Raw genomic sequence first — 57,187 nt, 5'->3', positions numbered from 1 at the left:
GCTGCAACTGCTGGAGGCGCTGCGCGCGGCGCACGCGGCGGGCGTGTTGCACCGGGACGTCAAACCGGACAACGTGTTACTCGCCGCGGACGGCCGGGCGGTGCTCACCGACTTCGGCATCGCCACCACGGAGGACGAGGCGCCCGTCACGAGGACGGGCATCCTGATCGGCACCCCCGCGTTCATGGCGCCGGAACGCGCGGCGGGCGGCCAGGCCAGATCCGCGTCGGACCTGTGGTCGCTGGGCGTCACGCTCTACCTGGCCGTCGAGGGCCACTCGCCCTTCCACCGGGACAACGCCCTGGCCACGCTGGGCGCGGTCATGCACGCCGAGCCGGCGCCGCTGGCCCGCGCGGGCGTGCTCGGCCCCGTACTGCTCGGCCTGCTGCGCAAGAACCCGGCGGAACGCATGTCGCTGGAGGAGGCCGAGCGGCGGCTGGCCGCGATCCTGGCGGGCGGCGCGCCCGAGCAGACGGGCCCTGTCCACCTGGGCACCATCACCGTGCCCCAGGCCGCGCGGCGGCGCGGGTTGCCGCTGGCCGCGATCGCCGCGGGTACGCTCGCCGTCGCGATCATCACGGGCGGCGCCGCCTGGTGGTCCAGCCGCCCCGACGACCCGATTCGCACCCCGCGCTCCACTCCCGCCGTCGTGACCACCCCCAGCGCGACCCCCACCCCCGAGCCGAGCCCGCTGCCGACGTCCGAGGCCCCGGCGCCGCGGACGCGGAGCACCCCGCCGCCCACCCGGGACCAGCCCAGAACTCCCGCGAGCGGGAAGCGCACGTCGAAGGAGCCGAAGCCGACCGAGTCCGAGAGCTCGCGGACCCCCGGCGACGTCGAGGGATCGGGCGGGAAGACCTGATCAGGACTCGGCGCGCACGATGTCCAGCGCCTTCTGCAGGTCCTTCGGGTAGTCGGTGCTGAACGACATCCACTCGCCGGTCGCCGGGTGCTCGAACCCGAGCGCGACCGCGTGCAGCCACTGCCGGGTCACCCCCAGCCGCGCCGCCAGCGTCGGATCGGCGCCGTAGAGCAGATCGCCCACGCAGGGGTGCCGCAGCGCCGCCATGTGCACCCTGATCTGGTGCGTACGGCCGGTCTCCAGCTTGATGTCCAGCAGCGACGCCGCCCTGAACGCCTCCACCGTGTCGTAGTGCGTGACCGACGGCTTGCCGCCAGCCACCACCGCGAACCTGCCGTCTCCCGACGGGTGCCGGTCGATGGGCGCGTCCACGGTGCCCCTGAACGGGTCGGGATGCCCCTGGACCAGCGCGTGGTAGCGCTTGTCGACCGTGCGTTCCTTGAAGGCCCGCTTGAGCCGCGAGTAGGCCTGCTCGCTCTTGGCCACCACCATCGCGCCCGTGGTGTTGGCGTCCAGCCGGTGCACGATGCCCTGGCGCTCGGCCGCGCCGCTGGTGGCGATCGTGTGCCCGGCCCCCAGCAGGCCGCCGATCACGGTGGGGCCCGTCCAGCCGACCGTCGGATGCGCGGCCACCCCGATCGGCTTGTTGACCACGACGATGTCGTCGTCCTCGTACACGATGCTCATGCCCGGCACCGGCTCCGCCACCGGCATGGGCGTGCTCACGGGCGGCGGCAGCGTCACGTCGAGCCACGTGCCCGCGTGCACCCGGTCCGACTTGGCCGGTTGCCGGCCGTCCACCAGCACCTCGCCCGCGCCGATCAGCTCGGCCGCGCGCGTGCGGGAGAAGCCGAACAGCCGCGAGAGCGCGGCGTCGAGCCGCTCGCCCTCCAGCCCGTCCGGCACGGGCAGACTGCGCTGCTCAGCCACGCTTGGCTACCTCCTTGGACCCGTCGATCTGTACGTTCCGCCAGGCCAGGAGCACCGCCAGGATGCCGCCGCAGACGATCGCGGAGTCGGCGATGTTGAACACGGGGAAATAGTCGATGACGGGGAAATGCCCGGGAAGGACCTCGATGAAGTCGACGACGTGCCCCTGGAGCTGGCTGGAGCGCCCGAGACCCGACGGATAGCGCAGCAGCCGGTCGGTGAGATTGCCCAGTGCCCCTCCGAGCAGCAGCCCGAGCGTGATCGCCCAAGCCCGGCTGCCCAGCTTGCGGGCGGTGCGCACGATGGCCACGACCACACCCGCCGCGATGAAGGTGAAGACGAACGTCATTCCGGTACCGATGCTGAACGCGGCACCGGAATTGAAGATCACCCGGAACTGCAGCACGTCCGGGATGACGACCAGCGGCGCCTCGCCCTCGAGTGCCCGCAGCACCACCGTCTTGGTGATGAGGTCGGCCGCGTAGATGACGGCCGCCAGCACGACGAGGACGGCGAAGAGGCGCCCGCGAGGCTTACCTAGCGGCGCTCCTCCTTCTGCTTGCAGGCCACGCACAGCGTCGCCCTCGGGAACGCCTGAAGGCGTTCCTTGCCGATCGGCTTGTGGCACGATTCGCACACTCCATAGGTCCCTGCGTCGATCCTGGCGATCGCACGTTCGTTCTGCGCGACCAGATCGCGCGCATTCAGGGTAAGGGCGATCTCGCGTTCGCGCTCGTACGTCTTGGCGCCGGCGTCCGCCTGGTCGTCGCCGGCTCCCTGGGTGACGTCTCCAGAGGCTATCTCCGACTCGTGGCGGAGAATGTCCGCGTTGAGCTCGTCGATCTCGCCCTGGAGCCTGCCGCGTACCTCGGCCAGCTCCTTTTCCGACCACATCGACGGTGTAGCGGTCTGCGTGACTGCCGCCATGGCTGCCTCCCATTGCTGATCAAGGCCGTAACGGGTGCGGGCAGCTTAGGATCCAGATAACGGAACGGCAAACGACCCGCCGGACGGTTTACCTCCCCCGTACTATCCCGCCCCGCGCATTCAACTCCTCCACACGGACGTCCATTCCCACATCTTTGTCGCCTTTGCGACTTCCCTACCGGAGTTGTGGCCGCCGCGGTGGCGACCCTGCGCGCCACCAGGGAAACCGGGAAGCCTTGGCCTCCACTCTGCGTTATGGTTTGTGATTGCAAGGCGTTGATGGGGCCCGACTGTGAGGGATATCACCCCGGAGCCGCCGGAAGAACGGCTCTTTCGAGCTCATTAGACCCGGCAGCAGACCGAATGAAGAGGGCCTCGCCCGCGCGAGGCCAAGAAGGGTGGTACCGCGGAGCCGTACGGCTTCGTCCCTTCACGCAGCCCAGCCGGTCCACGCGTGGAGGTCCCGCCAGAAATGTCTTCTTTCCGCTCTCTTCCCTCGCAGGTCGACCTGCCCGCGCTCGAGCGCGAGGTCCTCGACCGCTGGCGGGACGGGAAGATCTTCGAGCGTTCCGTGGAGCAGAACTCCGGCAATCCGTCCTGGGTGTTCTACGAGGGCCCGCCCACCGCCAACGGCCTGCCCGGCGTGCACCACGTCGAGGCGCGGGTGTTCAAGGACCTGTTCCCGCGCTACAAGTCCATGCGCGGATTCAGCGTTCCGCGTAAGGCCGGATGGGACTGCCACGGCCTGCCGGTCGAGGTCGGCGTCGAGCGCGAGCTGGGCCTGTCCGGCAAGAAGGACATCGAGACCTACGGCATCGCCGAGTTCAACGCCAAATGCCGCGAGTCGGTGTTGCGGCACGTGGACGCGTTCGAGCAGATGACCGAGCGGATGGGCTACTGGATCGACCTGTCGCAGGCCTACCGCACGATGGACCCCTCCTACATCGAGTCGGTGTGGTGGTCGCTGAAGGTCGTGTGGGACAAGGGGCTGCTGTTCCGCGACTTCCGCATCACGCCCTACTGCCCGCGCTGCGGCACCGGGCTGTCCGACCACGAGCTGGGCCAGCCGGGCGGCTACGAGACCGTCTCCAGCCCGTCGGTCTACGTCCGCATGCCGGTGACCTCGGGGCCGCTGGCCGAGCTGGGCGCCTCGCTGCTGGTCTGGACGACGACGCCGTGGACGCTGGTGTCCAACACGGCGGTGGCCGTACATCCCGAGGTGACCTATGTCGCGGCCCGCACGGCCGACGGCGAGGTCCTGGTGGTGGCCGAGCCGCTGCTCCCGGTGCTGGGCGAGGACACGACGGAGGTGGCCCGCCTCACCGGCCGCGAGCTGGAGCGCACCACCTACACCCGGCCGTTCGACCTGGTCGACATCCCGGGCGCCCACTACGTCGTGCTCGGCGACTACGTCACCGTCGAGGACGGCACCGGGCTGGTCCACCAGGCCCCCGCCTTCGGCGCCGACGACCTGGCCGTGATCAAGGCGTACGACATGCCGATCGTCAACCCGATCGGCCCCGACGGCCGCTTCCTCGACGACGTGCCCATGGTCGGCGGCCGGTTCTTCAAGGACGCCGACGAGGAGCTGACCGAGGACCTGCGCGCCCGCGGGCTGCTGTTCCGCGGCGGCCACTTCGAGCACAGCTACCCGCACTGCTGGCGCTGCCACACCCCGCTGCTCTACTACGCCCTCCCGTCCTGGTACATCCGCACCACCGCGGTCAAGGACCAGATGCTGGCGGAGAACTCCAAGACCAACTGGTACCCGGACACGATCAAGTGGGGCCGGTTCGGCGAGTGGCTGCGCAACAACGTCGACTGGTCGCTGTCGCGCTCCCGCTACTGGGGCACGCCGCTGCCGCTGTGGGTGTGCTCCGAGGACGAGTCCCACGTGACGTGCGTGGGCTCGATGGAGGAGCTGGGCGCCCTGGCGGACCAGGACGTCTCCGCGCTCGACCCGCACCGCCCGTACGTCGACGACGTGACCTTCGACTGCCCCTCGTGCGGCGCGCTCGCCCGCCGCGTGCCCGACGTCATCGACGCCTGGTACGACTCCGGCTCCATGCCGTTCGCCCAGTGGGGCGAGCGCGGCAAGCCCGAGGGCGTCTACCCGGCGCAGTTCATCTGCGAGGCCACCGACCAGACCCGCGGCTGGTTCTACTCGCTGATGGCCGTCGGCACGCTCGTCTTCGGCCAGTCCTCCTACGAGAACGTGCTCTGCCTCGGCCTCATCCTGGCCGAGGACGGCCGCAAGATGAGCAAGCACCTGGGCAACATCCTCGAGCCGATCCCGCTGATGGACCAGCACGGGGCCGACGCGCTGCGCTGGTTCATGGCCTGCTCGGGCTCGCCGTGGTCGGCCCGCAGGGTGGGCCACAACGGCCTGGAGGAGATCGTCCGCAAGGTCCTCCTGACGCTCTGGAACACCGCGTCGTTCTTCACTCTCTACGCCAACGCGGAGTCCTGGTCGCCGTCCCGGCTCCAGGAGGCCACGCCGGCCGGGGAGCGCCCCCTGCTCGACCGCTGGGTCCTGGCCGAGCTGCACAGGACGGTGGCGGAGGTCACGGCGTCCCTGGACGAATACGACACGCAACGCGCAGGGCGCCGCCTGGCCGACTTCTTGGACGACCTGTCCAACTGGTACGTCCGCCGCTCCCGCCGCCGCTTCTGGCAGGGCTCGGAGGAGGCGTTCGCGACCCTATACGAGTGCCTGGAGACGGTGACGCGCCTGATGGCCCCCATCACGCCGTTCCTCACCGACTACCTCTGGGACGTGCTCCGCTCGCCGGAGGCGCCGACCTCGGTGCACCTGACCACCTGGCCGGAGGTGCGCCAGGACCTGCTGGACCCGGTGCTGTCCGACCGGATGGCCCTGGTCCGCCGCCTGGTGGAGCTGGGCCGCTCGGCGCGCGCCTCTTCGGGCGTCAAGACCCGGCAGCCGCTCGGCCGGGCCCTGGTGGGCGCCCACGACTGGCCGTCACTCCCGGGGGAGCTGCGCGGCCTGGTGGCGGAGGAGCTGAACGTGCACGCCCTCGAGGACATGTCCGGATTCAGCGCCGATCTCGTGTCCTACTCCGTCAAGCCCAATTTCCGGGCCTTGGGCAAGCGCTTCGGCCCGCAGACCAAGCTCGTGGCCGCCGCGCTGGCCGCCGCGGACCCCGCCCGCGTGGCCCGAGCCCTCCGCTCGGGCGCCACGGTCATGGTCGAGGCGGACGGACTGGGCGAGATCATGCTGGGCCCCGACGAGGTCATCGTCACCGAACAACCCCGCGCCGGCTGGGCCGTGGAGACGGGCGCGATCGGCACGGGCGGGGGCGAGACGGTGGCCCTGGACCTGGAGCTCACGGACGACCTGCGCCGCATGGGCCTGCTGCGCGAGGTCATCCGCCTGGTCCAGGAGGCCCGCAAGTCGACGGGCCTGTCCATCACGGACCGCATCGACCTGTGGTGGACCACCTCCTCCCCGGACCTGGCCGCGGCGCTGCGTTCCGACAGCCGGGTGGTGGCGGAGGAGGTCCTGGCGACGACGGTCACGGAGGGCACGGTGGCGGACCTCCCGTCCCACACGGACGAGGACCTGTCCCTGACCTTCCAACTCCGCCGCGCCTGACACCCGAAGACAGTGGGGCGCACCCGATCCGGGGTGCGCCCCTGCCCGCCACCCGGGACGCCTACACCTCGGGCCTCCCGCCCGCAGGCGCCCGGTGGCGGTCAGGAAGTGCCGTTACCGACCTCAGCCCCCTGTGGGCGTGCCGTTGCAGAGGTCAGCACGCCGTGCGCGTGCCGTTACCGAGCCCAGCTCCGCACATGTGCCGTGCGGAGACAGGTCTCAGCTGACCGTCTCGCGGTCGTGCTGGCAGACCGAGCAACTCGTCAGCCCGGCCGCTTCGGCCGCGGCCAGCGTCATCGTCTCCACACCCGTCTCACCCGCGCCTCTGATCAACGGGCAGGCGGTGCTGTGGTAGCGGCGGGTGCCGACGATGACCTTCACGGTGCCCGGGCGCTCACCCTTGCCCCCCGTGCCGGCGCCCGTGGACTCGTCATCGGCCTTGGACGCGCCGGAGGCCTCAGGCTGCTTGGAACCAGAGACCGGCGTCTTCGGAGACGTGCCGGAAGCCTGCGGCCCGGGCGCGGCCGAGGATGGCCCACCCTTGGGCGCCGCAACCGGCCCACCGGTCTTGGGCGACGCACCGGGCCCCTCACCTCTGGGCGTCTCACCCTTGGCAGCGCCCGCCTTCGGGGCGTCCGCCCCACGCGTCTCACCCGTCGATCCCGCGCCGGAAACCTCAGGCCTCGCGCTGGGCGCTGCCGGCTTTCCTCCCGTGTCGGGCGCTCCGGGCCTGGCACCCGGTCCGGACGTCGGCCTAGCGCTCGTCCCCGTACCCGAAGGCCGCTCTCGCGACGGCCGGGCGGGCGCGCCGGAACCGGCCCCTGTGGGCAGCGGTCCCTTGGGCTTGGCCTCCGACTCGGCCGAGGACGCGGGGCGCGGCGGCGTCACCGCGCTCTCCTCGGCCGGGACACGCGCCTTGGCGGCCCCGGAAGGACGCTGTGACGGCGCGGAAGCTCCGCCCGCAGGCCCGGGCCGGCCCGGCGCCGCGGAAGAAGGCACACGGGGCTGGGGCGCCGTGGCGGGCCCGGCGGAGTCATCGTCCTCGGGCACGCCGGAGGACTGTCCGGACTTTCCTACGGGCTGTCCCGGCTTGCCCGACGGCTGCCCGGGCTTGGCGCCGGACTCCTCGGGCTTGGCGCCGGACTGCCCAGGCTTGGCACCAGACGGTCCAGGCTTGGCACCGGACTGCTCCGGTGTGGCGGCGGGCTGCGAAGGCTTGCCGGCCGCGGCTCCGGCCTTGCCGGCCGGCTGCGCAGGCCGCGCGCCCGAAGGCGCCTCGGACCTGAGCCCGGATGGCGGCCGGAAATAAGAAGTCTGTGTCTCCGCCTGCTCGTCATCCGATTCGGGGGCGGCGGAGGAGGGCTTGGCCTGGCCCGCCGGCGCGGCGGCGGACGGGCGGCCGAACCACCCGGTGGCGCCTTCCTCGTGGGAGGCTGCGGGCTCCGGGGTGGGGGTGGAAGCCTTCGTGTCGGGCTTCGGCGGGGCGACCGGCGGACGTACGTCGCGGGTCTCCGCGGAGTTGTCCACCCGGCTCTCCGCGGCGAAGGCGGAGCCGGGCGCGACGACGGGCTCGGGGTCGGCGGCAGGCGGCAACTGCCGTCCGCCGAGCGCGGCGTCAGGCAGGCACGTCGTGCAGGGCGTAAAGCCCTCCTCGCGTGCCTCCTCGTAGGTGAGCTCCTCGTGATCCCGACCGCTCAACTGCCGGCAGCCGGGCACGTGGTACCTCTTGCGTCCCGGGATCACCAGCACGATCGCGTCCGACGAGATGCCACTCGCCGCGGGGCGGCGCGGGGCGGCGGCGGGAACGCTCGCCGTCCGCTGTGGCGGTTGCGGACGCGGTTGGGGTGGGGGCGGTGGCTGGTGAGCCGTGGGGCCGGTCTGGGTATATGGCAACCCTGGCGGCAGGAGCCCTTTCGGCGGGGTGGCCGGCGCAGCGGCCTGCCCACCACCGGGAAACAGCTCGTTACGCCGCAGGAACGCCCCGATCACCAGGAACAGCGCGGACAGCACGCTGACCACGATGGACCACATGATCAGGAACGGCGTCGCCAGTACGAAACCCGCGATCAGCAACACGACCGCCGCGAGCACCAAACCAGCACTGATAAGGATCACAGGGGGCTCTTTCGAGTGACAGGTCCTAGCGACCCGTTACTTTACCGGCGATCGTTGTGCGGACCGTCACCGCCGGGGAAGGCGCCCTGGGGAGGCTCGCCGCCGAACGGGTTGGGACCACCGGGAAGAGGCTGCTGGCCACCCTGAGGCACGGCGTGCGACATGGCGGGAGCCTGACCCTGCGGACCACCGGACATCACCGGGAACCCACCGCTGCCCTCGGCGGAGACGTTGAGCTCGGCGAGCTGGTTTTCCAGGTAGAGCTTGAGCCGGCTGCGGTATTCGCGTTCGAAGCTGCGCAGCTCCTCGACCTTGCGCTCGAGCTCGTCGCGGGTCTGCACCAGCGAGCCCATCGCCTGGCGGTGGCGCTCCTGCGCGTCGCGCTCGAGCGTCTCGGCGCGGGCACGGGCGTCGCCGATGACCTGCTCGGCCTGGCGGCGCGCCTTGGTGAGGATCTCGTCGGCCTCGCGCCTGGCGCGGGTGACCGTCTCGTCCGCCTCCCGGCGGGCGTCGGAGATCGCCTGGTCGGCGGTCTGCTGGGCGAGCGCGAGCACGCGGGCCGCGGTGTCCATGTTGTCCTCGGCGGGAGGCATGTTCATGGCCACGGGGACCGGCTGCTGCTGCACCGGCGGCGGCTCGGGGGCCCGCATGGGCTCCGGCTGCGGCGGCGCCATCATCTCGGGCTTGGGCTGCTCCTGAACCGGGGCGGAGGCCATGGGCATGCTCATGCCGCCCGGCACCTTCCCGCGCAGGCACTCGGCCAGCTTGGCGCGGAGCTCCTCGTTCTCTTGGATCAGGCGGTCGAGCTCAGCTTCCACCTCGTCGAGGAAGGCGTCGACCTCTTCCTCGTCGTAGCCCGGCCGCAGCCGGGTGGTACTGAACTGCTTGTTCCGCACATCAGCGGGCGTCAGCGGCATTTTTTGGTCTCCTTGGCGCGCTTGGAGTCTGTCCGGAGGGACGGTAACCCGAATCACTTCAGCGCGGACACGAGTTGGATCACGACCGGCGCGGCACCGGCCCAGTCATCGCAACAATCCAGCGAGCTGGATCAAGATCAGCACGACGATGAACAGGACAGTGAAGCTTAGGTCAAAGGCCACCGTACCCAACCGGAGCGGAGGAATGAAACGGCGGAGGAACTTGAGTGGTGGGTCTGTTGCGGTGTATGTGGCCTCGGCCAGCACCAGGACGACGCCGGACGGCCGCCACTGACGGGCGAAAGCCTGCACCGTCTCAAAGATCATCCTGCCGATGAGCAGCACCAAATAGAGAGACAGGACAACGACCAAGATCTGACTGACGATCCCCACGGCCCGGCCGCGCCTCCACTTCTGATGTGCCCTCCCGGTCTCGGCGAGACCTGGTTGGGTGCGATAGACATACAGAGACTCTAACTCTGGTTGAAGAACCCGCGCTCCGCGATTCGGGCCTTGTCCTCGGCGGTCACCTCGACATTGGCAGGGGACAACAGGAACACCTTGTTGGTAACACGTTCAATGCTGCCATGTAGGCCAAAGACCAGACCTGCCGCGAAATCGACGAGGCGTTTCGCGTCACTGTCAACCATCTCGGTCAGGTTCATGATGACCGGGGTGCCGTCTCGGAAGTGCTCTCCGATGGTACGCGCTTCGTTGTACGTCCGGGGGTGGAGGGTGGTGATGCGGGCCAGATCGGTCGTGCGGCGCTCCAGGATCGTCGTGGCGGGCCTGGGCGCGGGCACTCCTGGTTCGGCCTCGTCGTCGCGGTCCTGGACCGCTACGGGGCGTTCCTCGCCGGTGCGCTGCACCTCGTCCTCGTAGGCGTACTCGTCCGTGTAGGTCTCATATCTCTCGTAGCGGTCGTCCTCCACGAGACCGAGGTAGACCGCCATCTTGCGCATCGCGCCGGCCATAGCTACGTCGTCCTCCTGCTCATGGTCGCACTCGCTCGAGTCCGTCGCCTGGTCCCGAGGCGGTAGGCGTACCCCCCTGGAGCTCACCGCTGATCGACCTCTACTTGGTCACGGGCTTGAAGACCCACTTGAGGGGACATTACCTGACGAAGGGCTTGCGACGACCGAGCAACGCCGTACCGACCCGCACGTGTGTCGCGCCGTAGGCGACGGCCTCGGCGAGATCCTCGCTCATCCCCGCCGAGATCATCGTGGCACGGGGGTGCTGCTCCTGCAGGCGCAGCGCCACATCTCGCAGCCTGGCGAAGGCCTTGGCGGGATCCTCGCCCAGCGGCGCGACCGCCATGACGCCGCCCAGCCACACGCCCTCGGCGAGCGCCACCTCGTCGGCGAGCGCGAGCACGTCGCCGGGGCGCGCACCGCCCCTGGCGGGGTCGTCGTCGAGCGCGATCTGCAGCAGGCAGCCGACCCTGCGGCCCTGGCGCACCGCCTCCTTGCTGATCGCCTCCACCAGCCTGAGCCGGTCGACGGAGTGGATCACGTCGGCGTAACCGACGACGGAACGCACTTTGTTCGTCTGCAGCTGGCCGACGAAATGCCAGGTCAGCGGCAGCCCGGCGAGCTCGTGCGCCTTGGGGGCGGCCTCCTGGTCGCGGTTCTCGCCGATGTCGCGCACGCCCAGCTCGGAGAGGATCCGCACGTCGTCGGCGGGCCTGGTCTTGGTGACGGCGATCAGCGTGACCTCGCCGCGGTCGCGCCCGACCGCGCGGCAGGCCGCCGCGATGCGCGCGTCGACCTCGGCGAGCCCGGCCGCGATCTCGTCCCTTCTCACGTGACTCTCCCTCTCACTACCTGAATCCTCGCGCACGTACGCACGCTCGGCGCAGCGGTCCACCCTGTACGCCTCGCGCACACGACGGCGCCGCTCCCGGATCCCTGCGGGGAGCGGCGTCAGGCGGCCGGCTATTTGAGGAAGTCCGGGACGTCGAGCTCCTCTTCCTGTTCCTCGAAGATCACCCGAGGACGTTTGGCGGGCTCCGACATGCGGGAGGTGATGGGCGTGGGCGGGTTGGCGGGCTCGGGCGTGGGCCGGGGGATGGAGACGGGGCCGGACGGCTCGTCGGCGACGGCCTCGTCGGCGTCCGGCTCGGGGACCTGCACGGACTCCACCGGACGCACCGGCTCAGGGCGCGGCTCAGGACGGGGCGGCTCGGGGCGGAAGTCGGCCCGAGGCTCGGACCTGAAGTCCCCGCGCGCCTCGAAGTCCCTGCGGGGCTCAGGACGCGGCTCAGGGCGCGCCGCGGGCTGCTCGGACTTCACGCTGGGGGACGAGACGTTCGGCCGCGCTGGAGAGGACACGGGCGGCGCCGGCGGCTGGGCCGGGGGGCGGCTCGCCGGACGGGTCACGGGCTTCTCGGCCGGCGGCGGCACGTCGTCGAAGCCCGCCGCGATCACGGTGACGCGCACCTCGTCGCCGAGCGCGTCGTCGATGACCGTGCCGAAGATGATGTTGGCGTCTGGCGCGGCCGCCATGGACACGAGCTGCGCCGCCTCGTTGATCTCGAACAGGCCCAGGTCGGAGCCGCCCGCGATGGACAGCAGCACGCCGTGGGCGCCGTCGATGCTGGCCTCCAGCAGCGGGCTGGAGACCGCCATCTCGGCCGCCGCGACCGAGCGGTCGTCGCCGCGCGCGTGGCCGATGCCCATGAGGGCGGAGCCGGCGCCCGACATGACCGACTTGACGTCGGCGAAGTCGAGGTTGATCAGGCCGGGCGTGGTGATCAGGTCAGTGATGCCCTGGACACCCGACAGCAGCACCTGGTCGGCGGCCTTGAACGCGTCGAGCACGCTCACCTGCCGGTCGGAGATCGACAGCAGCCGGTCGTTGGGGATCACGATCAGCGTGTCGACCTCGTCGCGCAGCGTCTCGATGCCCGCCTCGGCCTGCGAGGCCCTGCGCCGACCCTCAAAGCTGAACGGCCTGGTCACGACACCGATCGTGAGCGCGCCGAGCGACCTGGCGATGTTGGCCACGACGGGCGCCCCGCCGGTGCCCGTGCCACCGCCCTCGCCGGCCGTGACGAAGACCATGTCGGCCCCCTTGAGGACCTCCTCGATCTCCTCGCGATGGTCCTCGGCGGCCTTGCGGCCCACGTCGGGATTGGCGCCCGCGCCAAGGCCGCGCGTGAGCTCGCGGCCCACGTCGAGTTTCACATCGGCGTCACTCATCAGCAGCGCCTGGGCGTCGGTGTTTATCGCGATGAACTCGACGCCCTTGAGTCCCTCCTCGATCATCCGGTTGACGGCGTTCACTCCGCCGCCGCCGATGCCGACGACCTTGATGACCGCGAGGTAGTTCTGCGGTGCTGCCACGACGAGGGGCCTTTCCGCTCGTTGACTTGCAATTCGGTGCGGATTGGATCCGCTTTTTCTCAGTTCGGGTAACTCTCAACCTCAGGTTGAGATTTAGATTTATGTCAACCTGAGGATTGATACGGACAGTAGGAGTTACGCTGCAGGCGGGTCAACTAACCGCGCCGCAAGCACGTCCGGCGTGTCGCGGGCTGTCCGTTTCGCTCCGCAGTCGCGCCAGGTCGGGGCCCTCCTCTGCCGAACATCCGGCTTACAGGCTCTCACGCCGCGACCCCCGCCTCGCACAGGCTCGGCGATGCCCTTGCCCCGGAGTTGCCAGACCCTGACACTCTTGATCACTTCAGGGTCACCACGTCCGGGGAGCTGACGTCGTACAGGGTGGCTTTTTCGCGTTTGAGCAGCGAGGCGAGAATGCTCGCCTTCTCGGTGGGCCGGTCGGGGCCACCCCAGATGACGGTACGCCCGTCGGACAGTTCCAGGGTCACGCCTTCGGCGGTTCCCGCGCGTACCTGCCTGACCTTGCCCGCCACCGGGTCCGGGATCGCCTGGATGACCTGGAGCGCCGCCATCGTGGCGGGGTCGCCCGCGGCGGGGTGGTCCACCTTGAGCAGCGGCAGCATGGGCGGCACGGCGTTCTTGAGCTCGATCACCACGCCCTGCTTGTCGACGATCGCCACTTTCTGGCCCGCCGGGATCGCGGCGACGGGCTCGCGCTCGACCACTTCGATCTTGAGCGTGCCGGGCCAGATCCGGTCGACCTTGGCCGTGGCGAGCTGCCTGATGCCCAGGACGCGGGTCTCGACGTCGGCGAGGTTGACGGTGGCAAGAGGATGCAGGTCGGCCACCCCGGCCTGCTGCTTGATCCGGTCGCTGGGCACTGTGAGATTTCCCACGATCTCGACCGACCGCACGCCGAGCACGGGCGAGAAGAACACCAGCCAGGCGGCCGTGCCCACCACTCCCGCTGTGAGCAGCACCAGGAACGCCGTGCGCGCCTTCATCGCCCTCCCACCCGCATTCCGGGGCCCCAACATGTCGGCACCGAACCTACGCCGCCGCACGGCGTAACACCGCACGCCACGCCCAACGGCGGCGAGCCCGCCCAGTCCACGCCCCGATCGACCCACCCATCGCCTGACGTGTGCCCATCTCCCCTCCCTCGAGGGACCTCAGCCCCGGACGGCGGGACGGATGTCGTCCCGCGGTCCGGGGTCACGGTCCTTCGGAGGAGGGGCGGCTACGGCGGAGCTCAGGAAAGGCGGGCCACGATCTGCGGGCCGAGCTCCGTGACGTCGCCCGCGCCCATGGTGAGCACGATGTCGCCGGGCCGCGCCCGCTCGGCCACCAGGTCGGGCACCGCGGCCCGGTCCGGCGCGTACGCCACCCGCTCGGCGGGCAGCGGCACCCGCCCGGCCACCAATGCGCCGGACACCCCGGGCTCGGGATCCTCGCGGGCGCCGTAGACGTCGAGCACGATCACCTCGTCGGCCAGCCCGAGCGCCGCCCCGAACTCCTCGGCGAAGTATCGGGTGCGCGAGTACAGGTGCGGCTGGAAGATCGCGACGACCCGTCCGTCGCCGGAGTAGGAGGCGACCACGTCGCGGGCGGCCCGCAGGTCGGCGGCCAGCTCGGTCGGATGGTGGGCGTAGCTGTCGAACACCGCGATGCCGCCGCCCTCGCCCTTGGCCTCGAAGCGCCGCTTGGCCCCCGTGAAGGCCCCCAGCCCCTGCCTGATCTCCTCGAACGGCAACCCCAGCTCGTCGGCCACGGCGATCACCGCGGTGGCGTTGAGCGCGTTGTGCGCCCCGGGCACGGCCAGCCGCACGTCGCCCTTGCCTTCGATGGCGAACACCGTGCCGAACCCGTCGGGCCTGACCCCGCTCACGCGGTAGTGCTCGCCCTCGACGCCGTACGTCCTGACCCGCAGCCCCCGCTCCCGCGCCTTGCGCGCCAGCTCGGCCGCGCCCGGGTCGTCGGCGCACGCGATGAGCAGGGAGCCGACCCGGTCGGCGAACCTGGCGAAGCTGTCGTGCACGGCCCGCGGGTCGCCGTAGTTGTCGAGGTGGTCGGCCTCGACGTTGGTCACCACGGCGATGTCGGGCGCGAGCATGAGGAAAGAGCCGTCGCTCTCGTCGGCCTCGGCCACGAACACCCGGCCCTGGCCGTCGTCCGCACCGAGCCCGGTGGTGACGAGCTGGCCGCCCACGCAGTAGGACGGGTCGGCGCCGCACTTCTGCAGCGCCACGGTGAGCATGGAGGTGGTGGTGGTCTTGCCGTGGGTGCCCGCGATCGCGACCGCGGTGCGCCCGGCCATGACGGAGGCCAGCGCGGCGGCCCGCGGGATGATCCGCAGCCCCTGCTTGAGCGCCTCGCCCAGCTCGGGGTTGGAGTCGCGGATGGCGGTCGAGACGACCACGGTGTCGACGTCCCTGATGTGTGAGGCGGCGTGGCCGATGTGCACGGTCGCGCCCAGCTCGCGCAACTCGGTGACCAGCTCGGAGCTGCGCGCGTCGCTGCCCGACACCCTCACGCCGCGCTTGAGCAGGATGCGGGCGATGCCGGACATGCCCGCGCCGCCGATGCCGATGAAGTGCACCCTCCCCAGGTCTTCCACGGCAATCAGATCGACCAGCTTGACGAGACTCATCGGGCTATCTCCAACACTTTCCTGGCGAGCATGATATCGGCGTCCTTCCGTCCCAGTCTGGAGGCGGCCTCCGACATGACGGCGACCCGCTCGGGGTCGTGCAGGATGGGCAGCACGTTCTGGATGATCCAATCAGGTGTCAGGCCAGCGTCGTCCACCAGGAGGCCGCCGCCGCCCCGGGCGATGCGCTCGGCGTTGATGCGCTGCTCGCCGTTGCCGTGCGGCAGCGGCACGTACGCGGCCGGCAGCCCGACGGCGGTCAGCTCCGCGCAGGTCAGCGCCCCGCTGCGGCACAGCGCCAGGTCGGCGGCCGCGTAGGCGAGGTCCATCCGGTCGACGTAGGGCAGCACCACGTATTGCGGGTCGCCCGGCGGCGGCTCGCGGTCGATGGTGTTCTTCGGGCCGAGCACGTGCAACACCTGCACGCCGGCCCGGCGCAGGATCGGCGCGGCGGCCAGTGCGGCCTGGTTGAGCGACCTGGCCCCCTGCGAGCCGCCGAACACCAACAGCGTCGGCCGGTCGTTCTCCAGCCCGAACCAGGAGCGGGCCTTGTCGCCCATGGACAGCCGGTCGAGGCCGACGATCTCGCGGCGCAGCGGGGTGCCGATGTATTCGGCCTTGGGCAGCGCGCCATCGGGGAAGCCGCTGAAGACGTGGTCGGTGAGCCTGGCGCCCAGCCGGTTGGCCAGCCCCGGGCGGGGGTTGGCCTCGTGCACGACGATCGGCAGGCCACGCCGCTTGGCGGCCAGGTAGGCTGGAGTTGCGACATAACCGCCGAAGCCGACCAGGATGTCGGCTTTGACGCGGTCGAGTATGCCGGCCGTGGCGCTGATCGCGCCTGCGAGCCTGCCAGGGACAGTGAGCAGGCTCGGGGTGATCGCCCTTGGAAGCGGCACGGCCGACACCAGCTCCAGCTCGTAGCCCCTGGCAGGCACGAGCCGCGTCTCCAAGCCGCGCTCCGTGCCCACGCAGGTGATGCCGATGCCCCGGTCAAGACGACGCAGCGCGTCCGCAAGGGCGAGCGCGGGCTCGATGTGCCCGGCCGTCCCCCCACCGGCGAGGACCACCCTCATCTCGGTCACTCCCTAACGTGTCACTCGGCCTCTGGTCGTACCCCCCAGGCCAAGCCAGCTTAGGGCCCGGGCGGCCGGTCCGGGGCCACGAGCGGCCAAGGCCTCTCGCGCGCCCGGCTCGCGTTTGGCGAACGACAACAGCATGCCGAGCGCGGCGAGCGTGGGCAGCAGCGAGGATCCACCGTACGAGACCAGCGGCAGGGGGATGCCGGTGATCGGCAGAACGCCCAGCACGGCGCCCATGTTGACGGTCGCCTGCCCGACGATCCAGGCCACCATGGCGGCGGCGGCGAGCCTGGTGAACGGGTCGTTGACCCGCACGGCGACCCGCAGCCCCGCATATCCGAGCAACCCGAACAGCGCCACCACCATCAGCGTGCCCATGAGCCCGAGCTCCTCGCCGAGGATGGCGAAGATGAAGTCGCTCTCGCCGTGCGGCAACCAGCTCCACTTCTGCCGGCTGCTGCCCAGTCCGAGCCCGAACCAGCCGCCGGAGCCCATCGCGATCTGCCCCTGCACGGCCTGGTATCCGGCGCCCTGCGCGTCGGCCCACGGGTCGAGGAACGCCCCGATGCGCGCCATCCGGTAGGGCTCCACCTTGATCATGATGGCCGCGGCCAGGACCGCCAGCGACAGGATGCCGCCGAACAGCTTCACCGGCGCCCCCACCACCCACAACATGGCCAGGAAGATCATGAACAGCACCAGCGTGGTGCCCAGGTCGCGGCCGAGCATGACCATGACGGCCAGGATCGCGGTGCCGGGCATGAGCGGGATCAGCATCTGCCGCCATTCGATCCGGCCCTGACGCACCCGCCTGGCCAGCAGATCGGCCCCCCACAACACGAGCCCGAGCTTGGCCGGCTCGGACGGCTGGATGGTGAACGGGCCGATGTAGATCCACCGCTGCGCGCCCAGCTCGGACGAGCCGATGAACAGCACCATGACCAGCGCCAGGATCGACAGCGCCATCAGCGGGTAGCCGGCCCAGCGGAAGAACTTGACCGGCAGCCGCGAGCAGGCCCACATCAACGGCACGCCCACGGCGGCCGACAACGACTGCTTGATGAACCACGAGAAGGGGCTGCCGGTCTTCTGCAGCGCCTCGATGCTGGAGGCCGACAACACCATCATCAGCCCGAGCGCCAGCAGCAGCGCGCTGCACATGATGATCAGGTAGTAGGTGGTCAGCGGCTTGTCGAGCAGCTCCTTCAGCGTGCCGAGCTGCTCGCGGATCCCTTCCCTGGGAGGTTCCTCAGCGGCCGCGGTCACGTCGCTGCCTCAGCTCGTGCACGGCGCGCGCGAAGGCCTCCCCCCGCGCCGGATAGTTGGCGAACATGTCCAGGGAGGCCCCCGACGGGGACAGCAGCACGGTGTCCCCGGGCGAGGCCAGCCGGGCGGCTTCGGCGACGACTCTTTCCATCACTCCAGTTTCGCGGTCGGCGATGTCCACGACGGGGACATTCGGCGCGTGTCGCGCGATGGCTTCGGCGATCTGGCCGCGATCGACGCCGAGCAGCACCGCGCCCCGCAGCCTGGGGGCCGCCTGGCGCACCAGGTCGTCGACGTCCGCCCCCTTGAGCTGCCCGCCCGCCACCCACACGATCGACGGGTACGAGGCCAGCGCGGCGGCGGCGGCGTGCGGGTTGGTCGCCTTGGAGTCGTCGATGTAGTCGACCTCGCCGATCCGGTCCACGTGGGACAGCCGGTGCGGGTCGGGCACGAAGTCCCGCAGCCCCCTGCTCACCGCCTCGGACGGCACGCCCAGCGAGCGGGCCAGGGCGGCGGCGGCCAGCGCGTTGGCCACGTTGTGCGGGGCGAACGGGCGCACGTCCTCCAGCGTGGCCAGCTCCTCGGCCGCCTCCGCCGGATCGCCCACGAACGCCCGATCGACCAGCAGGTCCTCGACCACACCGAGCTCGCCGGGCTTGGGCACGCGGAGGGTGAACCCGACGGCCTTGGGGTAGGGCGCGGCCAGCCGGGTCGCCTCGGGATCGTCGGCGTTGAAGATCACGGTCTTGGCGCGCTCGTAGATGCGGCCCTTGGCGGCGGCGTACTCCTCCATGGAGCCGTGCCAGTCGAGGTGGTCGGGGGCCACGTTCAGGATGGCCGCGGCGTGCGGGGCCAGCGTGCTGGACCAGTGCAGCTGGAAGCTGGACAGCTCGACGGCCAGCGCGTCGTACGGCTCGGCGACGGCGCGTACCACCGGCACGCCCACGTTCCCCACGGCCAGGGCCTTGTGCCCGGCGGCGAGCAGGATCGCGGTGAGCATGCGCACGGCGGTGGTCTTGCCGTTGGTGCCGGTCAGCGCGAGCCAGGGGGCCGCCTGGGCGGGACGCAGCCGCCAGGCCAGCTCCACCTCGCCCACGACCTCCACCCCGGCGTCGAGAGCGGCGGCGATCAGCGGGTGGTGCGGCGCCCAGCCGGTGGTGACGAGCCGGGTGACGCCCTCGGGCAGCACCATCGCCCCGAACCGCGTCTCGACACCGAGCCGGGCCAGCTCCGCGGCGGCCGCGAGCCGGCGTTCGCCCTGCGCGGCCTCCACGACCACGACCCGCTCGCCGCGCTCGGCCAGCACCCTGGCCACGGCGGTCCCCGACACGCCCAGCCCCGCGACGCACGTGAGGCTCATGACTTGGGCATCCACTCGACGTAGAACAACCCCAGCCCTAGCGCCGCGCAGAGCATCGCGATCAGCCAGAACCGGACCACGATCGTGGTCTCCGCCCAGCCCTTCAGCTCGAAGTGGTGCTGCAGGGGCGCCATCCTGAACACCCGTTTCCTGGTCATCTTGAAGAACCCGACCTGGATGATCACCGACAGCGTGATGATCACGCACAGCCCGGCGAGGATGATCAGCAACAACTGGGTACGGGTGGCGATGGCCAGCCCGGCCAGCACGCCGCCCAGCGCCAGCGAGCCGGTGTCGCCCATGAAGATCCGCGCGGGCGGCGCGTTCCACCAGAGGAACCCGATCAGCGCCCCGAGCACAGCGGCGGCCACCACGGCCAGGTCGAGCGGATCTCGTACCCAGTAGCAGTTGGGGCCGAGCTGGTCGATGCAGTTGTTGCGGAGCTGCCAGTTGCCGATCAGCACGTACGCGGCGAGCACGACGCCGGTCGCGCCGCTGGCCAGGCCGTCGAGCCCGTCGGTGAGGTTCACCGCGTTGGAGAACCCGACGATCATGATGAGCACCCAGATGGTGAACCCAACGATGCCGATCGACGGGCCGATGTCCCGCAGGAACGACACGCGGGGTTCGGCGGGGGTGATGCCGTAGACGTTCGGCGAACGTACCACTAGGAACGCGAAGACCGCGCCGACGATGAGCTGGCCGAACGCCTTGGCGCCGCTGCGCAGCCCCAGGCTGCGCTGCTTGTAGATCTTGATGAAGTCGTCCAGGAACCCGACCGCGCCCAGCCCCGTCATCAGGAACAGCACCAGCATGCCCGACACGGTCGGCGGCGCCAGCGTGGCCAGGTGGGAGGCCCCATAGGCGAACAGCGAGGCCAGCACGAACACGGTGCCGCCCATGGTGGGGGTGCCCCGCTTGCCATGGTGGCCGCCCTGCTGCAGCTCCTCGCGGATCTCCTGGCCGTAGCCGCGCCGCGAGAACAGCCTGATCGCCAGCGGGGTGCCCAGCATCGAGAGGATCAGGCCCACCGCACCGGCGATGATGATGTCGGTCACTGAGCGGCACCTCCGAGCACGAGCTCGGCAGTCCGCTCCAGCCCCATCGCCCTGGGCCCCTTCACCAGCACGGCGTCTCCCGGCCGCAACCACCGGGCGAGCTCGGCCGCCGCCGCCTCGGCGTCGGGCACGTGCACGATCCGCGTCGCCTGCGGGTAGGGCGCACCGGCGTCGGGCGACGGGGCGAGCCCGGGCGGCCCACCGGCCACCGGCGCCTGCCACTGGGGCGCACCGGCCTGGACCGGCACCTGCCACCCCTGCGGCGGCACACCGTGCTCAGGCCCGGGCACCGGCCCGCCCTGCGGCATCGCTCCCTGCACCGGCCCGCCCTGCGGCGCGACGCCGCCATCCGGCATCTGCCATCCGGGCGGCGAGGCCTGGTGCGGACCGGGTGCCGTCGCGCCCCGGACGACCGCGTGGGCGCCCGCCAGCACCGGCCCGGCCTCGGGACCCGCCACGATCAGCGCGGCCAGTCCGGCGCCACCGGCCATCCGGCCCAGCTCGGCGTTGAGCGCGGGACCTTCGTCCCCTAGCTCCCGCAGCGCCGCGATGACGGCGAAGCGCCGGCGCCCCCTCCCCAGCACCGCGAACGCCTCGAAGGCCGCCCGCATCGAGTCCGGGTTGGCGTTGTAGGCGTCGTTGACGACCGTCACGCCGTCGGCCCGGTCGGTGACCTCCATCCGCCACCGGCTGGCGGGTGTGGCCTCCGACAGTTCCTTGGCGATGGTGGCGACCGGCAGGCCGAGCTCGTATCCGGCGGCGGCCGCGGCGAGCGCGTTCTCGACCGCGTGCTCCCCGTACAGCTTGAGCGACACGTGTGCGGTCCCCGACGGGGTGCGCAGCGTGAAGGAGGCGCGCCCGCGCACGTCCACCACGACCCCCTCCGCCCGGATCGCCGCGGACTCGCCGCGGCCGAAGAACGTCACCCGGGCGTCGGTACGCGAGGCCATCCCCCGCACCATGGGATCGTCGGCGTTGAGCACCGCCACGCCGGACCGCGGCAGCGACTCCACCAGCTCTCCCTTGGCCTTGGCGATGGCCTCCTTGCCGCCGAACACCCCGAGGTGCGCGGTTCCGACGTTGAGCACCACGCCGATCCGCGGCGGCGCGATGCGGGTCAGGTCCTTGATGTGGCCGAGGTTGCGCGCGGCCAGCTCCAGCACCATGAACCGGGTGTCCATGCCGGCCCGCAACACGGTCAGCGGGTGTCCGAGCTCGTTGTTGAAGCTGCCCACGGGGGCGATGGTGGGCCCGATCCGCGCGGTGAGCCTGGCGAGGAGGTCCTTGGTGCTGGTCTTGCCCGCCGAGCCGGTCACGCCGATCACGGTGACCGCGGGCAGCGCGGCGACCTGGGCGGCGGCCAGCTCGGCCAGCGCGGCGGCGGCGTCGGGCACGATCACGGCCGGCCCTTCGACCGGCCTGGTGGCCAGCACGGCGACGGCTCCCGACCGGATGGCCTGCGCGGCGTAGTCGTGACCGTCGACCCGCGCGCCCTTGATGGCGACGAACAGGGATCCCGGTTCTACGGCCCGCGAGTCGATCACGACGGGCCCGCGCACCACCGCGCGGGGATCGGCCATGCCCGACAGGGCGCCCGAGGTTATCTCGGCGATCCTGGCCAGAGGCAACGGGATCATCAGTGCTTCCTGCTTTCCGTGCTTTTTTTACGTGCGTCGATCGCTTCGGCGACCACTTCGCGGTCGTCGAAGGGGATCACCTCGCCTGAAACGTACTGGCCCTGCTCGTGACCCTTGCCGGCCACGACGATCACGTCGCCGCGCCCGGCCCTGGCGATCGCCAGGCCGATGGCGGCCGCGCGGTCGGGCTCAATGATCACATGAGCGCGGTCGTGCTGCGGAACGCGGAGCGCTCCTTCCATCATCGTCGCGAGGATGGCGAGCGGATCCTCCGAGCGGGGATTGTCATTGGTAAAAATAGCCATATCTGCCAACCGAGCGGCAGATTCCCCCATGAGGGGCCTTTTGCCCTTGTCGCGGTCGCCGCCGCAGCCGAGCACGATCGTCAGCGTGCCCGCGGTGACGGCCCGCAGCGAGCGCAGCACCGACTCCACGGCGCCCGGCTTGTGCGAGTAGTCCACGAGCGCCTGGAACTCGTCGTCCGCGCCCGTGATGCGCTGCATGCGCCCGGGGACGCCGGTGAGGGAGCCGACGCCGTGTACGGCGGTCTGCAGCGGCACCCCAGCCTCGACCAGGGTGACGATGGCGCCGAGCGCGTTGGCGACGTTGAACGGGCCCGGCAGCGCGACCTGCGCGTCGGCCTCGACCCCGCCGGGCCCGACCACCCTGAACGTGCTCCCGTCCGCGCCCAGCCTGACGTCCAGCGCCCGCCACTCGGCCTCGGGATCGCCGAGGGCGGAGAACGTGGTCATCGGCACCTTCGCCAGGTGCAGCAGCTCGCGCCCGTAGCGGTCGTCGATGTTCGTCACGCCGACCCGGCTCAGCTCCGGCTGGAACAGCCGCACCTTGGTCGCGAAGTAGTCCTCGAAGTCCCGGTGGAAGTCGAGGTGATCCTGGGAGAGGTTGGTGAACAGGGCCACGTCGTAGAAGACGCCGTCGATCCTGCCCAGCGCGAGCGCGTGGCTGGAGACCTCCATGACGGCCGCGCCGACGCCCCGCTCGCGCATCAGGGCGAACAGGGCGTGCAGCTCCGACGCCTCCGGCGTGGTGAGCGTGGGCTGGAAGTGCAGGTCGCCCGCGTGGATCTCGACGCCGCCCACCAGGCCGGCGGTGTGCCCCGCGGCCCGCAGGCCCGCCTCGAGCATGAACGTGGTGGTGGACTTGCCGCTGGTGCCGGTGACGCCGAGGATCTGGATGTCGTGGGCCGGCTGCCCGTACACCCACGAGGAGACCTGCCCGAGCAGGGCCCGCGGGTCGGGCACGATCAGCACCGGCAGCCCGGTCGCGACCGCCGCGTCGCGACCTTCCCGGTCGGTGAGAATGGCCACGGCGCCGCCGGCCAGCGCCTCGGCGGCATAGGTGGCGCCGTGGGCCCGGTTGCCGGGCAACGCCACGTAGAGATCTCCGCGCGTGACGTTGCGGGAGTCGATGGTGACGCCGGTCAGGGCGGCATGAGGCGACCGCGACGTGCCTGAATCGGCGTCGAGCATGGTCGCGAGCCCGGTCAGCGAGCGGGGCGGGCTGGTCGTAGGACGCATAGACGACGGGGGACGCACGGCGAGAGCGTACCTTCCCTGGTCACTGTCCCGCGCGCATCCGCACCGGCGGCGCGGCGGAGCCTGCGGGAGGAATCTTCCTGCTCTTGATGGCGAACGTCATCACATCCTTGAACACCGGGGCCGCCAGCTGCCCGCCGAAGTGGCCGTTGCGCGGGTTCTGCAGCACCGACAGCACCACGAGCCGGGGCTGGTCGGCGGGCGCGAACCCCACGAAGGACGCAGTGTAGCCCTTGTAGCGGCCGAGCTCGGGATCGTAGCGGTTGGCCGTGCCCGTCTTGCCCGCCACCCGGTAGCCGGGGATGGCGGCGAGCTGGCCGGTGCCCTCGGCGCTGACCGCGCTCTCCAGCATCGTCGTGATCTCCTTGGCCGTCGTCGCGCTCACCACCCTGGTCTGCTTACCAGCAGGAGCGGGTGTGAACCTGCCCGAGGTGTCCGTCGTGCCCGCGACGATCTGCGGCTCGATCTTGACGCCGCCGTTGGCGATGGTCTGGTAGACGCTGGCCGTCTGCAGCGCGGTCACCGACACGCCCTGCCCGTAGGCGACGGTGCAGCTCTGGCTGCCCGACCACTTCCGGTAGTCGGGCAGCAGGCCCGCCTCGGCACTCGGTACGCCGCCGCCCGGCGCCGAGCCGAACCCGAACGCCTTCAGCATCCCGTAGAGCCGCTCGCTGCCGACCCGGCGCGCGGCCATGATCGTGGCCACGTTGCTGGACTGGGCCACGGCCTGGCGGAACGTCATCGACTCCGGCTTGTGCGCCTCCGCGTCACGCAGCACCCGGTCGGCGCACTTGATGTTGTCGGGCACCTGGAACACCGTGTCGGGGGTCACCTCGCGCGCCTCGAGAGCGGCGGCGGCGGTGATGACCTTGTTCGTGCTGCCGGGCTCGAAGACGTCGGAGGCCGCCTTGTTGACGTACTCGGACTCGGGGGCCTTGCGCCAGTTGTTCAGGTCGAGCTCGGGGGCGTTGGCCATGGCGACGATCTGGGCGGTCCGCACGTCCATGACGATCACCGTGCCGCTGTCGGCGCCGGACTTCCGCACCTGCTCGATGATCGACTTCTGGGCGGCCCACTGGATGTCACGGTCGACGGTCAGCCGTACGTCCTGGCCGTTCACGGGGGCGGTGCGCTGGCTGCTGGTCATCGGGATGCGCTGGCCGTCGCGGCCCGTCTCGACGCGCTGCTTGCCGTCGCGGCCGGCCAGGAGCGTGTTCCTGGCCTGCTCCATGCCGCCCAGACCGTTGCCCTCGTCGCCGACGAACCCGATCAGGCTGCCCGCCAGGTCGCCCGCCGGGTAGAGCCTGCGGTAGGTCTTCTTCGCCGACAGCGCGGGCAGGCGGGCCTGGAGCAGGCGGCTGGCCACGACGGGATCGACGTCCCTGGCCAGGAGCTGGTAGCGGGTGTCCGTCCTGGCCAGCTTGGCGGCGATCTCCTGCTCGCTCTTGCCCAGCTGGCCGGCCAGGATCGCGGCCGCCTTCGCGCGTACGGAGGCGGGGACCTTGGTCGGGTCGATCGACACCTCGCGGGCCTCGACGGTCACGGCCAGCTCGTGACCCTTGACGTCGGTGATCGAACCCCGCTTGGCCGGGATCTCCTCGGTGTGCTGGCGCTGGTCGACCGCCGCGGCCTCGTACACCTTGGAGTCGAGCCCCTGCATCTGGATCAGCCGCCCGGCGAAGATCGACAGGATGAACGTCATGCCGATCAGGCCGATGTTGATCCGCCTGCGCGGGCTGCCCAGCCGCAACACCAGCGGCGGCCTGGGCGGGCGCGGCGGCGTGGGGGGCCTGCGCGGCCCCCTGGGCGGCGGCACGTCGCCGCCCCGGCCTCTGGGTGGCGGCGCGTCTCCGCCGCGGCGCGCCGCCACCCGCTCACGGCCCCGCACCGCCTCCGGCCTGGCGGCTCCGGGCCTGGAACCTCCAGCCTGGGTACGGCGCAACGGCCCGTCTTCCTGCCCACCACGGCGTCGCGAATCGTCTTCTCGCCCACCTCGACCCCGCGAGTCGTCTTCCTGCCCGCCCCGGCGCCGCGGTTCGTCCCGTCCCTGGACGCGCCCCCTGAGCCGATCGTCACGCCCCTGGGAGGCCCGCCCCCTGGCGCGGTCATCCTCGTCGCGTTCCCGGGACCCGCGCCCCCTCGCGCGGTCGCCCTCATCGCGGGGACGCCTGCGGGTGCCGTCGTCGCCGTCTCTGGGCGGGCGGCCGCGCGGGTCGTCGCCGGCGTCCGGATCCTGGGGCGGGCGTCCACGGGTGGCGTCGTCGCGCCCGAACGGCAGGTCGAAGGGGTCGGGTCGCTTGCGCGGCGGGCCCGGCGGATTCTCCGGGCGGCCCGCCCCCTCCGAACGGGCCGAGCCCCCTCCTTGGCGCCCTGCCCGTCCCGGACCGCCCGGCGTACGACGAGCGGCGCCAGGCCCTCCCTGAGAGCCGGCGCCGCCAGCGCCGCGGCCGGGACCCTGCCCCCTGCCGCCTGAATCCCTCACCGTTCCCTGTCCACCTGGCTGGCCCGATCGTTGGCGCTGCTCCAGCTGTTGACGTTGCCCCAGTCGGGGTGCTGGCCCTGATTCTCGGCCAGCTCGGCGATGACGTCGGGCTGGGTGTTGCGCTGGTAGTTCTGGTTGATCTTCTCGTTGTCCTGGCGCGCCACCGCGATCTCCTCGCGCAGGCGCGCGTCGGTTATGGCGTCCTGGGCCAGCATGATGGTGAGCAGCAGCAGGCTCACCAGGCCGCCGCAGAGCAGCCCGACGACGAGCAGCACGAAGGGCGCCCGCTGCCGCCGCGCGGGCCGCCGCCGCGGCACGGGACGCGTGGACCGCCTCGCCTCGGCGCCGGACGACAGCTCCTCCGCCGCGCTCGACCCGCCACCGGAGCGCACCCGCCCCGAGGCCGGCCGCCTGCCGTCGGTGTCCGTGCGCCCCCGTCCGGTGCCAGGCCGCTTGCCTCCGGCATCGGGACGCGCCCGCACCGCACCGGGCCGCCCGCTCCCGGCATCGGCACGCGTCCGCTCGGCGACCGGCTGCTTGCCATCGACCTCCGCACGTGCCCGCTCGGCAACCGGTCGCCGGCCTTCGACGCCGTCACGTGCGCGTTCGGCGGCCGACAGCTTGCCCTCGACGTCAGAACGCGGCCGCGGCTTGGACTGGTGCGGCGCCCCGGACCGGCGCGTGCCCGTCTTGGGCACGGCGCGGCGGACGGGCGCACCCCGGCCGGTCTCCTGCTCAGTCGTCAACACGGATCCTCTCTGCCGCCCGTAGCCGGGCCGAGGCCGCCCGCGGGTTGCGGGCGAGCTCTTCTTCGCTCGGGAGCTCTGCTCCCCTCGTCAGCATGCGGAACCTCGGCTGGTGAGCCGGCAGCGGGACGGGCAGCCCGGGGGGGCTGGTGTCCCTGGTTCGCGCCGTGAGGGCCCGCTTGGTGAGCCGGTCCTCGAGTGAGTGGTAGGAGAGCACGACGACTCGCCCACCCAGCGCCAGCGCGTCGAGCGCCGCGGGCAGCGCCGCCTCCAGGGCGGACAACTCCGCGTTCACTTCGATGCGCAGCGCCTGGAAAGTCCTCTTGGCGGGGTTGCCCCCGGTGCGCCGCGTGGCGGCGGGAATCGCCTCGCGCACGATGTCCGCTAGCCGCTTGGTCGAGGTTATTGCCTCTTTGGCCCGTTCTTTGATGATCAGGCCCGCGACACGCGGGGCGAACCGTTCCTCGCCGTAGTCGCGCAGAATGCGGGTCAGCTCCGCGGCGGAGTAGGTGTTGACCACGCGCTCCGCGGTCAGCTCCTGCTCGGTGTCCATGCGCATGTCGAGCGGCGCGTCATAGGAATAGGCGAAGCCCCGCTCCGTCTCGTCGAGCTGCGGCGAGGAGACCCCCAGGTCGAACAGCACTCCGTCGACCGTGGTGCGCCCCGCTCGGGCGAGCACCTCGGCCAGGTCGCCGGAGGAGGCGTGGACCAGGGTGATCCTCTCCTGGTACGGGCTCAGCCTGCGGGTCGAGAACTCGATCGCGAAAGGGTCGCGGTCGATCCCGATCAGGTGCAACGCCGGGTAGGTGGCGAGCAGGGCCTCCGAGTGGCCACCGAGGCCGAGGTTGGCGTCGACGACAACCGGCGCGGCACCGGAAAGCGCGGGCCCGAGCAGCTCCAGAACGCGCTCGAGCATCACCGGAACGTGACCGCCCGTGCCAGCGTTGTCGTCCATCTCCAACCCCCCTCTCGCGTCCTGCTCGCGGATGACGCGTGTCGATCGATCGCCGGTCATTCCTGGGTCCCCACCCGGCGCCGCCCGGCCAGGTCCCCATCCGCACCCTCTTCGTGGACGCCCGCCATCTGACACCGGGGAAGGTGCATCAGCTGGCAGACAGTGGTTGCGGGTGGAGACCTCGCCGAACGACTTCACCGACGGATCGACCGTGGTCACTACAAGATCCCTGGCAGCACCTCCTCCGACAGCTCGGCGAACGCCTGCTCCTGCGCGCTGAGATAGGTGTCCCAGGCCTGTGCGTCCCAGATCTCCAGCCGGGTGTTGGCCCCGATGACGACGCAGTCACGCTCCAGCCCCGCGTATTGCCGCAGGCTCTGCGGGATCGTGATACGCCCTTGCTTGTCTGGTTTCTCGTCGGACGCGCTGGCGAAGAAGACGCGGCTGTAGTCGCGCACCGCCTTGGCGGTGACCGGGGCGGTGCTGAGAGCCTCGGTAATGCGCTGGAACTCCTCCACGGGAAACACGTAGAGGCATCGCTCCTGGCCTTTGGTGATCACAAGACCCTCCGCCAGCTCCTCACGGTACTTAGCCGGCAGGAACAGCCGTCCCTTGTCGTCCAGACGCGGTTGATGGGTGCCGAGGAACATCGGCCCCACCTCCCGTGCCTCGTGAAGCGCTCAGCGCTGGTGCACCGGGCTCTCCACTGCGCACCACCATACTCCACTTCTCCCCACCGTCAACTGATTCGGACCGTCTTCATCATTGGTTTCCGTTGCGTTACCGCAGGTCAGAGCGATGGAGCAGGGTGGGGGGCGGTGACCGCCCGGTCAACCCTCATGGGCGTGTCGAGGGTTCAAAAGATCGCAGAAATAGGGACTCCCGCGCTTCGCGAAGGTCCCCGTGGAGGAAAGTGGAGCAGATCGCGGGGGCGGCGTGTCACAGGATTCGCACTGCTATGCGACATGAACCGGAACATCCTCGGGGTTCCCTGAATATCCACAAATGTCGCTCTAGAACCCACAGCGTCGTAGGGTCGTACACACAATGGAAAAGGAATGGCATGGCTCCCGTAATGGCACCGTCCGGGACAGCCGTCGCACTTCTCATGGAGGCCTGGTGGCAGTAACCCATGACGTCCCTCCCCAGCTCGACGAGCTGGTCTCCACAGCCCACCGGATTCGGCAGGCCATCGAATCGGTGATCGAGGGCAAGAGCGACGCCGTCCGCCTCACCCTGACCGTCCTGCTCGCCGAGGGCCACCTCCTGATCGAGGACGTGCCCGGAGTCGGCAAGACGATGCTGGCCAAGGCGCTCGCCCGATCCATCGACTGTCCTGTGCGCCGGGTGCAGTTCACCCCCGACCTGCTGCCCAGCGACATCACCGGCGTGAGCGCGTACAACCAGCAGACCAGAGAGTTCGAGTTCAAGCCCGGCCCGGTGTTCGCGAATATCGTGGTAGGGGACGAGATCAACCGTGCCTCCCCCAAGACGCAGTCCGCCCTGCTGGAGTGCATGGAGGAGCACCAGGTGACGGTGGACGGGGTGACGTACCAGCTGGACGCGCCCTTCATGGTGATCGCCACCCAGAACCCGATCGAGATGGAAGGCACCTATCCCCTGCCCGAGGCGCAGCGCGACCGCTTCACCGCGCGGGTCGCGATGGGCTACCCCGAGCCGACGGCCGAGCTGGAGATGCTCGACGTGCACGGCGGCACCTCGCCGCTGGACAAGCTCGAGCCGGTGGCGACGACGGCGGAGGTGCGGGCGCTGATCGAGGCCGTACGCGGCGTCTACGTCTCGCAGGCGGTCAAGAAATACGCCATCGACCTGGTCGTGGCCACCCGCCACTCCCCCGACCTGCGGCTGGGCGCCTCGCCCCGGTCCACGCTGCAGCTCGTACGGGCGGCCAGGGCGCACGCGGCGCTGGCGGGCCGCGACTACGTCATCCCCGACGACCTGCAGGACCTGGCCATCCCCGTGCTCGCGCACCGGCTGCTGCCCAGCGTCGAGGCCCAGGGGCAGCGCCGCCTGCCCGAGCAGGTGGTGACCGATCTGATCAGGCGCGTGCCGGTGCCGGAGACGCGAGGCCGTTGATGGATCCGCAGCGTAGCGAGGACATCCATCAACGACACGGGTCAAGTGAGGCGCTGTTGGATCCGCAGCGCAGCGAGGACATCCATCAACGACACGGGTCAAGTGAGGCGCTGTTGGATCCGCAGCGCAGCGAGGATATCCATCAACGACACGGGTCGAGTGAAGCACAGTGAGGGCCGGACTGCGGGCGCTGACTTCCAGGGGCAGGTCGTTCCTCGCCTCCGGGATCGCGTCGCTGGTGATGGCCGTCTTCCTGGGCGAGAACGACCTGTTCAGGATCGGGATGCTGGTGACGGCGCTGCCGTTGCTGGCCGCGATGGTGGTGGCGCGCACCCGCTACCGGCTGAGCTGCGCCAGGCGCCTCGACCCGCCCAGGGCGGAGGTGGGCGGCGAGGCGACCGTGACCCTGCGGCTGGAGAACGTCACCAGGCTGCCGACCGGCCTGCTGCTCATCGAGGACACCGTCCCCTACGCGCTGGGCGTGCGGCCCAGGTTCGTGCTCGACCGGGTCGAGTCACGGGGCGTCCGGGAGATCGACTACCGGGTGCGCTCGGACCTGCGCGGGCGTTACACCATCGGCCCGCTGTCCATCCGCATCGCCGACCCGTTCGGGCTGGTGGAGCTGACCCGCTCGTTCACGATCAGCGACACGCTCGTGGTGACGCCGCAGGTGGCGGCGCTGCCCCACGTACGGCTCTCGGGTGAGTGGACGGGCGGGGGCGACAGCCGTACCAGGAGTGTGGCGGCGGCCGGCGACGACGACGTGGCGCCGCGCGAATACCGGCAGGGCGACGACCTGCGGCGGGTGCACTGGCGTTCGACGGCCCGCCACGGCGAGCTGATGGTGCGCCGCGAGGAGCAGCAGTGGCAGAGCCGCGGCGCGCTCCTGCTGGACACCCGCAGGCACGCCCACCGCGGCGAGGGCCCGCGCTCGTCCTTCGAGGTGGCGGTCTCCGCCGCGGCCTCGATCGGCGTGCACCTCGCCCACGAGGGGCTCGGCCTGCGGCTGGTGACTGACCAGGGCGCCGAGCACCTGACGGACACGGGCCTGAGCTGGTCGCTGCTCGACACCCTGGCCGTGGTACGGCACAGCCCGGCCCGCTCGCTGGAGATGGGCGTGTCGGCCCTGCGCCAGGGCGGCGGCGACGGGCTGATCGTGGCCGTGCTCGGCTCGCTCGACCCGGAGGAGGCAAGGGAACTGGCCAGGCTGAGGCACAGCGGCATCACCGGAGTGGCCGTCCTGCTCGACGTGAGCACGTGGGAGGGCGGCGGCCGCCAGGCCGCGGAGGACCACGAGGCCGTGCAGACCGTCCTGGCCGGGTACGGCTGGCGCATCGTACGGCTGCCCGCAGGCACCTCGATCGCCTCCGTCTGGCAGGACGCCGCCAGCCGCGGCCGATACGCGATCAACCCGGCGGGAGGTGCGGCATGAGGCTGAGCGTCGCCTCAGGAGTGGCCACGTTCGCCGCGGCGATCCTGCTCTACCCGCTCTTCCAGGGCGGCGCCTGGTTCTGGACGTCACTCGGCGCCGTGCTCGCCGTGGTCGCCGCGGGGCTGCTCACCAGCCGCCTGTCGCTGCCCGCGTGGGCGGCGCCGCTGCTCGCGGTGGCCGCGACGTGGATCTACCTGACCGCGGCCTTCACCGCGGGCCAGGCGTGGGCGCTGCTGGTGCCGACGAAGGAGTCGGTGGTGGAGCTGGCCAGGCTGCTGGGTGTCGGCTGGGCCGACGTGCAGCGGTTCGCCGCCCCCGTGCCGCCGACGGAGGGCATCACGCTGCTGACCGCCGGCGGCGTGGCGCTCATCGCGATCGCCGTGGACCTGCTGGCCGCGCGGCTGCGGCGGGCGGCGCTGGCCGGGCTGCCGCTGCTGGCACTGGCAATGGTGCCGGCCACGATCCTGCCCGACCCGATCAGCTGGCCCGCGTTCATCATCGCCGCGCTCGGGTTCGTCAGCCTGCTGATCACCGACGGGCGCGAGCGGGTGGGCCACTGGGGCAGGGCGGTGCTGGTACGGCGGACCACCCGCGCGGCCCCCGCACCGTCCCCCGGCACATCGCGCGCCGCCGCGGACACGAGCGGGCTGCGGTTGTCGGGCAAGCGCATCGGGTTCGCCGCGATCGCGCTGGCCGTGCTGGTGCCGGCGCTGCTGCCGGCGATGGAGCCGGTGTCGTTCTTCACGTTCGGCGTGGGCGGCAGCGGCTCGGGCCGGGGCAACTCGATCAGCATCCCCAACCCGATCGCGAACCTGAAGGGCCAGCTCGAACTGCCTGAGAGCCGGGTGGTCCTCACCTACACCAACAACGACGACAAACCCCGATATTTGCGGATCTACGCGCTCGACACGTTCGACGGCCAGCAGTTCGGCATGACGGAGCCGAAGGGATCGCCGCAGAACAGGACGGACAACGGCCCGCTCCCGGCGCCGCCCGGGCTGGGCCAGGAAGCCAAGGTCAGCAACGTGGTCACGAACGTCCAGATCAGCGACGAGATCGCGCGTCTGTCGTTCCTGCCGCTGCCGTACCCGGCCAGGCAGATCCGGGTGGACGGCGACTGGCGGGCGGACGTCGACACGCTGATGGTCTTCTCCACCCGCGACGAGGCCGCCGGCCTCGAGTACGAGGTGGCCACGAGCGAGCCGGAGCCGACCGCGGACCTGCTGGACTCGCTCGACGGGGCCCAGCCGAGGGTGGACCCCCGCTACACCAAGCTGCCCGAGAACCTGCCCCCCGAGATCGCCGACCTGGCCGCCAAGCTGACCGCGGACGCCTCGACCAGTTACGAGGCGGCGGTGAAGCTGCAGCAGTTCTTCACCAAGGACGGCGGCTTCACCTACGACCTGCGCACGCAGGGGCACAGCAACTCCGCGCTGCGCGACTTCCTGCTACGTGACCGGGTGGGCTACTGCGAGCAGTTCGCCGCGTCGATGGCGGTGCTGGCCAGGGCGGTGGGCATCCCGTCGCGGGTCGCGATCGGCTACACGGGCGGCACGAAGATCGGTGACCGCTGGACGGTCGGCACGAACGACTCCCATTCCTGGCCCGAGCTGTACTTCGAGGGCGTGGGCTGGCTGCCGTTCGAGCCCACGCCGTCGGGGTCGCTGGGTCAGGGCAGCGCGCGGGCGCCGGCGTACACGCAGCCCAGGCCGACGTCCACGGGCGAGGCGGCGACGCCGACGCCGGGGGCGACCAGTTCCTCCGCCGACGAGCCGCTCGACCCGCAGGCCCGGCGCAACCCCCGCGAACTGGACCGTGAGGGCCAGATCGCGACCGGCGGGCTGCCCCCGGACGACTCGATGCCGCTGATCGGCAAGATCGGCATCGGGGCCGGCGCGCTGCTGCTGATCCTGCTGATCCCGGCGGGCGTGCGGCTGGTCACCAGGAACCGGCGCGTGCGCACCCTGGGCTGGAAGGTCTCGGAACCCTCCGACGAGCTGGCGGCCAGGATGGTGTCGGGCAGCCGGGGTCACCCGTCGGTCGCGGCCGCCTGGGCCGAGCTGGACGACGTGCTGTACGACTACGGCATGGCCCGCCAGACCAGCGAGACCCCGCGGACGCTGGCGCGGCGGCTGACCCAGCAGTACGAGTTCGACGCCGACTCGGCGGCGGCCATCACCGCCATCGCCTCGGCGGTCGAGCGCGTGTTGTACGCCCGGGATCCGGGGCGGATCGGACCCATGAGAAAGGACCTGCGCAAGGTGCGGCAGGCCCTGGCGGCCACGGTGTCACGCGGGCGGCGGCTGCGCGCGGTGCTGCTGCCCCCGTCGACGCTGCGGCGGCTGCGGGTCGTGGGCGAGCGCCTGCTCGACGGGTTCGACCTGCTGGAGAACATCGGATTGCGGCGGACGGCGGCCCACAAGGGCTCCTGACCGACCTGATCGAGCGTGCGGCCGTCCCCTCGGTGGAGGGGAACGGCCGCACGCTCTGTCGTTCGTCGAGTCGCTCCCGGGTGCCCTGTGCCGGATCAGCCCGGGGCGGCTATCGGCTCAGCGCTCGTCGTGGCGACGGCGCCAGCGCTCTTCCATGCGCTCCATGAAGCTGCCCCGGCGGGCCTGCTTGCCCGGTGGGGGTGCCGTGCCGGAGGCGGGAGGGGAGTCACCGAATCCATTCATGCGTTTCCAACTGGACAGGCCCCACAGACACGCGGCGAGCATGACCACGAAACCGCCGACGCCGAGCCAGATCAAGCTCATGACCACGCCGACCATCATGATGACGACGCCGAGGGCAAAGCCGATGGAGGCCTTGACCAGGCGACGCTTGTAATGGCTGCGTGGGTCACTGATCCTTACGGTGTTGGCCCACTTCGGGTCCTCGGCGTAGAGGGCCTGCTCGATCTGGTCGAGCAAGCGCTGCTCGTGCTCAGACAGCGGCACGGCGCCTCCCAAGGACGGCCCCAGGACGGGGAAGACGGCAACGGACGACACGGGGTGTCCGGACCTCGCGGTCGGTTATCCCCAGAATACGAGGCTGTAGACGTAGGCGAAAGCAAACGTCCAACGCAGACCAAACCGGAGGTGACGTCATGGCTCCATTGTGGCCCATCTCGCCCTCCTTCCCCCAAAATCGTGACACTGACGCACCACAAAATCCGTACATCGACGTCATGTCTCTGTTTCATCAAGCTTGCCACGTACGAGCGATGCCGGGAGCACCGCATCCGGGCCGAATCGCCGGATCGCCTTGTCCATGGCCTGCTCGGCCTCGCGCCAGCCGGTCTCCCGCTCCCCCAGGCCGAGCTGGCGGGTGGCCTCCTGCGCAGGTCGCAGGTTTTCCATCCGGACCCCGACCAGGCGCAACCGCACCCGCTCGAGGCCGGCGGCCTGGAACAGCTCGCAGGCGGTGGTGTAGATCACTTGGGCTACGTCGGTCGGTTCGCGCAACGTGCGCGAGCGGTTGATCGTGGTGAAATCGGCTCGGCGTAGTTTCACACTTACAGTTCTTCCCACGTGTCCGGCCTTACGCATCCTGGCGGCCACCCGCTCGGACAGGCGCAGCAGCTCCCGCCTGATCACCTCGGGGTCGTCCACGTCCGACGCGAACGTCTCCTCGTTGCCGATGCTCTTGTCCGGCACGTGGGCGCTCACCACCCGCTCGTCGCGCCCCCAGGCCAGCGCCGCCAGGTGGCCGCCGGCGGCCTGGCCCAGCTCGCGCCGCAGGGTGTTGGGAGGCACCCTGGCCAGGTCGCCGACGGTGCGGATGCCCAGGCGTACGAGGGACTGCTCGGTGCGCTCACCCACGCCCCACAGCGCGGACACCGGCAGCGGATGGAGGAAGTCCACGACCTGGTCGGCGGGCACCACCAGCAACCCGTCGGGCTTGCACTGCTTGGAGGCCAGCTTTGCGACGAATTTGCTGCTGGCCACGCCGACGGAGCAGGTGATGCCGAAGCGGTCGAGGACCTGCTCCCTGATCGTGGCGGCGATGGCGGCGGGCGGGCCGAGCCTGCGCCTGGCGCCGCCCACATCAAGGAACGCCTCATCGGACGCGATGGGCTCGACCAGCGGGGTGATCGTGTGGAAGATCTCCATGACGCCCTTGGAGACCTCGGCGTATTTGCCGTGGCTGGGCGGGATGATCGTGGCCTGCGGGCAGAGCCGGCGCGCCCTGCTCATCGGCATCGCGGAGTGCACGCCTTGGGCCCTGGCCTCGTAGGTGGCGCTGAGCACGACGCCCCGCCCGGCGGGCGAGCCCACGATCACCGGGCGGCCGCGCAACTCGGGACGGTCGAGCAGCTCGACGCTGGCGAAGAACGCGTCCATGTCGACGTGCAGGATCGGGCAGCCGCTGTCATCGACCCCGGTCCGCGGAGCGGGGCCGATGCCGGTGATCTGCTTGCGAGACACGCCGCCGATTCTATCCGAACATGCGTTCTACATCGAGGGGACTGTCATCTGGCGCCTCAGTTCCTGTGTCCGAGAACGTGCAGCTGCGTGGCGATGTCCCGCAGCACGGGGTGGGTCGCTGCGGCCTGCTCGAGGGCCACGAGGGCCTCGGCGGCGCCGGGCTCCCCGTCGACGAGCCTGCTCGGCACCAGATCGGCGAAGACCCGCACGCCGTGGATGGCGCCGATGGCGAAACCGGTCGCGGTCAGCAGCTCGGAGAGGGTGTCGGCGGCGAAGCGGCGGGGCGTGGGATCGCGGTCACCCCAGCTGCCCTGGGGATCGTCCAGCACCGCCCGCGCCTCGTCGAACTGGCCCGCGAGCGCCCGGTGGATGGCGCTGGCGACCGGGTTGGCGGCCAGCACGCTCACGGCGCCGCCCCTGCGCAGCAGGCCCGCGACGGCGGTCAGCGCGCTGATCGGGTCCTCGACGTATTCCAGCACGCTGTGGCACAACACCAGGTCGGCGCTGTCGCGGCTGAGCAGCTCGCCCAGGTCGGCGGCGTCGCCCTGCAGCGAGCGCACGCCCACGCCCCGCTCCTTGGCCCGGCGTTCCAGTGCGGCCAGGGAGTCGGGGCTCGGGTCGACGACGGTGACGGTGTGACCGAGCGCGGCCAGCGGCACGGCGAACCCGCCGGTGCCGCCGCCGGCGTCGACGATGTCGAGCGCCTCGCGGCGGGTGGCCGCCGTCCGCTCGGCCAGCACGGACCGCAACGCGTCCCAGACGACGGCGGTCCGCACCGCCGGGGTCCTCGTGACGCCTTCACCACGCAACGTCGGCTCCCTCTCCCTCTCTAGCTGCTTATTCGCGGACGGGCCCCAGCCTACGCCGACGCGCGATCGCCCGCTCGCCCCCGGCGACACCCGTCCGTCGTGGCCCTCGAGGGGTGCGGCGGCGCTAGCCGTCGAAACCGGCCGCCAGCCTCTTCGGCGCGCGCAGCCGCCACGCGTCGGCCAGCAGTTCGCCCATCTCCCCGGCGTCCACCGCCCCGAACCGCACCAGAACCGAGGCGTGCCCGTCGTAGTGCGGCGTGGTGAAGAACTTGGCGGGCTCGGCCGCGATGAGCGCCGCCTTCTCCTCCTGGGTGCCCAGCGGCAGCACCAGCACGTCGCCCTCTTCCCTGACCCTGGCGAACCACTTGCCCCGGACGTAGAAGGCGGGCGTGCCGTACATGGTCTTCTCGGTGGTCTCGGGCAGCGCCAGCGCGATCCGGCGCACGTCGTCCTCGGTCACCATGGGCACACCATACGCACTCACGGAAAGAGGCGCGTCGCGGCTGGTGACGCGCCACTTGTCCGTACCGCTCACCCGCCGCACGGCCAGGCTCGCGCCCTGAAGGCGGTACGACACCTGACCGCGCGACGGTACACGTCCCTCGCCTTCGCGAGCCGTGCAGGCTGGCGTGGTTGGAACGTACCCCGAACGCGCGGCTCTGGCCGCGTCCAAAGGGGTGTCTAAAGGGTGAGGCTTGGCTTGAGTTGCTTGAAGCGGGCCAGCAGCCCGTTGACGAACTGGGGGGACTCGTCGGTGGAGAGCTCACCCGCCAGGTGCACCCACTCGCTGATGACCACGCCCTCGGGCACGTCGGGCATCCACAGCAGCTCGTACGTGCCGCCGCGCAGCAGGTTTCGATCCACGGCGGGCATGCGGTCGAGCGTCCAGCCCTCGGAGTAGGTGGTGATCAGCTCGTCGATGCGCGCGTGCTGCCTGGCGACGCCCTCGACGATGGTCGAGGTGTATTCGTTCACCGGGGGGTCCTGCCGCTCCACGCGCTCGGCGAGGATCTTCAGCGGATCCTCGCCGCGCAGCTCGGCCTCGAAGAGGATGTCGAGCGCCCGTCTGCGTGCCTTGCCGCGTGCCGACACCTCAGGCCCGGCCGAGGTATTCGCCGCTGCGGGTGTCGACCTTGACCTTTTCGCCGGTGGTGATGAACAGCGGCACCTTGATCTCGGCGCCGGTCTCCAGCGTGGCGGGCTTGGTGCCGCCGGTGGAGCGGTCGCCCTGCAGGCCGGGCTCGGTGTTGGAGATGGTCAGCTCGACGGCGGCGGGCAGGTCGATGTAGAGCGCGGAGCCCTCGTTGAACGCGACCGTGGCCAGGGTGTTCTCCAGCATGTAGTTGGCGGCGGTGCCGACGGTGCCGCTGGGCACGTTGACCATGTCGTAGGTCTCGGTGTCCATGAACACGAACTCGTCGCCGTCCTTGTACGAATATTGCATCTCGCGCTTGTCGACGTTGGCCACCTCGACCTTGACGCCGGCGTTGAAGGTCTTGTCGACGACCTTTCCGGAGAGCACGTTCTTGAGCTTGGTGCGCACGAACGCGCCACCCTTGCCCGGCTTGACATGCTGGAACTCCACGACGGCCCACAGCTCACCACCGTCGAGCTTCAGCACGATGCCGTTCTTGAGGTCGTTGGTCGTCGCCACTCGTTCTTCTCCCGCGTGCGGCCGCTCTACAGGACGAGCAGCTCCTTGGTCGTCTTCGTGAAGAGTTCCGGCCCGTCCTCACGTGTCACGAGGGTGTCCTCGATGCGAACCCCTCCCCGGCCCGGCAGGTAGACCCCAGGCTCGACGGTGATCGGAACTCGATCCTTTAGTCTACCGGTCCTTGAGGGGCCCAGGAACGGCTCCTCGTGGATCTCCAGGCCGACTCCGTGCCCCAGACCGTGCCTGAAGTGGTCGGCGTGGCCCGCGTTCCCGATGACGGATCGGGCGGCCGCGTCCACTTCCCTGGCCCCCGCGCCCGGGGCCAGCGCGTGCCTGCCCGCGCGCTGCGCCTCGGCGACCAGGTCGTAGATCTCGCGCTGCCACCCGGCGGGCGGGCCGAGGCAGACCGTCCTGGTCATGTCGGCGTGGTAGCCGTGGTAGCGGGCGCCGAAGTCCATGGTGACCAGGTCGCCGATGCGCAGCTCCCTGTCGGTGGGGGCATGGTGCGGGATCGCGCCGTTCTCGCCGGCGGCCACGATCGTGTCGAACGCGGGCTTGTCGGCGCCCAGCTCGGTCATGCGGTTGTCGAGGAGCCGGGCAAGGTCCCGTTCGGACAGGCCCTCACGGATATTTCCCGAAATATCGGCGAAAGCCTGATCCGTGATCTCGCAGGCGGTACGGAGCAGCTCCAGCTCGCCGTCGTCCTTGACCGCGCGCAGCACCTCGACCACCGGCCCCAGCGGCACCAGTCCTTCGCCGCCCAGCTGGCGACCCAGCCGGTGGTACGTGGCCACGCTCATGCACGCCGCCTCGATGCCCGCGCCCGGCGCCGCCAGCCTGCCCGCCACGTCCGCCGCCTCGACCGACGGAACGCCCAGCGTGCGCGCCTTGTCGATGTAGCGGTTGTCCGTCGCCAGCAGCGCCGTCCCGTCGGTCTTGACCAGGACGGCCGCGTTCGAGCTGGCCAGCCCGGTGAGGTACTGGACGTTGACGGGAGAGGTGACGAGCAGGGCGGGGACCTCATGGGCGGGCAGCAGCTCGGCGAGCCGCGCCCGGCGCGCCGGGTAGTCGAAGGTCATTGCGCCAATGTACGTGTTATGACCCTCACGTCACTATTGCCACCAATCGTTCGCCCGCCCTGCGGCCACCGGCCGTCAGCCTCTCGGAAGCCGCCATTCCCGGACGAACTCCGGCAGCGGCCCGGACGGTTCCAGGTCGCCCTTCTCCTGCGCGCTCGCCAGGTCGCGGTACACGCCGGCGACCTGGCTGAGCCCCGGGTCGATCTGCCCGTGGTCGAACTTCTTGGCGGCCTTCCTGAGCTTCTCGCGCGCCTTGCCCGCGACCTCCGGGTTGATCCCGCCCAGGGTCTGCTGGGCCGTCAGCGCCTCGTCGAACTCCTCCAGCCACTTGCCCCATCCGCCGGGCGGAATCGAGTCCCCCAGGGTGGCCTTGGGCGGCGCCGTCCCACGCAGGACGGTCGGCTCGCCGGGTCCGAGGGTGGCCACGAGGCCGGGTGACGGCTCGCTGGTGGGCGGCTCGCTGGTGGGCAGCTCGGTCGGGAACGACTGCGTGGTGGGCACGGCGGCCGGGGTCGGGGTCGACGCCACCGGATCCTCGCGTGCGCCGGCCCACACCACCATGCCCACGGTCACCACCACGATGATCGCCACGGCCGCCCCGAGCTGCAGGAACAGCTTGCGGTTGGGGGACGGCTCCGGCTCCAGGTCACCGGCCTGGTAGATCGCGGTGTCACCGGCTCGCGGGCTCGCACCCGCCACGCCGGGGCGCGTGGCACCGGCCGCGAGGCCGCCGTCCCGCAGAGAGACGCCGGTCACGGGCGGGGCCGCCGGATTGGCGCGCGGCCTGGCGATGGCGGCCAGCGCCCGCCGGATCGCCTCACCGCTGGCCGGGCGTTTCGAGGGCTCTTCCGCGATCATGGCCAGCACCAGCCGATCCAGCTCGGCAGGCACCTCACCCCTGATCGCACTGGGCGGCACGGGCTCGGCCCGGCGCACCCCCGACGCCCCATCCGGCGTCCCAGCCTCACCGCCGGATGCGCTGGGCGTGCCTTCGAAGGGCGGACGCCCGCACAGCAGCTCGTAGCAGACGCAGCCGAGCGCGTACAGATCTCCCGAGGCCTGTGCCTCCTGTCCGGCGGCCCGCTCGGGCGCCAGGTACCGGCCGCCGCCCGACGGAGGCTCCCGATCGTCCATCCCGAACCCGACAACCTTGAGCACCCCGCTCCCGGCCCGGCGGAAGCTGTCGGGATCGACCTGCCCGTGCACGACCCCGGCCCGGTGCGCGGCGTCGAGCCCGGCCGCCGCCTGCCCGATCAGGTCGCACACCTCGACGATCTTCAGTGGTCCCCTGGCGGCCAGTTCCTCGCCGAGGCCGAGCCCGGTGAGGTACTCCATCACCAAGAACGGCGCCCCGTCCTGGTCGCCGACGTCCAGCACCATGGCCACGTTCGGATGGATCACCTTGGCGACGGCCTGGGCGTGTTGCCTGAGCACCTCCCGCGTCGCGGCCCCCGCCGCCCTGGCGCCGAGCACCTTCACGGCCACGACCCAGTCGGCCCGCGTGTCGTACCCCCGCCACACCTCACCCATCGGCCCGCTGCCGATGCGCTCGTCAAGCCGGTAACGGTCAGCGACCAAGGACGGCGCCGCGTCGGACATATCCCCGCCAATTACTCGAACATCAGGATTTCCGACCAACCATAGGCCCCCACGGTCTCTGACGCCCCACCGTCGCCGAAGCGTGACCGCCACCGCTATCCGGCGATCTCCTTGATCTGTTCGATCAGCCGCACCCGGTCCTCGTGCGTCCTGCCGAGCGGCGCCACGTTGAGCGTGGTCACCCCGGACTCCTTCATCGCCTGTACGCGCTCGCGCACGAACCCCTCGCTGCCCACCAGCGACATCCTCTCCAGCAGCTCGCCCGGGACCAGCGCCGCCGCCGCCTCCCTCTTGCCCTCGAGGTAAAGGTCCTGGATCTGCTCGGCCTCCTTCTCGTAGCCGTAGCGCCTGGCCAGGTCGTTGTAGAAGTTCCGGCCCTTGGCGCCCATGCCGCCGATGTACAGCGCCGCCATCCCCCTGCCGAGCTCCAGCAGCCCGGCCACGTCGTCGCCGATCGCCAGCGACGCCTGCGCGATCACGTCCAGCTCACCCAGCCCGGGGTCCCGCCGGGCCTGGCCCGCGGCCAGCGAGGCGCCCCAGACGTCGGCGGCCTTCTCGGGGACGTAGAAGATCGGCTGCCAGCCCTCGGCCACCTCGGCTGCCAGCTCGACGTTCTTCGGCCCGATGGCGGCGATCACGATGGGGATGCGGGGCCGTACCGGATGGTTGATGAGCTTCAGCGCCTTGCCCAGGCCCGTGCCCTGCTCGGGCGGGAGCGGCAGCGTGTAGTGCTTGCCGTCGTACTCCAGGCGCTCGCGCCGCCACACCTGGCGGCAGATCTCGATGATCTCCCTGGTACGCCCGAGCGGCGCGGTGTACGGCACCCCGTGGAACCCCTCGATCACCTGCGGCCCCGAGGCGCCGAGACCCAGCGTGAAGCGCCCGTCGGAGACGAAGTCGAGGCCCGCGGCCGTCATGGCCAGCAGGGTCGGCGTGCGGGAGTAGATCGGCAGGATGCCGGAGGCGATCTCCAGCCGCTCGGTCCTGGCCGCGATGTAGCCCAGCTGGCTGACGGCGTCGAACGTGTAGGCCTCGGCCACGAAGACGATGTCGAGCCCCGCCTTCTCGTAGTCGGCCAGCTCCGCGACCGTCTCTTTGAATCCGCCCGAGTAGTTGAGTGCCATACCGATGCGCATGCCGGGCTCCCACTGAACCGAATGATATTCCGTTTCGATGGCAACAGGTTATCGCGTCGGCGTGTCTCGTACGGAGCGGCTAGCCTGGTTCGGATGCTGAGCCGGGTTGTCGTCGTCGTGTCCGCCGTGCTGGCCGTGGCCCTCGCGGGGCACCGGCTGATCCCGGCGTTCGGCGGGTTCACCCCCGTGATGGAGAGCCTGCTGCCGTGGCTGGGGCTGGCGGTCCCGCTGCTGCTCGTGGCCGGTGTGGTGGCACGTTCCAGGCTGGCCACCGCGGCGGCGCTGATGCCGGGAGTGGTGTGGGCGGTGATGTTCGGCTCCACACTGTTCCGCACGCCGCCCGGAGGCCCCAGCGACCTGGCGGTCGGCACGGTCAACGTGGGCGTGCGCAACAACGCCTCCGGCGAGGCCGTGCGGGTGATCGCCAAGGATCTCGACCTGCTGGCCGCCCAGGAGCTGACCGGCGGCGGGCCCGCGGCCAAGCAGCTCAACAAGATGTTCAAATACCGCTACCCGGTCAGCACGGTCGGCCTGTGGAGCCGCTACCCGATCAGCGACGCCAAGCCGCTCGACGTGGGCCTGGGCTGGCCGCGAGCCCTGCGCGCCGTGGTCACCACGCCGAAGGGCAAGGTGACCGTCTACGTCATGCACCTGGCCTCCGCCCGTCCGGGGGCCACCACCTCGCGCGACGCCTCGCTCGCGCGGGCGCGCAAGCTCATCGACGCCGACTCCAGCAAGCGGATCCTGCTGCTCGGCGACCTCAACACCGCCACCACCGACCGGGGCATGCGCGGGCTGACGCCGCCGCTGACCGACGCGCAGAGCGCGGCCGGCGACGGGTTCGGGTTCACCTGGCCGTCGGAGTTCCCGATCACCAGGCCGGACCACATCCTGTTCAAGGGGATGACGGCCACCGAGGCAGGCGTGGCCCCGGCGACCGGCAGCGACCACCGGGCGGCCGTGGCGTCACTGCGTTTCTAGCAGGTGCAGGTCCTCGGGGGTGTCGATGTCGGTGGGGTCGCCGTGTTCGTCGCACGGCACCTCGGTGACCAGCTCGGGATGCGCCTTGATGAACGCCCTGGCCCCGACGTCGCCCACGGCCAACTCGGCCACCTCGGCGAAATGCTCGCGAGTGATGAGCACGGGGTTCCTGCGCCGACCTCCGTAGGTGGCGACGGCCAGGTCGGCACTCGCGTCGATCAGCGCGCGCACCGCGCCCGGGCGGATGAGCGGCTGGTCGACCAGCGCGATCACGACGGCTTCCGCCTCTTCGGGCAGCGCGCCGAGCCCGACCCGCAGGGACGAGCCCATGCCGGTCGCCCAGTCGGGGTTGCGCACGGTCACGGCGCCACGCACCTGCACCGTGGCCGCGCCGAGCACGACCACGACGGGATGGCAGCCGCCGTCCGCCAGCAGCCGCACGCCGCGGTCCACCAGCCGCTCGCCCGCGTACTCGACCAGCGCCTTGGGCGTGCCCAGCCGGGCGCCCTGACCGGCGGCCAGCAACAGCCCCGCGACCCGAGAGGTCTTCATGAGACCTCGTGGTGGATGCGGCCCTCCGTGCTGGACAGCGGGCGGCCCGAGCCGCCCCAGCGAAGCTGGATCAGCTCGGCGGCGATGGACACAGCCGTCTCCTCGGGGGTACGCGCGCCGAGGTCGAGGCCGATCGGCGACCTCAGCCTGGCCAGCTCGGGGTCGGTGAGGCCGGCTTCGCGCAGCCGGTCGAGGCGGTCCTCGTGGGTACGGCGGGAGCCCATCGCGCCCACGTAGCCGGCGTCGGTGCGCAGCGCCACCTCCAGCAGCGGCACGTCGAACTTGGGGTCGTGGGTGAGCACGCAGATCACCGTGCGCTCGTCCACCGGCACGGAGGCCAGGTAGTCGTGGGGCCACTTGACCACCACCTCGTCGGCGTCCGGGAAGCGCTTGGCGGTGGCGAAGATCGGGCGGGCGTCGCAGACCGTGACGTGGTAACCGAGGAACTTGCCCACCCTGGCCACGGCCGCGGCGAAGTCGATCGCCCCGAACACCAGCATGCGCGGCGGCGGCGCGAACGAGTGCACGAACACCGCCAGGTCGTCCAGCCGCCGCTCCCCCTGGCCGCCGTAGTGCCTGATGCCGGTCAGGCCCTGGGCGAGCATGCCGCGGGCGTCGTCGTCCACGGCCTCGTCGAGGCGTTCGAGGCCCAGGCTGCCGGAGGCGCGCTCCGACCAGATGATCCGGCGGGCGCCGACCTGGCCGGGCCCGGAGACGATGGTGGCGACGGCGACCGGCTCGTGCGCCTCCACGGACGCCGCGATGTCCCCCAGTTCGGGAAATGTCTCGATCGAGATGGGTTCGACGAGGATGTCGATGATGCCGCCACACGTGAGCCCGACGGCGAACGCGTCGTCGTCGCTCACGCCGTACCTCTGCAGGACGGGTTCGTCGATCTCGGCGGCGAGTTCGAACACCGCGCCCTCGACGCATCCGCCGGACACGCTGCCCACCACCTCGTCGCCGCGCACCGCCATGGCCGCCCCCGGCGGCCTGGGCGCGCTGCTCCACGTGCCCACCACCGTGGCCAGCCCGAACCTGAGCCCGGACCTCCACCAGCGCATGATCTCCGGCAGCACGTCACGCATGGGCGAGCCTTTCGCTGAGTCGTTCGTAGGCGGCCAGGCTGTGCCCGGCCACCAGGTCGTCGAGGTACGGGAGGGCGGCGCGCATGCCTCCGGTGAGCGGCTGGTAGTCGTCGTACCCCTTGTGTGGGTTTACCCAGATCACCCGGTGCGCCTGCCTGGCCAGCCTGGCCATCTGCGTCCCCAGGAGCTCTGGATCGCCGCGTTCCCACCCGTCCGAGGCGATCACGGCGATCGCCCCTCTCGCGCTGAAACGGGCAAGGTATTCCCTGAGTTCCTCCCCCAGCCGCGTCCCTCCACTCCAGTCCGGGATGGCCTTGGACACCTCGTTGAGCGCGGTGCCGGGGTCGCGGTGCCGCAACTCGGCCGTGATCGGGGTGAGCCTGGTGCCGACCGTATAGACCCTGGTGGCCCTGGGCTCGCTCCTGACCAGCGCGTGGGCGAAGCGCAGCAGCGTCTCCGCGTAGGGGGCCATCGAGCCGCTGACGTCCACGAACAGCACCACCGTACGCGGCCTGGTGGTGTGCCTGCGGTGCCGCAGCCGGGCGACCTCGCCCTTCCTGAGCGCGTCGCGGATCGTGCGGCGCTGGTCCAGGCCGCCGCGGTGCGCGCTCTCGAACCGGCGCGAGCGCCGCCGCGCCCGCCCGCTCCTCAGCATGGCCAGCATCCTGTGCACCTCGGCCCGCTCGGCCTCGCTCAGCCTGGCCACGTCGCGGTGCCGCAGCACTTCCACCCTGCTCGCCGTCGCGGCCGCCGCCGTCCCGTCGTCCCCGCTCTCGCCGTCGCCACGCTCGGCCAGGTGCCGGGTGACGCTCGTCGTGCTCGTACGGGTGACGCCCGCCTTCTGCCCGCCGAAGTAGGCGGCGAAGCACCGGTCGTACCGTGGGAGGTCGTCAGGCGTGGCGCACAGGGTGAGCCGCCCGGCCCAGTAGACCTCGCCGGAATCGCTCACATCGAGGTGGTCGAGGGCTTTGAGGAGATTCTGGGTCCGCTCGTGATCGGCGTTCACCCCGGCCGCGCGCAACGTCCTGGCGAACCCCGTCATGGTGGCGGCCAGCTCATCCATGGGTGAGTAGCCCGTTCCCGAGCACGGTGGAGACGTCCTCACGGTATTTCAGCGCCGCGCCCAGCGTGGCCGCGGCCCGGCCGGGGTCGAGCTCCTTGGCTCCCAGCGTCAGCAGCGCCTCGGTCCAGTCGAGCGTCTCGGCGACACCGGGCGGCTTGACCAGGTCGGCCTGCCGCAACCGCTCGGCCGCCCGCGCCACCTGGATGGCCAGCGTCTCGGTGCAGTCGGGCAGGCGGCGCAACAGGATGGCGACCTCGCGGTCGAAGCTCGGGTGCTCCAGCCAGTGGTAGAGGCAGCGCCGCTTGAGCGCGTCGTGCACCTCGCGGGTCCGGTTGGAGGTCACCACGACCACCGGTGGCCTGCTGGCCCTGATCGTGCCCAGCTCGGGGATCGAGATCGTGAAGTCGGAGAGCACCTCGAGCAGGAACGCCTCGAACTCGTCGTCGGCCCGGTCGATCTCGTCCACGAGCAGCACGCTGGGCTGCGTCTCTATGGCCTTGAGCAAGGGCCTGGCGATCAGGAACCGCCGGTCGTAGATCTCGCCCTCCAGCCTGCTCACGTCGGTGATCCCGGCGGCCTCGGCGGCTTTGAGGTGGAGCAGCTGGCGGGCGAAGTCCCAGTCGTACAGGGCCTGGGCCGCGTCGAGCCCCTCGTAGCACTGCAGCCGGATGAGCGGCGCCTTGAGCAGCGTCGCGAGCGTCTTGGCCAGCTCGGTCTTCCCGACCCCGGCCTCCCCTTCGAGGAAGAGCGGCCGCCCCATCTTCAGCGCCAGGAAGGCGGCCGTGGCCAGTCCTTCGTCGGCGAGGTAGGCGTGCCGGTCGAGGAGCTCGATGAGCTTCTCGGGCGACTCGATGTCCATTGCCCTGATTGTCCGCCGCAGCACCCCTTCAGGCTACGTCTCGGCACCCGGTTCGACGATATTCACCCCTGATCGCAAACAGTAAGCTGTCGATCACTCTTTGGCCTCCCCGCGCTCCCGGATCAGGGCCTCCAGTTCGGCCGTCGCCCGGCGGGCGCGGGGTTTCTCCGAGCCCTGGATGCCCATCGCCCCGATGGTGCGCCCGTCCGAGAAGTCGATCCTCGGCCACGGGTCCCCCACCAGCAGCGTGATCTCCAGGATCTCCGGCCAGGTGTAGCGGTGGGTGCGGACGGCGTTGACGATCGTGATGCCCTCGTCGTCCGCCTCCACCCGCACCCGTCCCAGCAGATGCAGCACGAACGCCACCGCACACCCGAACGCCACGATCGCCAGCCGATCGGGCAGCTTGAACGAGCCGGCGATGAGGACGGCCATGACCACCGCCCCCAGCACGATCAGCACGGCGAATCCGTACGCGACGATCCTTCCCCGGCGTGGGCGCCAGGTGACGGGCAAGGGCGGAGGGGGCACGGGCTGGGGCACGAGGGAAACCTATCGCAGGTCAGTGGAGGTCACGGAGCAGGAGGGCGGTCTCCAGCGCGGCGATGGCTGACTCGTACCCCTTGTCCTCCTTGCTTCCCGGCAGGCCCGAGCGGTCGAGGGCCTGGTCCATCATCTCGCAGGTGAGTACGCCGTTGCCGACCGGAGTCTCCTCGTCCAGGGCGATCCGGGTCAGGCCCGAGGTCACCGAGTCGCAGACGTAGTCGAAATGGGCGGTCTCACCCTTGATGACCGCGCCCAGGGCCACCACCGCGTCGCAACGGCGGGCCAGCGCCTGGGCGACCACCGGGATCTCCAGCGATCCGGGCACCCGCACCACGGTCGCCGTGGCGCCGCTGTCGTCGCAAGCCTGCACGGCCCGGGTCACCAGCTGGTCGGTGATCTTGGCGTGCCAGCTGGCCGCCACCACCCCGACCGTCAGCCCCGAGGCGTCCGGCGCCGCGGCACCCGGCCGTCCCTCCCCGCTCATGCAGCCTCCTCCGTCGGCCACATGAGCGGGACCCGACTGTGTCTGACTGATCGCTCACTCATGAAGCCTCCGAGATGTCGTGGCCGAGGCGGTCGCGCTTGGCCTTGAGGTATCGCTCGTTGTACGGGTTCATGGCCACGGGCATGGGCTCGCGCCCGAGGACCTTGATGCCGTAGCCGTCCATGCCCTTGAGCTTGGCCGGGTTGTTGGTGAGCAGCCGCACCGACTTGACCCCGAGGTCGGCCAGGATCTGCCCCGCGTTGGAGAACTCCCGCGCGTCCACCGGCAGCCCCAGCTCCACGTTGGCGTCGACGGTGTCGCTGCCGTTGTCCTGCAGGCTGTATGCCCTGAGCTTGGCCAGCAGGCCGATGCCCCGCCCCTCGTGGCCACGCAGGTAGACGACCACCCCGCGGCCCTCCTGGGCGATGGCCGACATGGCGTGGTCGAGTTGCACCCCGCAGTCGCAGCGCAGCGAGCCGAACACGTCGCCGGTCAGGCATTCGGAGTGGGCCCTGACCAGGATGTTCTCCCCATCGCCCAGGTCGCCGTAGACGAGTGCCACGTGCTCGCCGCCGTCCAGCGCGCTGGCGTAGCCGTACACCCGCCACATCCCGTACACGTTGGGCAGCCGCGTCTCGGCGACCCTGGTGACCATGCTCTCGGCCCGGCGGCGGTGGTCGACGAGCTGCTCGATCGAGACCAGGGCCAGGTTGTGCTGGTCGGCGAAGCGCCGCAGCTCCGGCAGCCTGGCCATGGTGCCGTCGTCGTTGACGACCTCGGCCAGCGCGCCCGCCGCCGACAGCCCGGCCAGCCTGGCCAGGTCGACCGCCGCCTCGGTGTGGCCGCGCCTGGCCAGCACGCCGCCCTCGTGGTAGCGCAGCGGGAAGATGTGCCCGGGGCGCACCAGCTCGTTGGGCTCGGTGGCGGAGTCGGCGAGCGTGCGGATGGTCCTGGCCCGGTCGGCCGCGGAGATGCCCGTGGTGACACCGTCGCGGGCGTCCACGGTGATCGTGTACGCCGTGCGCATGCGTTCCTTGTTGTGGAAGACCATGAGGGGCAGGCCGAGCCGGTCGAGCTCCTTGCCCTCCATGGCCACGCAGATCATCCCGCTGGTGTGCCTGATCGTGAACGTGCACAGATCCTGCGTGGCCTTGACGGCGGCGAAGATGAGGTCGCCTTCGTTCTCCCGGTTCTCGTCGTCGACGACCACGACGGGCTTGCCGTTGCGAATGTCGTCGATCGCCCGCTCGATCGGGTCGAGCTTGATGTCGCTCATTGCGCCACCGCCACGGCCAGCGGCGACGAGCGGTATTCGCGCAGCCACTTGACGAACCCGATGAGGACCAGCACGAAGAACACCCCGTAGACGGCTCCGGAGACCACCAGCCCCGAGCTGAACGCCAGCGGCACCCCGACCAGGTCCACCGCCACCCAGACGATCCAGAAGTCCACCAGCGCCCGGCCCTGCGCCCAGGTGGCCATCGCGCTGCCGACGAAGATGTAGGCGTCGGCGGCCACCAGGAACGCGCCCTCCGGCAGCGGCACCTGAGCGCCCCACGACAGGCCGGTGACGAAGAACAGCAACCCGACCACGACCGTGCCCACCAGCATGACGCCGATCAGCAGGCCCCGCTCCCACCACTGGGCGGGACGGACGGCCAGTTGCCTGCCGTCCTGCGTGCCACGCCGCCACGCCCACCAGCCGTAGATCGCCAGGCCCGCGAACAGGGCCTGTTTGAGCGCGTTTCCGGTGATGTGCGCGTTGATGGAGGCGATGAACAGCAGCACCGAGCCGGTGAACTGCACCGGCCACGTCCACATCGACTTGCGCATGGCGAGCAGGACCGTCGAGAGGGCGGCGATGTTGCCGACCAGGTCCGTCCAGAGCACGTGCGTGCCGAATATCTCGAATCCGGCGTTGGCCCAGTTCACTGCCTGACCACCAGCCTTTCCACATACTTCGCGATCACGTCGACCTCGATGTTCACCACGTCGCCCACCTGGCGGTCGCCCATGGTGGTCAGCTTCAACGTGGTCGGGATGAGGCTCACGCCGAAGCTTTCGTCGTCAACCGTCGTGACCGTCAGGCTGATTCCGTCGATCGCGATCGAGCCCTTCTCCGCCACGTACTGGCTGAGCGCCTCCGGGAGCGAGAAACGCACGTCGTCCCAGCTCTCGCCGGGGTCTCTCGACAGCAGCACGGCGGTGCCGTCCACGTGGCCCTGCACGATGTGGCCGCCGAGGCGCTGGTCGGCGCGTACGGCCCGCTCCAGGTTCACCGCCGAGCCCTGAGTGAGCCCGCCCAGGGAGCTGCGGTCGAGCGACTCCCTGATCACGTCCACGGTGAACACGTCGTCCTTGACCTCCACGACCGTGAGGCACACGCCGTTGACCGCGATCGAGTCGCCGTGCGTGGCGTCGGAGGTGACGACCGGGCCACGCACCGACAGCCGGGCGCCGCCGCCCGCCTGCTCGATGGCCACCACGTCGCCCTTTTCCTCAATGATTCCGGTGAACATCACTTCTCCCTGCCTGGTTGGGTGGTGGGCCGGGCGATTAGCCGTACATCCGGCCCGATGGGGGAAATATCGTCAAATGTCAGGCGGTGGAGCTCGCCGATCGTCCGCACCCCGGCCGCGCCGAGCGCGGCCCGGCCGGAGCCGAGCAACGCGGGCGCCACGTACGCGACCACGCGGTCGACCAGCCCTTGCCCGATGAACGAGCCGGCCAGCGTCGGGCCGCCCTCCAGGAACACGCTGACCACCTCGCGCGCCGCCAGCTCCCCCAGCAGGGCGGGCAGGTCGAGGCCGGCCGCGTGGCGGGGCAGGCGCAGGAGGTCGGCCTTGAGGTCGGTCTCGACGTCGTCGGCGATGGCGACGAGCGTGGGCGCCTGGTCGTCGAGCACCCTGGCGGACGGCGGCGTCCTGCCATCGGGGTCGACCACGACCCGCAACGGCACGCGAACACCCGTGGCCCGCCGGACGCCCACCTCGTCACCCACCCCCGAGCCGTCTTCGGCGGGCGGGGTGGGGCGGGCGGTGAGGCGGGGATCGTCGGCGAGGACGGTGCCGATGCCCGCGACGATCGCGTCCGAGGCGGCCCGCAGCCGGTGCACGTCGGCCCGCGCCTCGGGCGAGGTGATCCACTGGCTGGTGCCGTCCTCGGCGGCCGACCTGCCGTCGAGGGTGGCGGCGAACTTCCAGGTCACGTGGGACCGGCCGAGCCGAGCGTACGTGAGCCACTCCTCGTTCACCCGCCCGGCCTCCCCGGCGAGGACCCCGGACGTCACCGCGACCCCGCGAGCCCGCAGCCGCGCGGCACCACCGGCGGCCTTCGGATTGGGGTCGGACACCGCGATCACCACTCGCGCGACGCCCGCGTCGAGCAAGGCCTGGCTGCACGGCCCCGTCCGGCCGGTGTGGTCGCAGGGTTCGAGCGTCACGTAGGCGGTGCCGCCGCGCGCCCGCTCCCCCGCCTGCGCCAACGCGACGACCTCGGCATGCGGCCCGCCCGCGTACGCGTGGAACCCCTCACCGGCGACCTCGCCCGCGGCGTCCAGCACGACGCAGCCCACGACGGGGTTGGGGCTGGTGGTGCCGTGTCCGCGCCCGGCCAGCTCGACGGCGCGCGCCATGTGCGCGGCATCCTGCGCGGGAATCTCCACCCGGGTCTCCTACCTGCCAGTAGCTCCAAGCCACGGCGGGCCCCGGGGGATCGATCCATGATGCACGTATGCACCACGGCAGGCGCCCGGCTGGGACACCGGACACCTCGCGCGCTGCCTCCCATCCGGACTTTAACCGTCGGTCCCGGAATTTCACCGAGTCAACCGGCCGATGGCATCGGCCGGGTCGCGGACTGTCACCGCCGGTTCGGACTTTCACCGACCCCGGAGCACGCTAGCTCTTTCTTGCGCTACCAGTTTGCCATGCCCTGAACGGCGCGCGCGACCGCCCCTCCCAACTTAACCAAGCGCTCGCTTCAGGCGGCCATGAGGCGGCGGGCGCGGCGGGCCGCGGGGGCGTACCGGACGTTGGCGGGGACCAGGCCGATCCCGGTGTGCAGCGTGCGCAGCATCGCGGTCGCCCACAGGTCGCCGACCGGCGTGGCGGGCAGCCCGTACAGCCTTCTCGCCCAGCGCGGCAGCGTGGCGAACGCGAGCAGCGTCAGCGCCGGCAGGGCGGGCTTGAGCGGCGTCAGCAGGCGCGGGAGCGGAGCGTTGAACGACAAGCGCAGCGGATGGGCCGCCTCGGGGACGAAGCGCAACCCGGGACGCGCGGCGTCGATGTAGTCGCGCAGTTCGCCCACCGAGCCGGGAACGTCCTCCGGCGCCAGCCCCACCACCTCGGCCACCCGCCGCCACTCCGCGACGAACGTGTCCGCCTCGTCGTCCGACAGCCGCACCCCCGCCCGGCGGGCGACCGACAGGTAGGAGTCGACCTCGCCGACGTGGACCCAGCGCAGCGCGGCGGGTTCGTCGAGGTGGAAGGTGACGCCGGTGTCGGGATCATGGGCGGTCAACGTGGCGTGGATCTTGCGTACGCGGCGTCCGGCCCGCTCGACCTCGGCGCGGGTGCCGTACGTGCGCACGCGTACGAACTCGGTGGTGCGCACGAACCGCGACCAGGCTTCGCCGGAATCCATGAGCGCGGAGTTCTGCAACACGCCGCGCATCGCCCGGGGATGCAGCCCCTGCATCAACAGCGCGCGGAAACCACCGACCAGCAGGATCGGCTCGCCCATCACCCGCCATGTCACCGAACGGGGCCCGAAGATCCCATGGTCGCTCATAAGTGAATGGTTACCCAGGTCATGGCAGGTTCAAGCCCTTTTGCGGGTGGCGGCGGCCCGGAGGGCGTCGATGGCGGCCACCGGGTCCGAGGCGCCGTAGACGGCGCTGCCCGCCACGAACACGTCGGCGCCCGCGTCTGCGCAGCGCTCGATGGTCTCGGCCGTCACTCCCCCGTCCACCTGCAGCCAGACCCGGCCGCCGTGCCGCTCGACGAGCGCCCGCGCCCGGCGCACCTTCGGCAGCACGACATCGAGGAACGTCTGCCCGCCGAACCCCGGCTCCACGGTCATCAGCAGCAGCATGTCGATCTCGCACAGCAGGTCTTCGTACGGCTCGACGGCCGTGGCCGGGTTGAGCGCGAGGCCCGCCCTGGCGCCGAGCGAGCGGATCTCGCGCAGCGTGCGAATCGGGGCCTTGGTCGCCTCCGCGTGAATGGTCACGCTGCCCGCCCCCGCCTCCGCGTAGGGCGGCGCCCACCGATCGGGGTCCGCGATCATGAGATGGCAGTCGAGCGGCGTCGCGGTCGCCTTGCGCAGCGCCTCGACCACCGGCAGCCCGAGGGTCAGGTTGGGCACGAAGTGGTAGTCCATGACGTCGACGTGCAGCCAGTCGGCGTTGGGGACGGCGGCGGCCTCATCGGCGAGCCGGGCGAAGTCTGCGGCGAGGATGCTGGGCGAGATCTGTACGGGCATGATGCGGCAAGTCTAGTGAACGGCCTGTGCCCGCCTCGCCCAGGACATCAGCCCGAGCCTGATGAACGTCACCGGTGCCCCCAGTTGCACCCAGAGCGACAGCAGCGCGTATCCGAGGTACCTGGTCATGCCGGTCTGGGGCAGCGGTTCGCGCTGGGCGTACCAGATGCGACCTCCAGCGCCACCGTCTCCCGCTCCACGCGATTGCCGCCGCTCGTCAGGCTGAACTAGCAGGGACCTCCCACGGGATGGGTCAGGAACGCTTGCGGAGCAGGGCCAGGAACATGGCGTCCGTGCCGTGCCGATGCGGCCAGAACTGGGCGTGCGGCCCGTCACCCAGGCCGTCCACCTCGGGCAGGTAGTCACGCGCGTCGAGTTGCTCGACGTCGCCCCTGCGCCCGACGACGTCGCCGACCACGACCCGGGTCTCGGCCAGGTGCGGCGAGCAGGTGACGTACGCCACGACGCCACCGGGACGCACGGCGTCCAGCGCGCTGTCGAGCAGCCGTCGCTGCAGCTTGCCCAGCTCGGCGATGCCGGCCGGATCGCGCCGCCATCGGGCCTCGGGCCGCCGACGCAACGCGCCGAGCCCGGTGCAGGGGGCGTCGAGCATGACCCGGTCGAACACGCCCTGCCGCCACGCGGGCTCGGTGCCGTCCGCCGTCACCACGGACGCGTCCCTGGTGGTCTGCCAGACCAGCCGCGCCCGATGCGGCTGCACGTCGGCGGCCAGCAACCGCGCCCCACCTGGAAACGCCTCGGGAACGGGCACGTCAGCGCTCCCACGAGCCGGCTCGGGAGTCGCCTCGGCGGTGGATCGCCGGGCGCCGTCGGCCGGCCCAGCGAGATCGCCATAGGTGGCGATGGCGTCGAGCAGCCCCGCCTTGCCGCCGGGCCCCGCGCACATGTCGAGCCACAACTCCTCGCCGTCCGCATCGACCGGCACCCGGGTCAGCGCGAGCGTCACCAGCTGGCTGGCCTCGTCCTGCACCGCGGCCCGCGTCTCGGCCACGGCCCCGATCTGGCCGGGGTCGCCTTCGCGCAGGTAGGCCGCGTACGGCGAGTAGCGGCCTGGAAGGGCGCCGAAGTCTTCGAGCTCCTCCACCGAGCTGCGCCCAGGCCGCGCCACCAGCGTCACCAGGGGCCGCGCGTTGTCGGCATCCAGGAGATCGGCCAGCTCGTCGGAGCCGCCCAGGGCGTCGCGGAAGGCCGAGACGATCCACCTGGGATGCCCGTAGGCGACGGCGAGGTGGCCGACGGGGTCGTCGGCCGGGTCGGGTGCGACGATGGGCACCCATTCTTCGAGCGTCCTCGAGCCGATCTTGCGCAGGACCGCGTTGACGAACTTGGCCGCGCCGGGACCGATGCGCAGGCGTACGAGATCGACGGTGGTGCCGACGGCCGCGTGCGGCGGGACGCGCATGCGCAGCAGCTGGTGCGCGCCCAGCCGCAGGGCGTCGCGCACGTCGGGGTCGGGGGCGCGGTCGCTGCACATCTCGATGACGGCGTCGTAGGTGCCGAGCCCGCGCAGCGTCCCGTACGCGAGCTCGGTGGCCAACGCCGCGTCGCGACCCTTGATGCCGCGCTCGCGCAGGAGGCGCGGCAGGAGCAGATTGGCGTACGCGTCGCGCTCGTCAACGGCCCGCACGACATCGAAGGCCGCGTTGCGCGCCTGGTCGCGCGCCGGTCTCCGCGTACGGCTCGCACCGCCCCTGCCTCCGGCCCCCTGGCCCCCCTTTGTCTTCATCCCCTCAGACTTTCCTCATGGTTTGGGCGGCATCCTGTCGAGCACTTCGCCCAGCAGCGCCTTGACGTCGACCATGCCGGTCTTGAGCTCCCTGACGTCCGTCTTGAGCTCTCCGACGTCCGTCTTGAGGATCGCAACGTCCGTCTTGAGCTCCCCGAAGTCCGTCTTGAGGATCGCAACGTCCGTCTTGAGCTCCCCGACGTCCGTCTTGAGGATCGCAACGTCCGTCTTGAGCTCTCCGACGTCCGTCTTGAGTATCGCGACGTCCGTCTTGAGCTCCTTGACGTCGGCCTCCAGCACGGCGACACGGCTGCCGAGGGTGTCCAGCTTCTGCCCCAACTGCACGGTCACGCCGAGGGCCTTGTCGGCCTTCTGCTCGATCCGCCCGGCCTTGCCCTCCAGCTTCTGCAGGGACAGCTCCATCCGCATGGTGCGGCGGTTGACCTCGCGAACGTCATCACGGGTGTCGCCAAGGACCTTGAACGCGATGTCCTGGTCTTCGCGGAGATTATCCATCCGCTCGATGATCGCGAGCGCTTCGTTACGGGTTGTAGTCATGGCGTCGATGTTACCGGCTGCATCATGATCGACACGCTCAGTCATTGAAGGTCTCTTTACCCTCTAGGCGAGCCCCGCGAGCCCACTCCACGGCCCCCATCACCCGCTTCCCCTGCGGCTGCACCTCGCCCAATTCCACCGCATCGGTAGCCGTCCCGACCAGCACCTTCGTCTTCGAGGCGGCGATCTCCCCCGGCGCCAGCCGCTCCTGGGAAGCCCGCACCGGCCCGAGCTTCACCCGCTGCCCGCGGAACTCGCTCCACGCCCCAGGGTTGGGAGTGCAGGCCCGGATCAGCCGGTCGACGTGCATGGCGGGCGCGGCCCAGTCGACCTGGGCGTCGTCGACGGAGATCTTGGGCGCGACGGTCACCCCGTCGGCCGGTTGCGGCCGGGCCTCCAGAGTGCCGTTCTCGATGCCGTCCAAGGTGGCGGCGAGCAGCCCCGCCCCCGACACCGCCAGGCGCTCCAGCAGCGACCCGCTCGTGTCGGACGGGTGGATCTTCTCGGTGACCACGCCGTAGACGGGCCCGGCGTCCAGCTCCTTGACGATCTGGAACGTCGTGGCTCCGCTGATCTCGTCGCCGTGCAGGATCGCGTGCTGGACGGGCGCGGCCCCGCGCCAGGCGGGCAGGATCGAGAAGTGCAGGTTGACCCATCCGCGCCGGGGCACGTCGAGCGCCGACTGCGGCAGCAGGGCGCCGTACGCGACCACGGGGCAGCAGTCGGGCTCCAGGCCGCGCAGCCGTTCGAGGAAGACCGGGTCACCGGCTTTCAACGGCCGCAGCACCTCGATGCCCGCCTCCTCCGCGAGCTCGGCCACGGGGGACGGGTGGACCTTGCGCCCCCGGCCCGACTGGGCGTCGGGGCGGGTGACGACCGCCACCACGTCGTGCCGCGGCGAGTCGATCAGGGTCCGCAGCGACGGAAGTGCCGTCTCCGGTGTGCCCGCGAAGACCAGACGCATGCTCTCAGAGCGCCTTTCCGCCGGTGGCATGGGGCGAGGCCTTGATCACGGGGGCGGCCAGGCCGCTCCATTCGGCCTCGCGGACGGCCTTCATGGCCAGCTTGCGCTGCTTGGGATCCATCCGGTCGATGAACAGGATGCCGTCGAGGTGGTCGGTCTCGTGCTGGAAGCACCTCGCCATCAGGTCGGTGCCCTCCAGCGTGATCGGCTCGCCGTACATGTCGAAGCCCTTGGCGACGGCGCGGATGGCGCGCGGCGTCGGGAACGACAACCCGGGGAAGGACAGGCAGCCCTCCTCGCCCTCCTCATCGAGCTCCGGCGACAGGTCGAGGTCGGGGTTGATCAGGTGGCCGAGCTGCTCGTCCACGTAGTAGGTGAACACCCGCAGCCCGACGCCGATCTGCGGAGCCGCCAGGCCCGCCCCAGGCGCGTCCATCATCGTGTCGCTGAGGTCTTTGACCAGCTTGCGCAGCTCCTTGTCGAAGTCGACGACCGGGGCCGCCGGGGTGCGCAGCACCGGGTCTCCGAACAGCCGGATCGACTGGATCGCCAAGGGGGTCACTCCGTTTCTCAAGCATGGATCAGCCCAGTTTAGTGGACCCCGTTACCGTCGGCGGCCCGCCGGAGGCACAGCCCCGTCAGCCGCGCTGGGCCGCCGGACGCGGGCCGCCGTGTTCCAGCGAGCGCGCCTTCATCGCGGCCTTGCGGGCGGCCTTGACCACGGCCTGGTCGTCGTGGGCGGTGGCGAGCATGTCGAGCACGGCGATCGTGTCGGGGTGCCCGACCGCCGGCATCTCACCGACCAGCTTGATCAGGTCTTCTCCCGGCTCGGGCGTGTCGAGCCGGCCCGCGGCGGGACCCGACAGGTGCATGAGGGCGGCCAGCGAGTCGACCGCGATCCAGGTGTGGTCCTCGGGGCTGAGCGGCGGGGCGTCGAGGTCGCGGATGTGCAGCCAGGAGGCGGCGTAGCGGCGCATCAGCGGGTCGTCGAGGGCCTGCCTGACGGGGGCCTCGGCCTCGGGCCCCAGCTCTTCGAGGATGGCTCCGACCGTGCCGCGCTGGCCGGCCGTGCCGGAGGCGGCTATCTCGATCAGGTCGCGGGCGGCCGAGTCGGGCGAGCGGCGCTCCAGCCAGCCGGCCACGGCGCTC

Annotated in this window: 53 protein-coding genes and 1 riboswitch (2 of these 54 only partly in view); of the genes, 6 read left to right on the top strand and 47 right to left on the bottom strand. The window is 71.1% G+C overall.

Features of this window, described 5'->3' with window-relative positions; all coding sequences use genetic code 11:
• Positions 1-862, top strand: partial view of a protein kinase domain-containing protein gene (locus ACFLIM_RS01670; protein WP_393161074.1) — the 3' portion only. 359 nt of this gene lie to the left of the window's left edge; 862 of the gene's 1,221 nt are visible here — the last part of the coding sequence; its start codon lies beyond the left edge, outside the window; its stop codon occupies positions 860-862.
• On the opposite strand, the gene ACFLIM_RS01665 is transcribed toward ACFLIM_RS01670, so the two are convergent.
• The 3 genes from ACFLIM_RS01665 to ACFLIM_RS01655 are packed head-to-tail and all read right to left on the bottom strand — an operon-like array spanning position 863 to position 2,719.
• A complete protein-coding gene (locus tag ACFLIM_RS01665) occupies positions 863-1,792 on the bottom strand; it encodes an RluA family pseudouridine synthase (protein WP_393161072.1) in 930 nt (309 codons plus the stop codon).
• Positions 1,785-2,294, bottom strand: coding sequence for a signal peptidase II (lspA, locus tag ACFLIM_RS01660; protein ID WP_393161070.1), 510 nt, complete (start codon positions 2,292-2,294; stop codon positions 1,785-1,787). Before lspA ends, ACFLIM_RS01665 begins: the two co-directional genes overlap by 8 nt.
• A gap of 35 nt (positions 2,295-2,329) precedes the next feature.
• Positions 2,330-2,719, bottom strand: a complete 390-nt coding sequence (locus ACFLIM_RS01655) for a TraR/DksA family transcriptional regulator (RefSeq protein WP_393161068.1) — start codon at positions 2,717-2,719, stop codon at positions 2,330-2,332.
• Positions 2,720-3,191: 472 nt separating this feature from the next.
• Between ACFLIM_RS01655 and ileS the strand changes: the two genes are divergently transcribed.
• Positions 3,192-6,332 carry an isoleucine--tRNA ligase gene (ileS, locus tag ACFLIM_RS01650; RefSeq protein WP_393161066.1) on the top strand — a complete coding sequence of 1,047 codons (3,141 nt, stop codon included), beginning with the start codon at positions 3,192-3,194 and terminating at the stop codon, positions 6,330-6,332.
• Positions 6,333-6,551: 219 nt separating this feature from the next.
• Here the strand turns inward: ileS and ACFLIM_RS01645 are convergent, their stop codons facing one another.
• The 18 genes from ACFLIM_RS01645 to mraZ form a co-directional block, all read right to left on the bottom strand.
• Positions 6,552-8,447 carry a tripartite tricarboxylate transporter TctB family protein gene (locus ACFLIM_RS01645; protein ID WP_393161064.1) on the bottom strand — a complete coding sequence of 632 codons (1,896 nt, stop codon included), beginning with the start codon at positions 8,445-8,447 and terminating at the stop codon, positions 6,552-6,554.
• Positions 8,448-8,488: 41 nt separating this feature from the next.
• Complete coding sequence (locus ACFLIM_RS01640; protein WP_393161062.1) at positions 8,489-9,364, bottom strand: DivIVA domain-containing protein; 876 nt, start codon at positions 9,362-9,364, stop codon at positions 8,489-8,491.
• 105 nt (positions 9,365-9,469) lie between these two features.
• Positions 9,470-9,757 (bottom strand): YggT family protein, encoded by a 288-nt coding sequence (locus ACFLIM_RS01635; RefSeq protein ID WP_393161060.1) that lies wholly within the window; start codon positions 9,755-9,757, stop codon positions 9,470-9,472.
• Positions 9,758-9,837: 80 nt separating this feature from the next.
• Positions 9,838-10,338, bottom strand: coding sequence for a cell division protein SepF (locus ACFLIM_RS01630; RefSeq protein WP_138717521.1), 501 nt, complete (start codon positions 10,336-10,338; stop codon positions 9,838-9,840).
• A gap of 139 nt (positions 10,339-10,477) precedes the next feature.
• On the bottom strand, positions 10,478-11,170 hold the full coding sequence (locus tag ACFLIM_RS01625; RefSeq protein ID WP_393161058.1) for a YggS family pyridoxal phosphate-dependent enzyme: 693 nt from the start codon (positions 11,168-11,170) through the stop codon (positions 10,478-10,480).
• Between the two features lie 131 nt (positions 11,171-11,301).
• Positions 11,302-12,711 carry a cell division protein FtsZ gene (gene ftsZ / locus ACFLIM_RS01620; RefSeq protein ID WP_393161056.1) on the bottom strand — a complete coding sequence of 470 codons (1,410 nt, stop codon included), beginning with the start codon at positions 12,709-12,711 and terminating at the stop codon, positions 11,302-11,304.
• 335 nt (positions 12,712-13,046) lie between these two features.
• Complete coding sequence (locus ACFLIM_RS01615; protein WP_393161054.1) at positions 13,047-13,712, bottom strand: cell division protein FtsQ/DivIB; 666 nt, start codon at positions 13,710-13,712, stop codon at positions 13,047-13,049.
• Between the two features lie 248 nt (positions 13,713-13,960).
• Entirely contained in the window at positions 13,961-15,358 is a 1,398-nt protein-coding gene (gene murC / locus ACFLIM_RS01610; RefSeq protein ID WP_393161052.1) for a UDP-N-acetylmuramate--L-alanine ligase, read from the bottom strand.
• Complete coding sequence (gene murG, locus ACFLIM_RS01605; protein WP_393161050.1) at positions 15,355-16,431, bottom strand: undecaprenyldiphospho-muramoylpentapeptide beta-N-acetylglucosaminyltransferase; 1,077 nt, start codon at positions 16,429-16,431, stop codon at positions 15,355-15,357. The genes murC and murG overlap by 4 nt, the downstream gene beginning before the upstream one ends.
• Before the next feature lie 12 nt (positions 16,432-16,443).
• Positions 16,444-17,703 (bottom strand): putative lipid II flippase FtsW, encoded by a 1,260-nt coding sequence (ftsW, locus tag ACFLIM_RS01600; RefSeq protein ID WP_393161048.1) that lies wholly within the window; start codon positions 17,701-17,703, stop codon positions 16,444-16,446.
• The gene (gene murD, locus ACFLIM_RS01595) at positions 17,687-19,063 is read right to left on the bottom strand and encodes a UDP-N-acetylmuramoyl-L-alanine--D-glutamate ligase (protein ID WP_393161046.1); all 1,377 of its coding nucleotides are present in this window, start codon (positions 19,061-19,063) and stop codon (positions 17,687-17,689) included. Before murD ends, ftsW begins: the two co-directional genes overlap by 17 nt.
• Complete coding sequence (gene mraY / locus ACFLIM_RS01590) at positions 19,060-20,121, bottom strand: phospho-N-acetylmuramoyl-pentapeptide-transferase (protein ID WP_393161044.1); 1,062 nt, start codon at positions 20,119-20,121, stop codon at positions 19,060-19,062. The genes murD and mraY overlap by 4 nt, the downstream gene beginning before the upstream one ends.
• On the bottom strand, positions 20,118-21,758 hold the full coding sequence (murF, locus tag ACFLIM_RS01585) for a UDP-N-acetylmuramoyl-tripeptide--D-alanyl-D-alanine ligase (RefSeq protein WP_393161042.1): 1,641 nt from the start codon (positions 21,756-21,758) through the stop codon (positions 20,118-20,120). Before murF ends, mraY begins: the two co-directional genes overlap by 4 nt.
• Complete coding sequence (locus tag ACFLIM_RS01580; protein ID WP_393161040.1) at positions 21,758-23,296, bottom strand: UDP-N-acetylmuramoyl-L-alanyl-D-glutamate--2,6-diaminopimelate ligase; 1,539 nt, start codon at positions 23,294-23,296, stop codon at positions 21,758-21,760. The genes murF and ACFLIM_RS01580 overlap by 1 nt, the downstream gene beginning before the upstream one ends.
• A 40-nt stretch (positions 23,297-23,336) precedes the next feature.
• Positions 23,337-25,067 carry a peptidoglycan D,D-transpeptidase FtsI family protein gene (locus ACFLIM_RS01575; RefSeq protein WP_449291459.1) on the bottom strand — a complete coding sequence of 577 codons (1,731 nt, stop codon included), beginning with the start codon at positions 25,065-25,067 and terminating at the stop codon, positions 23,337-23,339.
• Between the two features lie 725 nt (positions 25,068-25,792).
• Positions 25,793-26,542, bottom strand: a complete 750-nt coding sequence (locus ACFLIM_RS01570; protein ID WP_393161037.1) for a hypothetical protein — start codon at positions 26,540-26,542, stop codon at positions 25,793-25,795.
• Positions 26,532-27,497: a 16S rRNA (cytosine(1402)-N(4))-methyltransferase RsmH gene (gene rsmH, locus ACFLIM_RS01565; protein WP_393161035.1), complete on the bottom strand. Its 966-nt coding sequence runs from the start codon at positions 27,495-27,497 to the stop codon at positions 26,532-26,534. Before rsmH ends, ACFLIM_RS01570 begins: the two co-directional genes overlap by 11 nt.
• A 218-nt stretch (positions 27,498-27,715) precedes the next feature.
• The gene (gene mraZ / locus ACFLIM_RS01560) at positions 27,716-28,147 is read right to left on the bottom strand and encodes a division/cell wall cluster transcriptional repressor MraZ (RefSeq protein WP_106244593.1); all 432 of its coding nucleotides are present in this window, start codon (positions 28,145-28,147) and stop codon (positions 27,716-27,718) included.
• A gap of 397 nt (positions 28,148-28,544) precedes the next feature.
• Between mraZ and ACFLIM_RS01555 the strand changes: the two genes are divergently transcribed.
• The 3 genes from ACFLIM_RS01555 to ACFLIM_RS01545 all read left to right on the top strand — a co-directional run bounded on the left by ACFLIM_RS01555 (position 28,545) and on the right by ACFLIM_RS01545 (position 33,458).
• Positions 28,545-29,594: an AAA family ATPase gene (locus tag ACFLIM_RS01555; RefSeq protein ID WP_393161033.1), complete on the top strand. Its 1,050-nt coding sequence runs from the start codon at positions 28,545-28,547 to the stop codon at positions 29,592-29,594.
• 169 nt (positions 29,595-29,763) lie between these two features.
• On the top strand, positions 29,764-31,026 hold the full coding sequence (locus ACFLIM_RS01550; RefSeq protein WP_393161031.1) for a DUF58 domain-containing protein: 1,263 nt from the start codon (positions 29,764-29,766) through the stop codon (positions 31,024-31,026).
• Complete coding sequence (locus ACFLIM_RS01545; protein WP_393161029.1) at positions 31,023-33,458, top strand: transglutaminase family protein; 2,436 nt, start codon at positions 31,023-31,025, stop codon at positions 33,456-33,458. The genes ACFLIM_RS01550 and ACFLIM_RS01545 overlap by 4 nt, the downstream gene beginning before the upstream one ends.
• A 117-nt stretch (positions 33,459-33,575) precedes the next feature.
• Here the strand turns inward: ACFLIM_RS01545 and ACFLIM_RS01540 are convergent, their stop codons facing one another.
• The 9 genes from ACFLIM_RS01540 to ACFLIM_RS01500 form a co-directional block, all read right to left on the bottom strand.
• Complete coding sequence (locus ACFLIM_RS01540) at positions 33,576-33,965, bottom strand: DUF3040 domain-containing protein (protein ID WP_393161027.1); 390 nt, start codon at positions 33,963-33,965, stop codon at positions 33,576-33,578.
• A 228-nt stretch (positions 33,966-34,193) separates the two neighbouring features.
• Positions 34,194-35,435, bottom strand: coding sequence for a DNA polymerase IV (gene dinB / locus ACFLIM_RS01535; RefSeq protein WP_393161025.1), 1,242 nt, complete (start codon positions 35,433-35,435; stop codon positions 34,194-34,196).
• A gap of 56 nt (positions 35,436-35,491) precedes the next feature.
• The gene (locus ACFLIM_RS01530) at positions 35,492-36,244 is read right to left on the bottom strand and encodes a methyltransferase domain-containing protein (RefSeq protein WP_393161023.1); all 753 of its coding nucleotides are present in this window, start codon (positions 36,242-36,244) and stop codon (positions 35,492-35,494) included.
• 124 nt (positions 36,245-36,368) lie between these two features.
• Positions 36,369-36,707 (bottom strand): MmcQ/YjbR family DNA-binding protein, encoded by a 339-nt coding sequence (locus ACFLIM_RS01525; protein WP_393161021.1) that lies wholly within the window; start codon positions 36,705-36,707, stop codon positions 36,369-36,371.
• Positions 36,708-36,925: 218 nt separating this feature from the next.
• Positions 36,926-37,336 carry a transcription antitermination factor NusB gene (gene nusB, locus ACFLIM_RS01520; protein ID WP_393161019.1) on the bottom strand — a complete coding sequence of 137 codons (411 nt, stop codon included), beginning with the start codon at positions 37,334-37,336 and terminating at the stop codon, positions 36,926-36,928.
• A 1-nt stretch (position 37,337) separates the two neighbouring features.
• Positions 37,338-37,898, bottom strand: coding sequence for an elongation factor P (gene efp, locus ACFLIM_RS01515; RefSeq protein WP_393161017.1), 561 nt, complete (start codon positions 37,896-37,898; stop codon positions 37,338-37,340).
• A gap of 26 nt (positions 37,899-37,924) precedes the next feature.
• Positions 37,925-38,977, bottom strand: coding sequence for a M24 family metallopeptidase (locus tag ACFLIM_RS01510; RefSeq protein ID WP_393161015.1), 1,053 nt, complete (start codon positions 38,975-38,977; stop codon positions 37,925-37,927).
• A 75-nt stretch (positions 38,978-39,052) separates the two neighbouring features.
• Entirely contained in the window at positions 39,053-40,576 is a 1,524-nt protein-coding gene (locus ACFLIM_RS01505; RefSeq protein ID WP_393161013.1) for a serine/threonine-protein kinase, read from the bottom strand.
• Between the two features lie 95 nt (positions 40,577-40,671).
• On the bottom strand, positions 40,672-41,712 hold the full coding sequence (locus tag ACFLIM_RS01500; protein WP_393161011.1) for an LLM class F420-dependent oxidoreductase: 1,041 nt from the start codon (positions 41,710-41,712) through the stop codon (positions 40,672-40,674).
• A gap of 93 nt (positions 41,713-41,805) precedes the next feature.
• On the opposite strand from ACFLIM_RS01500, the gene ACFLIM_RS01495 reads away from it, so the two are divergent.
• A complete protein-coding gene (locus ACFLIM_RS01495; RefSeq protein WP_393161009.1) occupies positions 41,806-42,693 on the top strand; it encodes an endonuclease/exonuclease/phosphatase family protein in 888 nt (295 codons plus the stop codon).
• Here the strand turns inward: ACFLIM_RS01495 and ACFLIM_RS01490 are convergent.
• From ACFLIM_RS01490 to ACFLIM_RS01410, 17 genes are all read right to left on the bottom strand, one after another.
• Positions 42,679-43,245: a nucleotidyltransferase family protein gene (locus ACFLIM_RS01490; RefSeq protein WP_393161007.1), complete on the bottom strand. Its 567-nt coding sequence runs from the start codon at positions 43,243-43,245 to the stop codon at positions 42,679-42,681. The two genes, ACFLIM_RS01495 and ACFLIM_RS01490, sit on opposite strands and share 15 nt — an antisense overlap.
• Positions 43,242-44,333 (bottom strand): XdhC family protein, encoded by a 1,092-nt coding sequence (locus tag ACFLIM_RS01485; RefSeq protein ID WP_393161005.1) that lies wholly within the window; start codon positions 44,331-44,333, stop codon positions 43,242-43,244. Before ACFLIM_RS01485 ends, ACFLIM_RS01490 begins: the two co-directional genes overlap by 4 nt.
• A complete protein-coding gene (locus ACFLIM_RS01480; protein WP_393161003.1) occupies positions 44,326-45,396 on the bottom strand; it encodes a vWA domain-containing protein in 1,071 nt (356 codons plus the stop codon). The genes ACFLIM_RS01485 and ACFLIM_RS01480 overlap by 8 nt, the downstream gene beginning before the upstream one ends.
• On the bottom strand, positions 45,389-46,255 hold the full coding sequence (locus ACFLIM_RS01475) for an AAA family ATPase (RefSeq protein ID WP_393161001.1): 867 nt from the start codon (positions 46,253-46,255) through the stop codon (positions 45,389-45,391). Before ACFLIM_RS01475 ends, ACFLIM_RS01480 begins: the two co-directional genes overlap by 8 nt.
• A 93-nt stretch (positions 46,256-46,348) precedes the next feature.
• Positions 46,349-46,771 carry a PH domain-containing protein gene (locus tag ACFLIM_RS01470; protein WP_393160999.1) on the bottom strand — a complete coding sequence of 141 codons (423 nt, stop codon included), beginning with the start codon at positions 46,769-46,771 and terminating at the stop codon, positions 46,349-46,351.
• A 46-nt stretch (positions 46,772-46,817) separates the two neighbouring features.
• A complete protein-coding gene (ribH, locus tag ACFLIM_RS01465) occupies positions 46,818-47,285 on the bottom strand; it encodes a 6,7-dimethyl-8-ribityllumazine synthase (RefSeq protein WP_393160997.1) in 468 nt (155 codons plus the stop codon).
• Positions 47,286-47,343: 58 nt separating this feature from the next.
• Positions 47,344-48,561 carry a bifunctional 3,4-dihydroxy-2-butanone-4-phosphate synthase/GTP cyclohydrolase II gene (locus tag ACFLIM_RS01460; RefSeq protein WP_393160995.1) on the bottom strand — a complete coding sequence of 406 codons (1,218 nt, stop codon included), beginning with the start codon at positions 48,559-48,561 and terminating at the stop codon, positions 47,344-47,346.
• Positions 48,558-49,217 carry a nicotinamide mononucleotide transporter family protein gene (locus tag ACFLIM_RS01455; RefSeq protein ID WP_393160993.1) on the bottom strand — a complete coding sequence of 220 codons (660 nt, stop codon included), beginning with the start codon at positions 49,215-49,217 and terminating at the stop codon, positions 48,558-48,560. Before ACFLIM_RS01455 ends, ACFLIM_RS01460 begins: the two co-directional genes overlap by 4 nt.
• The gene (locus ACFLIM_RS01450; protein WP_393160991.1) at positions 49,214-49,804 is read right to left on the bottom strand and encodes a riboflavin synthase; all 591 of its coding nucleotides are present in this window, start codon (positions 49,802-49,804) and stop codon (positions 49,214-49,216) included. Before ACFLIM_RS01450 ends, ACFLIM_RS01455 begins: the two co-directional genes overlap by 4 nt.
• On the bottom strand, positions 49,804-50,949 hold the full coding sequence (gene ribD, locus ACFLIM_RS01445) for a bifunctional diaminohydroxyphosphoribosylaminopyrimidine deaminase/5-amino-6-(5-phosphoribosylamino)uracil reductase RibD (RefSeq protein ID WP_393160989.1): 1,146 nt from the start codon (positions 50,947-50,949) through the stop codon (positions 49,804-49,806). The genes ACFLIM_RS01450 and ribD overlap by 1 nt, the downstream gene beginning before the upstream one ends.
• A gap of 107 nt (positions 50,950-51,056) precedes the next feature.
• A riboswitch (FMN riboswitch) is annotated at positions 51,057-51,187 on the bottom strand.
• A 79-nt stretch (positions 51,188-51,266) separates the two neighbouring features.
• The gene (locus ACFLIM_RS01440) at positions 51,267-52,076 is read right to left on the bottom strand and encodes an oxygenase MpaB family protein (RefSeq protein ID WP_393160987.1); all 810 of its coding nucleotides are present in this window, start codon (positions 52,074-52,076) and stop codon (positions 51,267-51,269) included.
• Positions 52,077-52,106: 30 nt separating this feature from the next.
• Positions 52,107-52,769 (bottom strand): ribulose-phosphate 3-epimerase, encoded by a 663-nt coding sequence (gene rpe, locus ACFLIM_RS01435; protein ID WP_393160985.1) that lies wholly within the window; start codon positions 52,767-52,769, stop codon positions 52,107-52,109.
• 253 nt (positions 52,770-53,022) lie between these two features.
• Complete coding sequence (locus ACFLIM_RS01430) at positions 53,023-54,516, bottom strand: RsmB/NOP family class I SAM-dependent RNA methyltransferase (RefSeq protein ID WP_393160983.1); 1,494 nt, start codon at positions 54,514-54,516, stop codon at positions 53,023-53,025.
• A gap of 15 nt (positions 54,517-54,531) precedes the next feature.
• Positions 54,532-55,074, bottom strand: coding sequence for a hypothetical protein (locus ACFLIM_RS01425; RefSeq protein ID WP_393160981.1), 543 nt, complete (start codon positions 55,072-55,074; stop codon positions 54,532-54,534).
• A 37-nt stretch (positions 55,075-55,111) separates the two neighbouring features.
• Positions 55,112-56,038, bottom strand: coding sequence for a methionyl-tRNA formyltransferase (fmt, locus tag ACFLIM_RS01420; RefSeq protein ID WP_393160979.1), 927 nt, complete (start codon positions 56,036-56,038; stop codon positions 55,112-55,114).
• A 4-nt stretch (positions 56,039-56,042) separates the two neighbouring features.
• A complete protein-coding gene (gene def, locus ACFLIM_RS01415) occupies positions 56,043-56,591 on the bottom strand; it encodes a peptide deformylase (protein WP_393160977.1) in 549 nt (182 codons plus the stop codon).
• Between the two features lie 85 nt (positions 56,592-56,676).
• Positions 56,677-57,187, bottom strand: partial view of a hypothetical protein gene (locus ACFLIM_RS01410; RefSeq protein WP_393160975.1) — the end only. 842 nt of this gene lie beyond the right edge of the window; only the last 511 of its 1,353 coding nucleotides appear in the window; its start codon lies beyond the right edge, outside the window; its stop codon occupies positions 56,677-56,679.

Source organism: Nonomuraea marmarensis (genome assembly GCF_043197025.1).
GTDB lineage: Bacteria > Actinomycetota > Actinomycetes > Streptosporangiales > Streptosporangiaceae > Nonomuraea > Nonomuraea marmarensis.
This window is presented reverse-complemented; position numbering and strand designations above follow the sequence as displayed.

Bases quoted from the DNA above. Each gene is read 5' to 3' on its own strand.
- ACFLIM_RS01655 (WP_393161068.1), bottom strand. From the start codon at position 2,719: ATGGCGGCAGTCACGCAGACCGCTACACCGTCGATGTGGTCGGAAAAG.
- ileS (WP_393161066.1), top strand. From the start codon at position 3,192: ATGTCTTCTTTCCGCTCTCTTCCCTCGCAGGTCGACCTGCCCGCGCTC.
- ACFLIM_RS01640 (WP_393161062.1), bottom strand. From the start codon at position 9,364: ATGCCGCTGACGCCCGCTGATGTGCGGAACAAGCAGTTCAGTACCACC.
- ACFLIM_RS01630 (WP_138717521.1), bottom strand. From the start codon at position 10,338: ATGGCCGGCGCGATGCGCAAGATGGCGGTCTACCTCGGTCTCGTGGAG.
- ACFLIM_RS01615 (WP_393161054.1), bottom strand. From the start codon at position 13,712: ATGAAGGCGCGCACGGCGTTCCTGGTGCTGCTCACAGCGGGAGTGGTG.
- murC (WP_393161052.1), bottom strand. From the start codon at position 15,358: ATGAGTCTCGTCAAGCTGGTCGATCTGATTGCCGTGGAAGACCTGGGG.
- murG (WP_393161050.1), bottom strand. From the start codon at position 16,431: ATGAGGGTGGTCCTCGCCGGTGGGGGGACGGCCGGGCACATCGAGCCC.
- murD (WP_393161046.1), bottom strand. From the start codon at position 19,063: ATGAGCCTCACGTGCGTCGCGGGGCTGGGCGTGTCGGGGACCGCCGTG.
- murF (WP_393161042.1), bottom strand. From the start codon at position 21,758: ATGATCCCGTTGCCTCTGGCCAGGATCGCCGAGATAACCTCGGGCGCC.
- ACFLIM_RS01580 (WP_393161040.1), bottom strand. From the start codon at position 23,296: ATGCGTCCTACGACCAGCCCGCCCCGCTCGCTGACCGGGCTCGCGACC.
- rsmH (WP_393161035.1), bottom strand. From the start codon at position 27,497: ATGGACGACAACGCTGGCACGGGCGGTCACGTTCCGGTGATGCTCGAG.
- mraZ (WP_106244593.1), bottom strand. From the start codon at position 28,147: ATGTTCCTCGGCACCCATCAACCGCGTCTGGACGACAAGGGACGGCTG.
- ACFLIM_RS01555 (WP_393161033.1), top strand. From the start codon at position 28,545: ATGGAAAAGGAATGGCATGGCTCCCGTAATGGCACCGTCCGGGACAGC.
- ACFLIM_RS01545 (WP_393161029.1), top strand. From the start codon at position 31,023: ATGAGGCTGAGCGTCGCCTCAGGAGTGGCCACGTTCGCCGCGGCGATC.
- ACFLIM_RS01525 (WP_393161021.1), bottom strand. From the start codon at position 36,707: ATGGTGACCGAGGACGACGTGCGCCGGATCGCGCTGGCGCTGCCCGAG.
- ACFLIM_RS01510 (WP_393161015.1), bottom strand. From the start codon at position 38,977: ATGACCTTCGACTACCCGGCGCGCCGGGCGCGGCTCGCCGAGCTGCTG.
- ACFLIM_RS01505 (WP_393161013.1), bottom strand. From the start codon at position 40,576: ATGTCCGACGCGGCGCCGTCCTTGGTCGCTGACCGTTACCGGCTTGAC.
- ACFLIM_RS01500 (WP_393161011.1), bottom strand. From the start codon at position 41,712: ATGCGCATCGGTATGGCACTCAACTACTCGGGCGGATTCAAAGAGACG.
- ACFLIM_RS01495 (WP_393161009.1), top strand. From the start codon at position 41,806: ATGCTGAGCCGGGTTGTCGTCGTCGTGTCCGCCGTGCTGGCCGTGGCC.
- ACFLIM_RS01490 (WP_393161007.1), bottom strand. From the start codon at position 43,245: ATGAAGACCTCTCGGGTCGCGGGGCTGTTGCTGGCCGCCGGTCAGGGC.
- ACFLIM_RS01485 (WP_393161005.1), bottom strand. From the start codon at position 44,333: ATGCGTGACGTGCTGCCGGAGATCATGCGCTGGTGGAGGTCCGGGCTC.
- ACFLIM_RS01480 (WP_393161003.1), bottom strand. From the start codon at position 45,396: ATGGATGAGCTGGCCGCCACCATGACGGGGTTCGCCAGGACGTTGCGC.
- ACFLIM_RS01475 (WP_393161001.1), bottom strand. From the start codon at position 46,255: ATGGACATCGAGTCGCCCGAGAAGCTCATCGAGCTCCTCGACCGGCAC.
- ribH (WP_393160997.1), bottom strand. From the start codon at position 47,285: ATGAGCGGGGAGGGACGGCCGGGTGCCGCGGCGCCGGACGCCTCGGGG.
- ACFLIM_RS01460 (WP_393160995.1), bottom strand. From the start codon at position 48,561: ATGAGCGACATCAAGCTCGACCCGATCGAGCGGGCGATCGACGACATT.
- ACFLIM_RS01450 (WP_393160991.1), bottom strand. From the start codon at position 49,804: ATGTTCACCGGAATCATTGAGGAAAAGGGCGACGTGGTGGCCATCGAG.
- ACFLIM_RS01440 (WP_393160987.1), bottom strand. From the start codon at position 52,076: ATGAGCGACCATGGGATCTTCGGGCCCCGTTCGGTGACATGGCGGGTG.
- rpe (WP_393160985.1), bottom strand. From the start codon at position 52,769: ATGCCCGTACAGATCTCGCCCAGCATCCTCGCCGCAGACTTCGCCCGG.
- ACFLIM_RS01430 (WP_393160983.1), bottom strand. From the start codon at position 54,516: ATGAAGACAAAGGGGGGCCAGGGGGCCGGAGGCAGGGGCGGTGCGAGC.
- ACFLIM_RS01425 (WP_393160981.1), bottom strand. From the start codon at position 55,074: ATGACTACAACCCGTAACGAAGCGCTCGCGATCATCGAGCGGATGGAT.
- fmt (WP_393160979.1), bottom strand. From the start codon at position 56,038: ATGCGTCTGGTCTTCGCGGGCACACCGGAGACGGCACTTCCGTCGCTG.